Genomic DNA, 57,671 nt, shown 5'->3' with positions numbered 1-57,671 from the left:
GATATACAAGAAATTACTAGAATTAAGTCTGTAAATTTTCTTAAATGTTCAGCTAAAACAGGTTTAGGTGTAAAAGAGGTAATAGAAAATATAGTAAAAAAAATTCCTCCTCCTATAGGTAATATTAAAAAAAAATTACAAGCATTAATTATAGATTCTTGGTTTGATAATTATTTAGGAATAATAGCATTAGTTTGTATAAAAAATGGACAAATTTTAAAAGGCATGAAAGTTATTATTTTAAATACAAAAAAAAAATATTGTATAGAAAAAATAGGTATTTTTACACCTAAAAAAATAAATTTAAATGTATTAAAATGTGGTGATGTTGGTTGGATAGTATTAGGAATAAAAAATATAACTGAAGTACCAGTAGGTGCTACAATAACATCATATATAAATCCATCTAGTAAAAAACTGTCTGGATTTAAAAAAAGTGTACCTAAAGTTTTTGCAGGATTATTTCCAATAATTTCAGATGAATATACTATATTTAGTAATGCATTAAAAAAATTAAGTTTAAATGATTCTTCTTTATTTTTTGAACCAGAAAATTCAGAAATATTAGGATATGGATATAGATGTGGTTTTTTAGGTCTATTACATATGGAAATTATACAACAAAGATTATTGAATGAATATAATATTGATATTATTACAACTATACCTACAGTAAAATATCAAATAAAAATGGTAGATAACAATATTTTATATATAGATAATCCATCAAAATTTCCAAATTCTTTTTTAATTAAAGAAATAAGAGAACCTATTTTAAAATGTAAAATTTTTTCTCCTATAAAATATATAGGTAAAATTATTAAATTATGTATTAGTAAATATGGCATACAAAAAAATATTATATATCATAATAATAATGTTATTTTAATATATGAAATCCCCATGATTGGGATTATTATAAATTTTTTTGATAAATTAAAATCTATTACAAAAGGTTATGGATCATTAAATTATAGTTTTTTAAAATTTAAAAAATCAGATTTAGTTTGTATAAATATATTAATTAATAAAAAATATATCGATGCATTAACAACAATTACTTATAAAAGTCAAATCTATTCTTATAGTCGTTTTTTAATAGAAAAACTTAAAATATTAATTCCTAGACAACAATTTAATATTACAATACAAGCTGCTGTTGGTAAAAAAATTATTTCTAGTGCAAGTATTAAACAATTACGTAAAAATGTAATTGCTAAATGTTATGGAGGAGATGTGAGTAGAAAAAAAAAATTAATTCAAAAACAAAAAGAAGGTAAAAAACGTATGAAAAATTTTGGTAACATTAAATTACCATCTTCAATTTTTTTGAATATATTAAAAATAACAAAATAATTATTTTAAAAGAAAAATTTTTTAAAATTTAAATAAAAAAATATTACATTTTTTTATAAAAAAATTATACATTGTTTTATTTACATAAAATGTAATATTTATTATTAGATGATAATTTATGAAAAAAATACAATTTTTAATAAATCAAATATTTTCTATAATTCCTATTATATTATTAATTTTAATGATTCGTTTTTTTGTATACGAACCTTTTTATATACCTTCTGAATCTATGATGCCTACTTTAAATGCAGGTGATTTTATTATAGTAAATAAATTTATTTATGGAATTAGGAATCCTTTTAATAATAAAATTTTCATTAAAAATAAATTACCTCAAAGAGGAGATATAGTTGTTTTTAAATATCCTAAAAATACCAAAACAAATTATATTAAAAGAATTATAGGACTACCAGGAGATACAATTATTTATAATGTTAAAAACAAACAAATTATATTATATAATGATAAATATATTAAAACAAATATTTTTAAATATAAAAAATTAAAAAAAAGTAAATATTTTAAAATATTTCAAAATATTACTCAAAAAAAATATGTTTTTTTAAAAAAAAATTCTATAAAATTTTATAAATTTGGAAGTATAAGATATTTTCAATATACAGAATATATAAATAAATTATCACATAAAATTTTATTTACACCTGAAATAGAAAATAAAATAAACGAAAAAATATATATACAAAAAAATCTTCCTTTATATACTTGGGTAGTTCCTAAAAAATGTTATTTTGTTATGGGTGATAATCGTGATGATAGTCTTGATAGTAGATATTGGGGTTTTGTTCATGAAAAATATTTATTAGGAAAAGCTATATTTATTTGGTTAAGTATTCAAAAAACAACACATTTATGGTTTTATAAAATAAAATTTAATCGAATATGTAAAATAAATTAATTTTAAAAAAAATATTTTTATCTAATTTTAGATTTAAAATACAATTAAATAAATTTTATTATGATTAATCAATTACAAAAAAAATTAGGTTATATTTTTAATCATCAAGATTTATTATATCAGGCTTTAACACATAGAAGTGCAAGTAGTAAACATAATGAAAGATTAGAATTTTTAGGTGATTCTATATTAAGCTATATAATAGCTAAAGCATTATATAATAAATTTCCTGATGTAAATGAAGGAAACATGAGTCGTATGCGTGCTTCTTTAGTTAGAGGTAATACTCTAGCAAGTATTGCAAGAGAATTCAAACTAGGTGAATATTTATTTTTAGGACCTGGCGAATATAAAAATGGGGGATATAATAGAGAATCTATTTTAGCAGATACAATGGAAGCACTAATAGGAAGTATATGTTTAGATAGTAATATTAAAATTGTAGAAAAAATTATTTTAGTTTGGTATCAATTTAGATTAAAAAAAATTTTACCTGGTAATAATCAGAAAGATCCTAAAACAAGGTTACAAGAATATTTACAACGATCACATCTTCCTTTACCATATTATTTTATTTTACAAATAAATGGAGAAGTACATAATCAAAAATTTACAATACAATGTAAAATTAGTGGAATATCAAAAATAATTACAGGTATAGGATCTAGTCGTCGCAAAGCAGAACAATCAGCTGCTGAAAAAGCATTAAAAAAACTTGGACTAAAATAATTATTTTAATATAAAAGGTTATTTATGTGAAAATGATATCATCATATTATGGAAGTATCTTACTATTAGGTAGAACTAATGTAGGTAAATCTACTTTATTAAATTTTTTAGTAAAAAAAAAAATATCTATTACTTCTCATAAAAAAAATACTACAAATAATAATATTATAGGAGTTTATAATAATGATATTTATCAAATAGAATTTATTGATACTCCTGGAAATATATTTTCTAAAAATAAAATTTTTAATTTATTAAAAAATAATAAATATGATTTTATATTATTTATTTTAGATAAAAATAAATGGAATTATATAGAAGAAAATTTTACAAAAATTTTTTCTAAAATTAATATACCAATAATATTAATTATTAATAAAGTTGATCAAATTAAAAATAAAAATATATTATTACCATATATTAATTTTCTTAAAAAAAAAATAAATATTTTTTATTTATTTATAATTTCGGCTAAATACAAATTATATACAAATAATATTTATGATATTATTTGTAGTAATTTACCTAAAAAAAAACATTTGTATCCTAAAAATTATATTACAGATCAAACAGATCAGGTAATTATTAAAGAAATTATAAGAGAAAATATTATGAAATTTCTTCATAAAGAAATACCATATTTAATTAAAATTAAAGTAATTTTTTCTAAAATTCTATTAAATGAAATAAATATTATATTTTTAGTAAAAAAGATAAATCATAAAAAAATAATAATAGGTAAAAATTCTAATAATATAAAATTAATTAAAAATAGATCTGAACAAAATATAGAAAAATTTTTTAAAAAAAAATTAAAATTAAATATATGGATAAAAATTCAATAATTTATTAAATAATATTATTTTAATTAAAACTATGAATATTTTTGGTATTGGTATCGATATAATAGAAATTAATAGAATTAAAAAAATTTTTATGCGTTTTGGCAATCGTTTTGCTTATAAAATATTAACAAGGTATGAATTATCTATATATAAAAAAAATAATAATAAAATTAAAATTTTAGCAAAATTTTTTACAGCTAAAGAAGCAACAGTAAAAGCTTTGAGTACTGGTTTTACAAATAATATTTTTTTTAACCAAATAGAAATCTTAAGTTTTAAAAATAAAAAACCAAAAATAATTTTATATAAACAAGCATTAAAATTTTTAAAAAATATGAATTTTAAATATAAAATACATGTTTCATTTTCAGATGAAAAAAAATATGCATGTACAATAGTTATTATTGAAAAACAATAAAATTATTATAAAATGTTATTTTATATATTTTTTAATCATATTATATGCTTTATGTATATTTTGTGTTTTAACTTTTGCTTTTTCTAATTGTTTTGATGAATAACCTTTTGATATTAACTTATCTGGATGATACTTACTAAGTAATTTATAATATGCTCTTTTTATAGTTAAAAAATTATCACTATATTTTACTCCTAATAATTTATAAGCTTTTTTTAAAGCTAATTTATTATTTATATCTTTTTTATTTTTAAAATAATTATGATCATAATGAGTATATACTTTTTTTTGATAAAAGAAAAAATTATGAAAAAATAAATCTTTTTCATTAATATATTTATTATGATATTTTAATTTATTTACAATTAAAAGAATATCAAATATTGATATATTTAAATGTTGAAAAATAATATTTAATATTTTTTTAGTTTTGAAATGTAATTTTTTATTAATAAATGATAGTTCAATTTGTGTTTTTAAAAAATTATTTATTAAATTAGGATTATAATAAGAAATTAAAAAATTTAAATAGTTTAATTTACTAATTAATGGATAATTTTTATTTTTACCATATAAAAAAGCTTTTTGCATAAAAATTATATTTTTTTTATTTAAATTTACTTTATTTAAAAATTTCATTGTATAATCTATATCATGTTTACTAACATAACCTTTAGATTTGCTTATATATCCCATGATTTCAAAATTAATTTTTAAATATTCTTTTTTTATATTTTTTGTATAAAAAAATTGATATTTTTGATTATAAAAATAAAATATATTGTTTATTAATACAGTAAAAAATACTCCTAATATTATTTTGATTAATAAACTAAAATATTTATATTCATGATTATCAATTATTTTTTTGTAAATAAAAAATAATAATTGATATCCAGGATATATATCCATTTATTTTACAAATGTATTAAAATAAATTTATTATAACAGATAATTAATAATTTATTGATATTAATTTAATTGAATTAAATTTTAATTAAAAATTATATATTTTTTATATTTAATAAATTAAATATTTATATATAAATTTATAATATTAAAATTAATTAATAAATTAAAAAAATAAAATTTTTTAATAAAAAAAATTATAAAAATCAATCATCAATTATTTTTATGAAATAAAAATAAAGATAAAATATATATAAAGATAATTAAATTAATTATTTTTTATAAAAATTACTTTTTTTAAAATAAAATTGAGTAAAAAATATGAATCGTATATATTAAATATAAATTAATAATTATAATTTATAATATTAGTTTACAATTTAAAACATAAATATAATATGCAAATATTTCTTAAAAAAAAATATGGACAACATATTTTAGTAAATAAAAAAATTATAAAAAAAATAATATCTTTCATACGTCCTAAATTTCACCATATTATGGTAGAAATAGGTCCTGGTTTAGGTGCATTAACTATACCAATGGTTAAATATAATCAAAATATATCTATTATTGAAATAGATAAAAATTTTGTTGATTTTTTAAAAAAAAAACAAATTTTAATTAATTCAAATATTGATATTATATTAAATAATATATTAAATTTTAATTTTTTAACTTTAATTCAAAAATATAAAAAAAGAATACGAATATTTGGTAATTTACCATATAATATTTCTACAAAAATAATTTTTTATTTATTTAATTACTTAAATAATATTAAAGATATGCATTTTATAATGCAAAAAGAAGTAGTAAATCGTTTAATCGCTTATCCAGGAGGTAAAAATTATGGATGTTTAAGTATAATGATTCAATTATTTTGTAAAATAAAAATTTTATTAGAAATAAACCCAAATAATTTTTATCCTAAACCTAAGATATTTTCTAATATGATATATATGAGACCTTATGTTAATAATTCTTATAATTTAGATAATATTTTTTTTTTAAAAAAAATTATTAAACAAGCTTTTAGTATGAGAAGAAAAATTTTACGAAATAGTTTAATAAATTTATTTTCTATAGAAGAATTAGATTATTTAGGTATTGATTATAAAATTCGTGCTGAAGATGTTTCAATATTAGAATATTGTTATTTAGCTAACTGGTTAAAAATAAATCATAAAAGGTTATAAACTTATGAAATCATTATTATCTCAAGTTTATATAAAAGTACATAGTATGTATATTGAATCTCAGTCTATACCTACAATTAATCGTTATGTTTTTGCTTATACAATTACTATACATAATTTAGGAAAAAAAATTTTACAATTAATTAGTCGTTATTGGACTATAACTAATGGAAATGGTAAAAAAACTCAAATATATGGTGAAGGAGTTATTGGTAAAAAGCCATATATTAAACCAGGTAATAATTTTCACTATACTAGTGGCGCGATTTTAGAAACACCTATTGGTATAATGCAAGGTCATTATATAATGATTGATGAAAATAATCATGTTTATCATGTAGATATTCCAATTTTTCGATTAGCAATAAAAACTTATATACATTAAATTAATAATCTATAAAAATTATGACTACTTATTTTATTGGAGATATTCATGGTTATTATAATGAATTTATTTCCTTATTAAAAAAAATTTATTTTAATAATAAAAATGATCAATTGTGGATTACAGGTGATCTTATCTCTAGAGGACCTGATTCTAAAAAAGTTTTGTATTACTTATATTCTATTAGAAAATCTGTAAAGTTAGTTTTAGGAAATCATGATTTATATTTAATATCATTATCTTTGGGTTCAATGAGTAGTAATATTAATGACCCAATAATTTTAAATTTATTAAAAGATACAAAAATAAAGTTTATTATAGATTCTTGGTTAAAATATCAACCTTTAGTACAATATGATAAAAATAAAAAAATTTTAATGTCACATGCGGGTATTACACCTCAATGGAAAAATATCAATACTATATTATCTGCTTCTAATGAAGCAAAAAATATAATTTCTAGTAAAGACAATAAAATTTTTTTTGATTATATAAATAATGAAAAATATCAAATAAATGATTGGAAAAAAAATAAATTAATTGGATTTCAACGTTTTAGTTTTATTATTAATGCATTTACAAAAATGAGATATTGTTATCCAGATGGTACATTAGAAATGTTAACTAAAAAAGCTCCTAATGATATTAATTCAATTATATTAAAACCATGGTTTGATATTCCTAATGTTTTATATAAAAAATATACAATTTTTTTTGGTCATTGGTCTGATTTACAAGGTGGAGGATATACTCCTAAAAATATTATAGGTTTAGATACTGGATGTTGTTGGGGAAATAAATTAACTATTTTTACATGGGAAACTAAAAAATTTCATAGTATAACTTGTATCATATAAAATATGAATTTTATTTATAAATACTTTTTTATTTATTTAAGAATGAATTTATAAATTTAAAATTTATTTTTATAAAAAATATAATATTAATTTATTTTATAAATTAATATTATTTATTGATATAAATATTAATTATTTTAATAACATTTAAATTTAAATATTAAATAATAATAATTTATATTATATAATTTATAAAAAAAAGAAAATAAAAAATATTTTTAAGTTAAAATAATTAATTATAAAAATTATTATAATAATAATTATATAATATATAAATATATATATTTTTTTAAAATTTTTAATAATAACATATAAAATATATATAAAAAATTATTAATTATAATTATTATTTTATAATAAAAAATTTTCACAAGATATTAATATTTTTTTACAAAAATATTTTTTTTTATTTATAATAAAATAATTTAATTAGTAATAAATTATTTTTTTTATATATTAATTTTATAAATAAAATAAAAATTATATATTTTATATATATAAAAACTAATTCTTTATAAAAAAAATAATAATTTGAGGTAAATATGATTTTAGTTACTAAAAAAGCGCCGGATTTTAATGCATCTGCAGTTTTAGAAGATGGATCTATTATTGATAATTTTAATTTATATGATTATTCAAATAATACAATTACTGTATTATTTTTTTGGCCTTTAGATTTTACATTTGTTTGTCCTACAGAAATTATATCATTAAATAAACATTTAAATTCTTTTAATAAAAGAAATGTCAAAATTTTAGGAATATCATGTGATTCACAATTCGTTCATTATGCTTGGCGTAATACCCCTATTAATAAAGGAGGTATAGGACATATTAAATTTATAATGATTTCTGATATTAAAAAAAATATTCAAAAATCTTATGGCATTGAACATCCTGAATTAGGAATAGCATTAAGGGCAGTATTTCTAATAGATAAAAAAAAAATAATTAGACATCAATTAGTAAATGATCTACCATTTGGTAGAAATATAAATGAAATAATTCGTATGATTGATGCTTTAAATCATAATGAAAAATATGGTAATGTATGTCCGGCACAATGGGAAGAAGGTAAAAAAAGTATAAATCCTAATCCTATTGATATAGTTAATTATTTATCTCATCATATAGATGAATTATAATTATTAATACTCATGATGGATAACTAATAATATCAGCACATTGTGCACGATAACGTAATAAATGATCCATTAAAATTATTGCTACCATTGCTTCTCCTATTGGAACAACTCTAATTCCTACACAAGGATCATGTCTTCCTTGTGTAATACAATATGTTTCTTTCCCTAATGAATTAATAGTTTTACATGGTGTTAAAATACTAGAAGTAGGTTTTACTGCAAAATTAACAATAATATTTTGTCCTGTACTAATACCTCCTAAAATTCCTCCTGAGTTATTACTTTTAAATCCATAATTTCTAATTTCATCTCTATAATTACTTCCTAATTTATTTATACAATTAAATCCATCCCCTATTTCAACACCTTTTACTGCATTAATACTCATTAATGCATAAGCTAAATCAGCATCTAACTTGTCAAATACAGGCTCTCCTAATCCTACTGGTACATTATTTATAACAATAGTAATTTTAGCACCTACAGAATCACCACGTTTTTTTAAATAATTAATTTTATTTTTTAATAATTTAACTTGATATTTATTTGGACAAAAAAAAGAATTTTTATTAACTTCTTTCCAATTATCAAAATTACAAATAATATCTCCCATTTGGGATAAATATCCTTTAATTTTTATATTATATTTTATGGATAAATATTTTTTAGCTATAGCACCTGCTGCAACACGCATAGTTGTTTCTCTAGCTGAAGAACGTCCACCACCTCTATAATCACGAATACCATATTTTTTTTCATAAGTATAATCTGCATGTCCAGGACGAAAAATATTTTTAATTTTTTGATAATCTTGAGATCTAACATCCATATTATTTATTAGTAAACCAATACTTGTTCCAGTTGTTAAATCATTAAATACACCAGATAAAATTTTTATCTGATCTAATTCTTGACGTGAAGAAGTATATTTAGATGTTCCTGGTTTGCGTCTATCTAAATCTTTTTGTATATCTATTATCGTTAATGGAATTTTAGGTGGTACACCATCAACTATACATCCTAAAGCCTTACCGTGTGATTCACCAAAAGTTGTAACTGTAAATAATTTTCCAATACTATTACCTGACATAAAAGTTTACTCCTGTAATATTCTATTATATTTTATATATATTATTTATTTTCTATTTTAAATATACCTACTCCTCCATTTTTTATATTTAACCATTGAAAATATATGTCTGGATATTTTTCTATAATTTTTATCATTTTATCTCCAACTTCACAAATTAAAATACCTTTCTTTCTTAAGAAGAAAGGTGACATAGATATTATTTTTTCAATAATTTCTATACCATTGTTTTTAGAAATAAATCCTATTTTAGGTTCATATAAATATTCTTTTGGTAAAAAATTTATATCTTTTTTATTTACATATGGAGGATTACTGATAATTAAATCATAAGTATATTTAGGTAATTTATCAAATAAATTACTACATATAGGAGTAATACGATTTTCTAATCCATGTAATTGAATATTATATTCAACCACATTAATTGCATCTAAAGAAATATCTACAGCATCTATATGTGCGTTAGGAAATAAATATGCACATGCAATAGCAATACACCCACTACCAGTACACAAATCTAATATAAATTTAGGATTTTTATAAGAAGAAATAACAGATTTAAATTTGTTATTAATTAATTCAGAAATAGGAGATCTAGGTATTAATACTCTATCATCAATATATAACTCATGTCCACAAAACCAAGTTTTATTTGTTAAATAAACTACAGGAATTTTCTTTTTTATACGTTTTATAACCAATTCAAAAATAATTTTACGTTCTTTAATAGATAATTTAGATTTATAAACTATATTCCAAATATATGGAGGCAATCCTAATAAAGGTAAAACTAAATTTATAGCTTCATCCCATGGATTATCAGCACCATGCCCATACCATAAATCAGCCATACTAAAACAACTTGCTATCCAACGAACTACATCTTGTATGGAAAAAAGTTCTTTTATTATAATTTTTTTTTTTAAAATTTGGTTTAATTTCATTATCATATATATACCTTATAAAAAATATAATTTAATTATTTAATAAAATATATTTTATGATGTGAAAACTATATCAATTTACTCCCCTGACTGGATTCGAACCAGTGACATACGGATTAACAGTCCGCCGTTCTACCAACTGAACTACAGAGGATTAATAAATATGTAAATAATATATATTATATTTTATTTATATGTCAAGAAAATTCATAATTTTGTATTTAATAAAATATATTTGTAAATTAAAATTTAACTAAATATATTAATTTATAATTTTATATAAAATATTTTTTTATATTTAGTATTATAAATTTTTTAATTTTTGAAAATATGTTTCATATTGTTTATTTATATTAATATTATTATTATTTTGCCATATACCATTATTAATGATTTTATCATTAGGATATAATGTTTCATTATTAATTATTTCTAATGGTAATAATTTTTTTGCTTCTAAATTTGGAGTAGAGAAACCTATTTTTTTTAATATTTTTACAGCAATATCAGGTCTCAATAAAAAATTAATTAGTTTTAAAGCTCCTTTTGGATTTTTTGCATTACTAGGAATTACAAAACTATCCATCCAAAAAATACCACCTTCTTTGGGCCAAATAAATTTTAAAGGTATACCTAATTTTTGAATAGCATAAGCAGATCCATTCCAAATCATTCCTATATTTACAGATCCTTCAATAAAAGGATATCCAGGATTACCAGAATTAAAAGAGATAACATTTGGCATTAATTTTTTTAATTCTATAAAAGCTTTATTAATATAATTAGTATTAGTAGTATTTACTGGTAATTTTAATCTTATTAATGACATTTGAAATACTTCTTTAGCATCATCTGTTAAAGAAATAGATTTATAATATTTTTTATTCCATAAATCATTCCAACTATTAATATGTTTATAATCTATAACTTTTGTATTAATACCTATAGCAGTAGCTCCCCATATATATGGAATAGAATATTCATTATTATAATCAAAAGATTTATTTAAAAATTTAGGATCTAAATTTTTAAAATTAGGTATTTTATTTTTTTCAATTTTTTGTATCATACCCTCATTTTTCATTTTATCTACAAAATATGTTGAAGGAACAACTAAATCATATGATTGTTTTTTATAAATTTTCAATTTAGTAAACATACTTTCATTAGAATCATATGTAGAATAAATAATTTTAATACCTGTTTCTTTAGTAAATTGATTTAAAATTTCTTGAGGAACATATTCTGTCCAATTATAAAAAAAAATAGTATCTTGATAAGATTTTTTTTTATCTAAATATCTTTTTATTGGAAATAATAATATAATTAATAATATACACATTAATCTAAAAAATAAAAACATTTTCATTAAACCTTATAAAATATAAATCATATTTTCATCATAATAGTTTTAATTTCTATATTTTAGGTAAATTAGATATTTTAAAAAAAATTTTAGTTGAATAATTTTTATAATTTTTTAAAAATATTTTTTATAAATTAAACTTATTTAATTAAAATTATTTAAATTTTTTACAAAAAAGTTATTATTTTAATTATATTTTTAATATAAAAATTTTTCTTAAAAAAATTTAATATTTCCTAAAATTAAAAATTTTATTTATTAATTTTTTTAGGAATTAATCCAGTAAATTAAATTAATAAATATTAATTTAAAAATAAAAAAATATTTCTATATATAATATTTTGTATACAATTTACTATAGAAAATAAAATTTTTTTAGCAGAAATCATTTTTTTATATAATCTTATTATTTTATTTTAAATAAAATATTAAATTTTTTAAAAATCCTAAATTAAAATGTTAATATTTTCTTTTAATAAAGAAGTAATCATTATTGCTTTAATTATATGAATTTTATTTTCTGCTTGTTGGAAAATAATACTTTTATCAGATTCAAAAACATCATTTGTTATTTCTATCCCATTATATAAATTGTATTTAGATATGATGTTCTTATTAAATAATTTTCTATAATGATTATATAAATGTAATGAAGGTAAACAATGCATAATTTTAACATTATCATTTTCACTTTTTTCTATAATTGATTTATTAACTTGATAATTGTATAAAAGTTTTATTTTATTATCCCATAATGTAAGTGAGTTTTTTTCACTCATAGATAACCAAATATCTGTATAAATAAAATCAGTATTTTTTACACCTATATTTATATTATCAGTAATATGAATATTATTACAATATTTAATTTTTTTTATTATATTTTTAATGTAAAAATTATTCTTAAATTCAAGTTTTTGTGGAGAAATTAGATATAATGTAAAACCAATTATCATTGATGCTTCCATAAGACTATAAGATATATTATTATTTATATCACCTATATAAGATAATTTAATTTGATCTATGTTTTTATTTTTTAAATTTTCTTTAATAGTTAATAAATCTGATAATATTTGAATAGGATGTAATTCATTTGTTAATCCATTCCATATCGGAATTGTTGAATATTTAGCTAGTGTTTCAATATTTTTTTGATTTTGTCCTCTATATTCTAATCCATGATACATTTTACTTAGAATCCTAATAGAATCTTTTAATGATTCTTTATAACCTATATGACTATCTTTTATATTTAAAAAAGTAATATTTGCTCCTTGATCAAAACAAGCTATTTCAAAAGCACATCTAGTGCGTGTAGAATTCTTTTCAAATATAAGAATAATATTTTTATCAATTAATAATTTTTTTTCTTTAAAATTTTTTTTATTATATTTTAATTTTCTTGAAATTGTAATTAATTCATAAAGATCTTTTTTAGAAAAATCTGATAATTTTAAAAAATGTTTATTGTAAAATTGATTCATAATATAAATCCTTTCTTTTAAAATTATAAAATATTATAAATTTTTAATTAAAAAAAATTTTTGTAATAATTCTGTTTTTAATATTTTACTTTTTTTTAATTTTTGTAAATTTTTTTTTATAATTATTTTTGGTGCTTTAGACAAAAAAGATTGATTTTTAATATTTTTATTTAAAAAATTAATTATTTTTTGATTATCATTTATTTTTTTATTTATTTTATCTAATAATTTTTTTTGATCAATAATTTTATTATTTAATTGAATAGCAAATTCAATATTATTAATATTATTAATAAAAGTTTTATCAGGAAAATTAATATCTTTTTTTAGAAAAAAAATTTTATTAAGATTTACAAATTTTTTAAAAATATTTATATATTGTTTTAAAAAAGTATGAAATTTATTATTTATGTTTCTTATATATAAATTAATTCTTGTTTTATTTTTAATATTCATCTCTGCTCTATAATTACGGATAATAGTAATTATATTGATAAATGTATTAAAAATATTTATAATTTTTTTTTCTATAAAAACATCATTCAATTTAGGAAAAGATTGAATCATAATACTATTTTTATTTTTTTGATTTGGAATTATTTTTTGCCATATTACTTCAGTAATAAATGGAATTATTGGATGAGATAATCTTAATAAGGATTCAAAAAGATTATATAATGTATAATGTATACTAATACATTTTAATTGATCATTTTCTTGAAAAATTATTTTACTATATTCTAAATACCAATCACAAAATTTATTCCATATAAAACTATATAAAATATTAGTTGCGTTATCAAAACGATATTCATTTAATGCTTTTGTATAATTTTTAATAACTAAATAATATTCAGACCAAATCCATCTATCGATAATAGATAAATTTTTTTTTGTTTTTATAAATTCATATTTTATATTTTTTAAGATAAAAATACTTGCATTCCAAATTTTATTACAAAAATTTCTATAACCTTCTAATCTTGTTAGATCCCAATAAATATCACGACCTGTAGATGATAATGCAGCTAATGTAAATCTTAAAGCATCTGCACCATAAATTTTGTTATCCACAGGTAAATTATTTTTAAATTTTTTTGTTTTTTTTATATAAGAATTACCCTCAATAAAATACATAGGATTAATTACATTACCTTGAGACTTTGACATTTTATTACCCTTATTATCTCTTATTAAGCCTGTTAAAAAAATATTTTTAAAAGGGATTTGAGATATATTATTTTTATTTTTAACAAAATACATTGTCATCATTATCATTCTAGATATCCAAAAAAATATAATATCAAAACCACTTATAATAACATTGGTAGGATGAAAGAAAAAAAAATTTTTATTATCAGGCCAATTTAAAGTAATAAATGTCCATAAACTAGAAGAAAACCAAGTATCTAATACATCAGTATCTTGTGTTAAAGAAATATTTTTATCTAAATTATATTTTTTTCTAATTTCTTCTTCATTATTCCCTACATAAATATTATTTTTTATATCATACCACGCTGGTATTTTATGTCCCCACAATAATTGACGAGATATACACCAATCTTGAATATTGTTCATCCATGCATAAAACATATTTTTATATTTTTCAGGAAAAAATATGATTTGTTTATCTTTTACTGCATTAATTGCTTCTTGAGATAAAACTTTAGTTTTTAAATACCATTGATCAGTTAACATAGGAATAGTAATAGTATTACTTCGAATACTAAAAGGAACTAATGTATATTTTATTTCATATTTATCTAATAAATTTTTGTGAATTATTTCATTTATTACTATCTTTCTTGCTTTAATGAAATTTATTTTTTGTAAATTTTTAGGAATATTGTTATTAAAATTTATAATATTTTTTTTATTATTTAATATTTGGTAAGTTGTTAAAATATTTCCATTTAAATCTAAAATATTAATTAAAGGTAAATTATGTTTAATTGCTATTTCATAATCATTAAAATCATGAGCAGGACTAATTTTTACACATCCTGTACCTTTTGTAATTTTCGCATAATTATCAGCAATAATAGGTATTTGACGATGTATTATAGGAACAATTACAAATTTACCAATTAAACTATTATATCTTTTATCTAGTGGATTAACTGCTATAGCAATATCTGCTAATAAAGTTTCAGGTCTAGTTGTAGCTACTATTAAATAATTTTTTTTATTTAAAGTTAAAGTTTTGTCTGCAAATAAATATTTTATATACCATAAATTTGTTTTAATTTTTTTGTGTTTTATTTCTAGATCTGATATAACAGTTTTAAGTTTTAAATCCCAATGTATTAATCTTTTTTTTTTATAAATTAAATTATTATTATAAAGAATAATAAAAATATTTTTAACAGATTTAATAAATTTTTTATCCATTGTAAATCTTGTTTTTTCCCAATCCGTAGATAAACCTAAACGTTTCATTTGATCATAAATGATTTTACAATATTTATTTTTCCATTTCCAAATATTATTTAATAAAAATTTTTTACTGTAACAATTTTTTGTTTTTCCAGTTTTATTGAAAATTTTTTGTTCTATCAAATTTTGAGTTGCAATACCTGCATGATCTATTCCTACTTGACATAGTATATTTTCCCCTAACATTCTATGATAGCGTACTAAAATATCAATTAATGTGTATTGTAATGCATGCCCTATATGTAAATAACCTGTAATGTTAGGTGGTGGTACCATAATAGAAAAACATTCTTTAGAATTATCAAAATTATTTTTTAATAAATTATTTTTTTCCCAATAATTATAAATTTTTTGTTCAAATATTTTTGGATTATATATTTTTCCCATAATAAAAAATATCCTATATAAATAAAATTTATGTCAAAATTAATATTAATGATTATTATATTTGTGTTTGATTAATTAAAAATTGACTTAACATATTAATTGGTCTTCCTGAAGCAATAGCTTTATTATTTATGTAATACCATGCTGTACCAGCTATATCTATATGAGCCCAATTATATTTTTTAGTAAATTTAGATAAAAAACAAGCTGCAGTAATTGCTCCTGCAATACCACTACTACTATTAATTAAATCGGCAAAATTAGATTTTAATTGATTAAAATAACTAATATCATCAATAGGTAATTCCCAAACACGATCATCTGTTTCTAATGAAGCTTTTATAATTTTATTAGATAATATTTTATTATTAGCCATTAAACCACTTATATTATTACCTAATGCAATAACACATGCTCCTGTTAGGGTCGCTATATCAATTACATATTTAGGATTATATTTTTCAATATAAGTTAATATATCACATAAAATTAAACGTCCCTCTGCATCTGTATTTGTAATTTCTACAGTAATACCAGATAATGTTTTTATAATATCACCAGGCCTATATGCATTACTATCTGGCATATTTTCACATCCAGCTAAAATAGCTATAATATTTATAGGTAATTTTAATTCAGCTATTGTATGTATAGTACCATATACTGCTGCTGCACCACACATATCATATTTCATTTCACCCATATTAGTACTTGGTTTTAAAGATAAACCACCTGAATCAAAAGTAATTCCTTTGCCTAATAATACTATAGGTTGTGATTTATTGTTATTCTGATATTTTATTATTGATATAAAAGGTTTATTTTTTGATCCTTTACTTACTGCTAAATAAGCATTCATACCTATTTTTTTGATATTTTTTATATTAATAATTTTTACGGAAATATTTTTATATTTTGTTGTTAATTTTTTTGCTTTTTTTGATAAATATTTAGGAGTACATATATTTGGAGGCAAGTTAGCTAAATCTTTAGCTTTTTTTATACCTAAATTAATAGCTTTAGAATGTTTAATAGCAGTATGATAAATATTGTCATTAGTATTAGTAATAATAAATTTTATTTTTGTTTTAAAATAAGTTTTGTTTTTTTTAAATCTGTTATATTTATAAATATTATGTTCAATTATATCTATTGTATCTCTTATATTCCAATATAAATCAAGATTATTTATTTTTAAATCTGTAAGATACCAATTAATTTCTTTAAAAGAAGATTTTTTTAAAATATTGATAGTATTACATACAATTAATTTATTTTTATTTCTATTAAGTTTATTTTGAATACCACAACCAATAATTAAAATTTTTTTACATAAAACATTAGGAATATTATATAAAATAATGCTTTGATTAATTTTACCTTGTATATTATTTTCTTTTAGAATATTTAATATATAATTATTAGATATTTGATTTATTTTTTTTGTAATTTTAGAAAATTTATATGTTTCATATATAGGTATTACTATACTGTCTAATAGTATTTTATTTGGGAAAATAATTTTATCTGTTATATATTCCATTTTTTATTTCCTATAATAGAGTATTTTAATAATTTAAATTAAATATTGATTTTAATTTAAATTATGATGTATAATAAATAATATTATATAAAAAATATATATTTATTAGATAATGTTATTATATAACATTATCTAGTGATATTTTATAAATAATTTATAATTAATAATTACAAAAACATTTAAAAATTTTTAAATTATTTTAAATTTTTTTAAAAAAAATAAAATTCCCCCCTTGATGCATTAATATGTGGCCCCATTTTCCTTTTCATTAGGGATTTTTATTTATACAAATTAAATTAAATATTTTTGTATATTAAATTTCATACCATAAATGGTAAATAAATGTATAGGAGATTCTAATATGAGTAAAATAATAGGTATTGACTTAGGCACCACTAATTCTTGTGTGGCAGTTATAGATGGGAATAAACCTAGAGTTTTAGAAAATGCAGAAGGAGATAGAACTACTCCGTCTGTAATTGCTTATACAAAAGATGGAGAAATTTTAGTAGGACAACCAGCAAAACGTCAAGCGATTACTAATCCTAAAAATACTCTTTTTGCTATTAAAAGATTAATTGGAAGAAGATTTAATGATGAAGAGGTACAACGTGATATTAAAATAATGCCATATAAAATTGTAGAATCTAATAATGGTGATGCTTGGATTGACATTGAAGGGAAAAAAATGGCACCACCACAAATTTCTGCTGAAGTTTTAAAAAAAATGAAAAAAACTGCTGAAGATTTTTTAGGCATTAAAGTAAATGCTGCTGTTATTACAGTACCTGCATATTTTAATGATGCTCAACGTCAAGCTACAAAAGATGCAGGTAAAATAGCAGGATTAGAAGTAAAAAGAATTATTAATGAACCTACAGCTGCTGCATTAGCATATGGATTAGATAAAGGCAAAGGAAATCGTATTATAGCAGTTTATGATTTAGGTGGAGGAACTTTTGATATTTCTATTATTGAAATAGATGATGTTGATGGTGAAAAAACTTTTGAAGTATTATCAACAAATGGAGATACTCATTTAGGAGGAGAAGATTTTGATAGTAGAATTATTAATTACCTAGTAACTGAATTTAAAAAAGATCAAGGAATAGATTTAAAAAATGATCCATTAGCTATGCAAAGATTAAAAGAATCTGCTGAAAAAGCTAAAATTGAATTATCTTCAACACAACAAACTGATATAAATTTACCTTATATTACTGCAAATTCTTCAGGACCACAACATTTAAATATAAAATTAACAAGAGCTAAATTAGAATCTTTAGTAGAAGATTTAGTAGATCAATCAATAAAACCAGTTAAAATGGCTTTAAAAGATGCTAATTTAACTGTTTCAGATATTAATGATATAATTTTAGTAGGTGGACAAACTCGTATGCCTATGGTTCAAAGTAAAGTTACATTATTTTTTAATAAAGAACCAAGAAAAGATGTTAACCCTGATGAAGCAGTAGCTATAGGTGCCGCAGTACAAGGAGGAGTATTAGCTGGTGATGTAAAAGATGTTTTATTATTAGATGTAACTCCGTTATCTTTAGGTATAGAGACTATGGGTGGTGTAATGACACCATTAATTAATAAAAATACAACTATTCCTACAAAACATAGTCAAGTGTTTTCAACAGCAGAAGATAATCAGTCTTCTGTAACTATTCATATTTTACAAGGAGAACGTAAAAAAGCTAATGATAATAAATCATTAGGACAATTTAATTTAGATGGAATTAGTCCAGCTCCTAGAGGCATACCTCAAATAGAAGTAACATTTGATATAGATGCAGATGGAATACTTCATGTTTCTGCAAAAGATAAAAAAAGTGGTAAAGAACAAAAAATTACTATACAGGCATCATCAGGTTTAAATAAAGAAGAAGTTGAAAAAATGATAAGAGATGCAGAAGCTAATAGTGAATCTGATCGTATTTTTGAAGAATTAGTTAAAATACGTAATGAAGGTGATCAACTTATACATAGTACTGAAAAAAAACTTAAGGAATTAGATAATCAAATTAAAAAAGAAGATAAGTTAATAATAAAAAATGCTATTAATGAATTAAATAAAGTTCTTAAAACAGAAAATAAAGATGACATACAAAATAAAATACAAAAAATAATTGAGTTATCTAGTAGTATTATGAATATAAATCAAGATAATAATAATATTAAAAAAGAAAATAATAATAATGTAAAATCTGAAAATGAAAATGAAAATAATGAAGTTGTAGATGCTGAATTTGAAGAAGTAAAAGATAAAAAAAAATAATTATTTAATTATTTTGTAAATACATATATTTAAATATATTATTAATACCGTTTATCAATTAATAATCGGTATTAATAAAATTATGGGATTAGGACAGTATATTTATTATGGCAAAAAAAGATTATTATGATATTTTAGGTATTAGCAAAAATGCTGAAGATCGTGAAATTAAAAAAGCATATAAACGTTTAGCTATAAAATTTCACCCAGATCGTAATCCCGGAAATAAAAATGCTGAAGATAAGTTTAAAGAAATAAAACAAGCTTATGAAGTCTTAAGTGATTCAAAAAAAAGAACTGCTTATGATCAATATGGACATGCTGCTTTTGAACAAGAAAATATAAATAATACAACTGATTTTAGTGATATTTTTGGAGATGTTTTTGGAGATATATTTGGTAATTCAAGAACAAATCAAAGACCTAAAAAAGGTGCTGATTTAAAATATTTAATTGAAATTTCATTAGAAGAAGCAATTACAGGTATAACAAAAGAAATTAAAATTCCTATTTTAAAAAATTGTAATTATTGTAATGGGACAGGAGCACAACATGGTTCATTACAAAAATGTTATACATGTAATGGTCATGGACAAATACAAATGAGTCAAGGTTTTTTTACTGTACAACAAACTTGTCCTAAATGTCATGGACAAGGTAATTTTATTAAAAATCCTTGTTTTTATTGTAAAAGTAAAGGTAAATTAGAATCTTATAAAACTTTATCAGTAAAGATACCGAGTGGAATTGATACTGGAGATCGCATTAGATTAAACGGTGAAGGAGAGATAGGTTCAAATGGAATTTCTGGAGATTTATATATAGAAATTAAAATTAAAAAACATCATTTATTTATTAGAGAAGGTAATAATTTATATTGTGAATTACCTATTAGTTTTATAATAGCTACATTAGGGGGAAATATAAAGATACCTACATTAAATGGTTATGTAAAATTAAAAATTCCTGAAGGTACTCAAACAGGAAAAATGTTTAGAATACGTAATAAAGGAATAAAATTAACTAAAAGAAGTAGTATTCCTGGCGATTTACTATGTAAAATAATAATTGAAACTCCAACTAATTTAAACAAAAAACAAAAAGATATTTTATATCAATTAAATGAAAATTTTCATGAATTTTCTAATTATAAAAATTTTCCTAAAATAAAAAAATTTTTAGAAAAAATTAAAAATTTTTTTTATAAGATAAAAATCTAATAACAACAGAGGGTATAAAAAATAAATTTATTTTTTATACCCTCTGTTGTTATTATTTAAATATTAATCCATAACAAAATTTATATTTTTTACCTAAATAACAAAAACATTTTTCATTTCGTCCTATTTTTTTTGAAAAAAATTTATATCATTTAAATATTTATTTTTTATTTACAGAAATATTAGTTTTATCATTTAATAATAATTAAATGATTTTGTTTTAAACTTTTATTTAAAACTATATTTTTTTTTTAAAAACATTGTAGTTTTATTATTTTTTGAATTTTTTTATTATCTATTTTACTTAAAGTAATAAGTACTTTTTTTTTAAAGTTATATAACATATTATTAAACATAAAAAAAGATTCACGTTTATATTCTTGTTTTGGATCTTTTTGAGCATAACCTCTTAAATGGATTCCTTGTTTTAAACATTCTATAGTTGAAAGATGTTCTTTCCATAAATTATCTAAATTTTGTAAAATAATATTTTTTTCAAAAATATTTACATATTTTTTCTCTAAAACAGAAATTTTTTTCAAATATTTTTTTTCTGTAAAATCAATAATTTTTTTGATAATAGAATTTTTATTAAATTTTTTTTGATTTTTTTTTTGATATTCATCAATCCAAATTTTAATTGGTAATTCAATATGAAAAATATTTTTAAAATAAATTTCTAATTTTTTAAAATTTAATTTTTCTTTAATAAAAGAATTAGATTTTAAATAATTATTTATTATATTTGTAAATATATCAATTTTAAAATTTCTAATAATTTGAGTAAAATTTAATGATTTTAATAATGTATTTCTTTGTAAATATATAATTAAACGTTGATCATTAATAATATCGTCATATTCAATTAATTGTTTACGTATTTCAAAATTATAACTTTCTACTTTTTTTTGTGCATTAGATATAGCTTTAGTAATCCAGGGATGTTCAATACAATCATTGGCATTCATCCCTAATTTATTCATCAAAAATAACATATTTTTTGGTGCAAAAATACGCATTAAAGAATCTTCCATCGATAAATAAAATCTAGATATACCAGGATCACCTTGTCTTCCAGCACGACCTCTTAATTGATTATCAATTCTTCTTGATTCATGACGTTCAGTACCTATTACATATAAACCTCCTAATTTTATAATTTCATTATGTTTTATCTGCCATTCTAATTTCAATTTTTCAATTTTATTAAAACTAAATTTTTTATCTATTAAAAGATTACCACCTAAAACAATATCTGTTCCTCTACCAGCCATATTAGTTGCAATTGTTACTGCTTTTTTTATACCTGCTTGTGCTATAATTTCTGCTTCTTTTACATGAAATTTAGCATTTAAAATATTATGTTTTATACCTATTTTTTTTAATTTTTTAGATATCAATTCTGATTTTTTTATCGAAATAGTACCAACCAATACAGGTTGACCTTTTGAATTTTTTTCTTTTATATCATTAATAATTGCATTTATTTTTTCTTTTTTAGTTAAATAAATTAAATCTGGAAGATCTTTTCTAATCATAGGTTTATTAGTTGGAATAATTATTGTATCTAATTTATATATTTCTTTAAATTCAAAAGATTCTGTACTAGCAGTACCTGTCATGCCTGATAATTTTTTATATAGTCTAAAATAATTTTGAAATGTAATAGACGCAAGAGTTTGATTTTCATTATTAATTTTAACATTTTCTTTTGCTTCTATTGCTTGATGTAATCCTTCTGACCATCTTCTACCTTCCATTAATCTTCCAGTATGTTCATCTACTATTATAACTTTATTATTTTTTAATATATAATCTACATTTTTTTTAAAAAGTTTATGTGCTCTTAATGCAGAAATAATATGATGCAAAATAATTATATTATTATTAGAGTATAAAGATTCACCTATATTAATTATTTTTTTTTTTGTTAAAAATTTTTCTAAAAAAATTAAACCTTTTTCTGTTAAATATACTTGACGAGATTTTTCATCTATAAAAAAATGTCCTTTACCTGTATATAAATTAGAATCTTCTTGTTTTTGATATATTAATCTAGGAATAATATGGTTTATTTTAATATATAATTCTGAATTATCTTCAGTAGGTCCTGATATAATTAAAGGTGTACGAGCTTCATCAATTAATATCGAATCAACCTCATCTATAATAGCAAAATTTAAACCACGTTGTACTTTATTATTATAATCAAAAACCATGTTATCTCTTAAAAAATCAAATCCAAATTCATTATTGGTCCCATATGTAATATCTGCTTTATATGCATTTTTTTTTTCTTTTAATGATATATTAGATATATTAAGACCTACAGTTAAACCTAAAAATTCGAATAGCATTCTATTATTTTGCGCATCACGTTGAGCTAAATAATCATTTACAGTAACAATATGAACTCCTTTATTAGTTAAAGCATTTAAATAAGCTGGTAATGTAGATGTTAATGTTTTTCCTTCACCAGTTTTCATTTCTGCTATACAATTATTATTTAAAACAATACCTCCAATTAATTGAACATCAAAATGACGCATATTAAACATTCTTTTACTAGCTTCTCTAACTGTCGCAAAAGCTTCTGGAAGAATATTTTTTAAAGTAAAGTTATTTTGTAATTTTTTTTTAAAAAATATAGTTTTATTTTGTAATTCAAAATTAGTTAAATTTTCAAATTCTTTTTCCATATTATTAATAGTGTTTACTATTTTTTGAACACATTTTAAAATATTATCATTATTGCTACCAAAAATTTTAGTAAAAATTTTTTTTAACATATAAATACTCTTAATAAGAGATATGATTGTATAATTATAAATATTATTTATTATGTATTTTAATTAAATATAAAAAATATTTATAATTCTTTTTATTAAAAATTAAATGGATAAAAAAAATATGCGTAATAATAAATTATTATTAATTAATAAATTTTTTCAACAAAAATATTATTCATCTTATACAAAAATACTATATAAAATATATATACATACAAATATTCTAATAAAAATTAATAAAATTATCAAAAAATATTTACCAATAAAATTACATAATTGGTATAATATTAAAAATGTAAAAAATAATATTTTAATCATAGAAACAAATAATGCTAGTTCTATGTTCAGATTATTATCTGAAAAATCAAATATTTTATTTTACGTAAAAAAATATGTTATTCCTTCTTTAAAGAAAATAGATATTAAAATTAATCCTATTTTTTCAAAAAAAAATTTAAAAAAAAAAAAAACAGAATTAAAAAAAAATATATTAAGTAAATTTAGTGCTAACTTATTACTTCATGTTTCAAAAAAAAGTTCAACAAAATTACGTTTAACAATAGAAAAATTTATTAAAATAGCAAATAATTAAATATAAAATTTTTTATATAAAATTATTAAAATTTTATTTAGTTAAAGATAAAATTTTAATAATTAAATTATAAAAGGATAATCCTGCCTTTTGTGCTGCTATAGGATATAAACTTTTTGGTGTCATTCCTGGAATACTATTTATTTCTAATAATCGAAAATTTTTTTTTTCATCTAAAATCACATCAATTCTCCCCCATGCTCTACAGTTTAAAACTTTCCAAGCTTTCAAAATTATATCTTCTAACTCTTTTTCTTTATTTTTATTTAAACCACTAGGACAAAAATATTTAGTAGTATTTAAATAATATTTAGATTGATAATCATAAAAAATATTTGAATATCCTATTTTAATAGGAGGTAATATTTTATTATTTAATATTCCTACTGTATATTCTGTTCCTTTTACATATTTTTCAATTAAAAGATTATTATCATATACGAATGATTTTTCTAGTATATTAAATAAATTATCCATATGATTAACTTTAAAAATACCTAAACTAGATCCATTACAATTGGGTTTGATAATAACAGGTAATGTTATTTGTAAAATTTTTTTTTCTATCGTTAAATAATTTTTTTTAATAAAATCTTTTTTATTTAATAGAAAATATGGATAAATAATAGGTAATCCATGCTCTTTCCAAATAATTTTTGTTAAAAATTTATTTATAGTTATTGCTGAAGATAATATCCCACTTCCAGTATAAGGAATATTTAAATACTCTAATATTCCTTGCACAGTTCCATCTTCACCTCCTTTGCCATGTAAAGCTATAAAAGCTTTTTTAAATCCATATTTTTTTAAATATAATAATGGGAAAGTAATAGGATCTATTCCAATAACATTAATTCCTGATTTTTTTAAAGTATTTAAAATTGATTTACCAGATTTTAAAGATATTTCTCTTTCTAGAGAACTACCTCCAAATAAAACAACTATTTTATTAGACATATTTAAAATAAAACTTATTAATTAATTTAATATTTTTTGTTTTAGAATTTATTTTTTATAAAAAATGATGATAAATTATTAATATCACCAGCTCCTTGAAAAATTAATATTTCATTCCCTTCTAATTTAGAAAAAATATAATGTGTAATACTATAATAATCTGTTAATTTTATATATTGAGAAATAATAATACCTAATTCATTTATCTTTTTAGATAAAAATTTACTATCAGAATTTTTGATAAAATTTTCTCCTGCTGAATAAACTTTTAATAAAAATAATTTATCAACTTTAGATAATACTTTAATAAATTCATCTAATAAATTTTTGGTTCTTGAATAACGATGAGGTTGAAAAACCATTATTAATTTTTTATTTGGCCATATTTTACGTGCTGTATTTATAGTTACGTTTATTTCAGTTGGATGATGTCCATAATCATTAATAATTAATACATTACATTGGCATGATATTTTTTTTTTAAGATAAATTGTACCTAAAATATCAAATCTTCGTATAATTCCATGAAAATTTTTTAATGATTTTAAAATAATTTTATTATTTAAATTATTAAATTTTGCAGTAGCAAATGCTGCTGTTGCATTTAATGCATTATGATATCCAGGAATACTTAAGTTAATTTTAAAAGATAAATATGTTTTTTTTTCTAATATATAAAATTGACTTTTATAACCAATTTGTTTGTAATTATATAATTGTATATCAGCATTTTTATTAAAACCATATGTAATAATATTTTGTTTAATATTAAATTTATTTTTTTTTATTAAATCATAATTATTAATATTATCTATACAAATAATTATGCAACCATAAAATGGTATTTTTTTTAAAAATTTTAAAAATGTTTTTTTTAAAACCTCTATGTTATTTTTATAACAATCTAAATGTTCATTTTCAATATTTGTTATTATATTAATAGTTGGTTTTAAATATAAAAATGATTTATCACTCTCATCTGCTTCTGTAATAAAATATTTGCCAGAACCTAAATAAGCATATTCTTTAGAAAATTTTAAGATCCCCCCATTTATAAATGTAGGATCTAATCCAGATAATCTGTATATTTCATAAATCATAGCTGTAGTTGTAGTTTTACCATGTGTACCTGTAATGGTAATTCCATAGTAAAATTTCATCAATTCTACTAACATTTGTACTCTACTAATTATAGTAATATTTAATTTTTTTGCAATAACTAATTCTGGATTATTATTTTTAATAGCACTAGATTTAACAATAAGATCTATATTATTTGTAATATTTTTAATTTTATGTTCGAAATAAATATTAATACCTAATGAAATTAAATTTTTTGTAATAAAATTAGAAATTAAATCTGAACCACTAACTCTAAATCCCTGTTTTACTAAAATTTTTGCGATTCCTCCCATGCCAGAACCACCAATACCAATTAAATATATATGATTAATATTTCTCATTTTTGGTATTTTTTGAAAATTTATTATACTAGACATATTTTTTATATATTTGAATTTAAATATTAATTAATTTTTATTTTATTTAATTCTTCATAAATTAATTCTGTAGAATTAATTATAGATAAACTACAAGTTTTATTTATCATGTTTATAATTTGATTTTTATTAAGATTTAATATTAAATTAGCAATTTTATTATAATTTATATTATTTTGTTCAAAAATTTTAGCTATTCCTATATTTTTTAAATATATTGCATTAAAATATTGTTGTTTGTCTTTATGTTGAAAAGGTATAAAAATAGCAGGTAGCCCTATTGCAGTAATCTCACTAACAGTCATAGCTCCTGACCTACATATGATTATATCAGCCCATTCATATGCTTTATGAATATCTTGTATATATTCTTTAATAATGATATTACTAATAATATTATATTTTTTATATTTACAAAATATTTTTTTAAAATTACCTTTCCCTACTTGATGTAAAATAAATATTTTATTTTTTAAAATTTTAGCTAGATTTACACCTATTTTATTTATTATATGTGCTCCTTGACTTCCTCCTGTAATTAATAAATGAATTGGTTTGTGAATTTCAAAAAATTTTTTTTTATATAAAGATAATTTAATAATATTACAATCTAAGGGATTACCTACCAATATAGCATTAGTAAATGTATTAGGATATGCTTGCATAGTTTTAGTTGCTATTTTATATAAAATTTTATTTGTCATACCGGAAACATTATTTTGTTCATGTATTACTAACGGTATCCGACATAACCATGCTGCTAATCCACTAGGTCCTGAAATATAACTACCCATTGTTAGTATTATATGTGGTTTATATTTTTTATAAATTAAAATAGATTTATAAGTTGATATTATTAATTTAATAATAGTAAAAATGATTGAAAAAATATATTTTTGTTTTTAAATCTATAAAATTTTATTAAATAAATATGTATATTTTTTTTAGGAATAATTTGTGCTTCCATCCTAGAATCTGTTCCTAACCAACGTACTTCCCAACCTTTATTTTTTAAAATATATGCTATATTTAAAGCTGGATTGATATGTCCCCTAGTACCTCCAGCTACTATAAGAATTTTTTTTTTCATTTTATTAAAATTTAATATTTAAAATATTTAAATTATAAATTTTTTTACAGAAGTATATGTATATTTATGTATTTTTTTTACTATTTTAATAAATTCATTTCCACGATGTTTAAAATTTTTAAATTGATCAATACTAGAACATGCTGGAGATAATAATACAATATCTCCAAATTTTACTAATTTAATAATTTTTTTTACTCCTTCATGTATTGTTTTTACTATTATTGCTCGAGGGAAAATAGGTAATATTTTTTCGCTTAATTTACCAAAACAAAGAATTTTTATATTATTTTTTTTTTGTAAATATTTTTTTAATAAAGATAAGTTACAATTTTTGTCATAACCTCCTAAAAATAACCAAATTCTTTTTTTTCTATGTAAATACTCTAAAGCAGCTTTTGTACTACTAATATTAGTTGATTTTGAATCATTAATCCAAGTTACTCCATTTTCTTTATGAATAATTTGTAATATATGATCCATATTTTTATAATTATTAATTTCTTTAAAAAAATTTTTTTTAGAAATTTTTAATATATCTGTGACAGCTAATACAGCTAAAAAATTTAAATAATTATGGATGCCAATTAATTTAGTTTTATTAAAATTAAATATTTTTTTATTATTTATTTTTAAATAAATATTTTTTTTACTAAAAAATAAATTATATGTGCCTAAAAATTTACCAAATGTAATATATTTTTTCTCATTATAAAATTTTTTAGGATAACATAATATATCATCAGCATTATATATGCAAATATCGGCATTTTTATAAATACGTAATTTAAAATTACGGTACTGTTCAATACCTAAAGGATATCTATCCATGTGATCTTGTGAAATATTTAAAATTATAGCAATATATATATTTAATTTTTTAACTGTTTCTAATTGGAAACTAGATATTTCTAAAATATAAAAATCTTTTTTAAAAGATAAAAGATCCATTACTGGATATCCAGTATTACCTCCAATACTAACCTGAAAATTATTTTTTTTCATAATATTAGTAATCATATTAGTTACAGTGCTTTTACCATTAGTACCTGTTATAGCTATTAGAGGAGTAGTATTATAACGAGCAAATAATTCCATATCTCCTATAATTTCAATATTTTTTTTTTGAGCTTTTAATATTAAATTATTAAATATTGATATACCGGGACTTAAAATAATTAATTGAGAATTAAGTATCCAATTCTTATTTAAAGAACCAAGATGATATGGTACATATAAAGGTATTTTTTTTAGTAAGTAAGAATCATTACGTTCATCCATAACAGTTGGGATAATTTTTTTTTTTAATAAAAATCTTAAACAAGATATACCTGTTATACCTAAACCTATAATAAGTATTTTTTTATTCATTTTCGTATGTTGTCAAATATTATATTATTATAAAAGTAAACAATATTAATATTAATGAAATAATCCAAAATCTAATAATAATACAAGGTTCTAAAATCCCTTGTAATTCATAATGATGATGCAAAGGAGCCATTAAAAAAAATCTTTTTTTCGTATATTTAAATTTTATTAACTGAATAATAACAGAAATTGATTCAATAATAAATATACCACACATTATAAGAAATAAGAATTCTTGTTTTATAAAAATTGCAATTATTGAGATCATGCAACCTAAAGATAATGAACCTACATCTCCCATAAAAATTTTTGCAGGATATGCATTATACCATAAAAATGCTAATCCAGAACCAACTATAGATAAACAAATAATTATTAATTCTGTAGAATTTTTTATATAAACAAAATTAAAATATTTAGAAAAATATACATTTCCTGTAAAATAGGATAAGCAAGTTAAACCTAATGAAATAAAAATAATAGGCATAATTGCTAAACCATCTAACCCATCAGTTAAATTTACAGAATTACTAATTATTATTATAATAAAATAATATATTATTATATATAAAATAATATTTAAATTATATTTAATAATTTTATGTGTAAAAGGTATAATAAATTGTATATATAACTCTTTTTTATTATTTATTAATATAAATAATATAAAAAAAATATTAACAATTGATTGTAAAAAAATTTTTTTATATGCAGTCAATCCTATTGAATTTTTTAAAATAATTTTATAAAAATCATCTATAAAACCAATTATAGAATATAAAAATGTTATAAATAATATATATAAAATATATTTATTAGATAAATCTGACCAAAGAATTACAGAAATAAAGATAGATAGTAATATAATAATCCCTCCCATAGTAGGGGTTTTTTTTTTAGCAAAATGTGTAATTGGACCATTTTTTCTAATTATTTGAGAAATTTTTTTTTTATAAAAATAATTAATAAAAATTGGAATTAAAAAAAATGTAATACTAAATGATGTTATAAATGTCATTATAGAACGTATTTTAAAATTTATAAAAAAAAAATTTACATATTTTAAATAATTTTTAAAATAAGTAAACAGTATTATTAACATTTTAATTTCTCCAATAACATTTCAATTAATATTTCTATTTTATTTTTACGTGACCCTTTAAACAAAATAGTATAATTATTAAAATTTTTAATCATTAAAAATAATTTCTCTACTAGTATATTTTTATAAAAACAATGTTGTGCTTTTATATTATTTTTAGTACAATAATAACTATACTTACCAATACTAAAAACATAATCTATATTAGATTTTAAAATTAATTCTTTTATTTTTTTATGATAAAAAATAGTATAAACACCTAATTCTAACATATCACCAATAACCAAAATTTTTTTACCAGAAAAATTTTCTAAAATATTGATAGCTATATTTACTGAATTTGGATTTGCATTATAAGTATCATTTATAATAAGTTTATTATTATCAATAATAATTGGATACATTCTTCCTTTAATAGATTTAAAATTTTTTAATCCAATTGCTATATCTTTTAAAGTAGATCCTACAGAAAATGATAATGTTGCTGATGCTAATGCATTATTAATATTATGTATTCCTCCACCAATAAGAAATAATGTAATTAATATTTTACCTATAGGAGAAATTAATAAAAATGTAATTTTATTAGGTAAAATAATTATATTTTTAGCAAAAAAATCTGCTTTACTATTTTGTAAAGAAAAAGTTAAGATATTACTATCTTTATTTAATTTTTCAAAAATTTTTTTTTGATTTTTATCATCATAATTAATAACTGCAGTTCCTTTATTTTTTAAATATTTAAAAATATCACTTTTATTTTTAATAATATTTTTTAAAGATTTAAAACCTTCTAAATGTGATTCTGATATATTATTAATTAATGCAATATTAGGTTTTACTAAATTAGCAATATAAGAAATATCATTAATTTGATTTCCTCCTATTTCAATTACTGCATACTTATATTTATTTTTTAACTTTATTAAAGTTAAAGGTACACCAATATGATTATTCATATTTTTTTTAGTAAAAATAGTTTTATTTTTATTCTTTAAAATAGATACAGTCATTTCTTTAACTGATGTTTTGCCAGATGATCCAGTAATACCAATTACACTATGTTTAAATTGCATTCTTTTCCATAAACCTAATTTAGCTAATCCTATAGTTGTATTTAATACAATAATTTGAGGAATATTAGTATTTATATATTTATGTACTAATATAGCTGATGCTCCATTTTTAATGGCATCATTAATAAAATGATGTCCGTCAAATTTATTTCCACATATAGCAATAAAAATACAATTTTGTTTAATTTTTTTACTATTTATAGAATAATTTAATATTTTAATATTATTACCAATTAATTTACCATTTATTACTTGTGATATTTTTTTTAAACTAATTAATTTATTCATTTTTTCTTTCTTAAAATTTTTTGAATAGCATTAAAATCTGAATAATTAAAAATTTTATTACCTATAATTTGATAATTTTCATGACCTTTACCAGCGACTAAAATAGTATCTATTCTAGATGAATGAGATATTGCATAAGAAATAGCTTTAATTCTATTTAAAATAATATAAACATTTTTTAATGTAATACATCCTTTTTTTATATCATTAATAATATTATTAATGTTTTCTTTTCTAGGATTATCAGTAGTTAAAATTATAATATCAGCATATTTTGTAGCTATATATCCCATTATTTGTCTTTTTCCTATATCTCTTTCTCCTCCACATCCGAAGATACACCATATTTTTCCTTTAATGTTTAATTTAATGGTTAATAATACATTTTTAAGTGCATCAGGAGTATGAGCATAATCAATTATTATATTAGTATATTTTTTTTTAAAAAAAATTTTTTGCATTCTTCCTTGAATAGGAAAAATTTTTGAAACTGTTTTTATTAATTTTTTTAAAGGAAAATTTAAATTTAATAATGTAGCCATACATAATATAATATTTATTACATTAAATTGACCTATTAAATTTGTTTTTATTTTTCCATTTCCCCAAATAGAATTAAATTTAATAATAGTATAATTAGATAAATAAATTATTTTTTTTATATATATAAATAAATTTGATTTATATAATAAATTTTTTGATTTAGTAGTAATAACTGTAACATTTGATAATTTTTTACACCATTTTAATCCTATATTATCATCAATATTTATAATTTTTTTTTTTATTTTATGAGTAGAAAAAAATTTCCATTTAGATAATTCATAATTTTTCATATTAATGTGATAATCTAAATGATCTCTTGTTAAATTTGTAAAAACACCAATAGAAAATATTATATTAGCTACTCTAAATTGATCTAATCCATGTGATGAAACTTCCATAATTACAATATTTGCTTTTTTATCTATAAATTTTTTTAATGTAGATTGTATTTCTATAGCAGAATCAGTTGTATTATTTGTTTTAATTAAATTTTTATAAAAACCATTTCCTATAGTACTTAAAATAGCAGGTTTATAACCTAATAATTTAATCCATTGCATTAAAAAATGTGTTATACTTGTTTTTCCATTAGTTCCAGTGATTCCTATAATGGGAATTTTTTTACTTGGATGATTATATAATATACCTGCAAGATATGAAATTTGTTTGCGTAAATTTGGTAAATAGATAATAGGTATATTATTTTTTACTTTTATGGTATAAGGTAATATTTTTTTATCAGAATATGTTAATATTGCTATTGCTCCTTTTAATATAGCTTGTGTTATAAAATTTTTACCATCATATTTATATCCTTTAATTGCTATAAATAAACAATTTTTACCTTCAATTTTTCTACTATCTAAAACAATTTTATTTATCAAAATATTTTTTATTAAATTATGTTTAATATAATTACTTAATAGTTTTTGTAAACTAAATAAAGGAAGATTCAATGATAAGTCCTTAATATAAATAAATTATTACATTTATACTAAAATTATTATTTTTTATATTTTTTGTGCAACACGTAATATTGCACTTCTAGATCTTAAATTTTTTAAAATTTCATTTTTTTTAGGAAAAATTTTACCAATAATTTTTAATGTTAATTTTATATCTTTAGAATAAAAAAACTTTATCTGTTTTTCTGTTAAAGGTAATTTATTAATTTGATTTTGATAAGAACTATGTTTTTTCATAAATAATTTTATAATTCTATCTTCTGTAGAATGAAAACTAATTATTGATATAATTCCTCCTTTTTTTAATAATTTTAATGAAATATTTAATCCTTTTTTTAATTCTTCTATTTCTTTATTTAAAAAAATTCTTATAGCTTGAAAAGATCTTTTTGCTGGATGTTTAAATCTATTTTTTTTACTAACCATAGAAATTACAGATGATAAATCATGTGTACTATTTAATTTATTATTAGATATATATTTTTTTATATTATATGCTATTTTTTTATGATATTTTTCTTCACCATATATTTTTAATATTTCTGATAATTTTTTTACATTTATATGACTTAATAAATCATAGGCAGTCATTTTTTCATTCTGATTTATACGCATATCTAATGGTCCATTAAACATATAAGAAAAACCTCTTTTAGGATTATCTAATTGAAATGAAGAAATACCTAAATCAAATAATATACCATCTATTATACTTATTTTGTTATTAAATAATTTTTGTAAATTTGAAAAACTATCATTAATATAAATAATTCTTTTATCTAAAATTTTATGTTTTAATAATGTTTTTATATCACGATCTATAGCATAAATTTTCCCTTGATTACTTAATTTAGATAAAATTAATTTTGTATGTCCTCCACAACCATATGTAGCATCTATATACGTTCCATTTTTTTTAATATTTAAACTATTAATAGATTCTTTTAATAAAACTGGAATATGACTCATTATATGACATTTAATTTAATTAAATACTGTATAATTAATATATTATATACTATAATATATTAATTTATAATTAAAATATTTTTAATATAAATTAATATTTATTTAAAAATTTGGTTAAATTTTTAAAAGGTAATATTTATGATAGAATATCCAAATTCTAAAAGTACTACTTTATTAAAAAAAGAAAAAAATTTTTATATACAAAAATACTTTCAAAAAGTATATGGCTGGATGTCTTGTGGTTTATTATTAACTGCATTTATTGCTTGGTATATATCTAATACAGTACAAATTACAAAATATTTATTAAGTAATAAATATTTTTTATTAAGTGTATGTTTTATACAGTTTATATTGGTTTTTATTATTTCTAGTTTTATAAATCGATTATCTGGAAAAACATTAACTACTTTATTTATGTTTTATTCATGTTTAACAGGATTCACAACAGCTGGAATATTTTCTATATATAGTCAAAATACTATTTTTACGGCGTTTATAACTACATCATTAACTTTTTTATTTATGTGTATTTGGGGGTTTTTTACTAAAAAAGATTTAACTAATTTAGGTAGCATAATTATTATGGGTATTATTGGTATATTAATTTCTTCTTTTATAAATTTATGGTTACAAAATAGCTTTATAGCATCTATAGTTAATTATCTTGGTGTAATTTTTTTTACATTAATTATAGCTTATGATACTCAAAAACTTAAAAATATTGCAACAAAAATTAGTTTAAATGAACATGATCAAGATAATTTAAGAAGATATGCTATTTTAGGTGCACTTATGTTATATTTGGATTTTATTAATTTATTTTTTATAATATTACGTATGATTAGTAATAATGATGATGATAAATAATAATTTTGTATATAAAAAATATAAATTTAACTTTTTTTATATAAAAACTTTTTTATGTAAATTAAGACATTAAAATAAATAATTAATATATTTTAAAATTATAAATATAACATATGACACCTATGATAAAACAATATTTAGAAATAAAAAAACAATATCCTAATATTATTCTATTTTATAGATTAGGAGATTTTTACGAAATGTTTTTTCAAGATGCCAAAAAAGCATCTCAATTATTAAATATTGTATTAACTAAAAGAGGAAAAATTAATGGAAAATCTATTCCTATGGCAGGCATACCAGTTAATAAAGTTGCAAACTATTTATCTAAATTAATTAAATTAGGAGAATCAATAGCTATTTGTGAACAAGTAGAAAACAAAAATTTATCATATAAAAAAAAAATTTTGGATAGGAAAATAGTTCGAATTATCACTCCTGGAACAGTTAGTGATGATGTTTTATTAAATGATCATGTTGATAATTTATTAGCTGCTATTTATCAAGATATAAAATTAGGATTTGGTTATGCAACATTAAATATTAGTTCTGGTGATTTTAGAATCACAGAAAATAAGGATATTAATATAATTGGAGGAGAATTACAAAGAACAAATCCTACAGAATTATTATATCCAGAAAATTTTAATAATATGAATTTAATAAAAAAAATAAAATTTATTCAATGTAGACCATTATGGGAATTTGATGTAGATACATCTATACAAAAATTAAACATGCAATTTGGAACTAAAAATTTAAAAAGTTTTGGTATCGAAAATTCATTGATAGCTATTCGTGCAGCAGGTTGTTTGCTTCAGTATGTTCAAGATACTCAAAAAGTATATTTACCTCATATTAATAATATTTATTTAGAAAATCATGATAATGAAATTATTTTAGATGAAAATACTCGTAAAAATTTAGAAATCATCAACAGTATTTCTGGTAATGATAATAATACTTTAATTAAAGTATTAGATCATACTACAACTAGTATGGGTAGTCGTTTATTAAAACGTTGGTTAAATAACCCTATAAGAAATATAAAAATTATTTTAGATAGACAAAATAGTATTTCTGTATTACAAAAATATTATTTAAAATTTAAAAAAAATTTATTAAAAATTAATGATATTGAAAGAATTATTGCTAGATTAGCATTACAAACTGCTAAACCAAATGATTTGGTTTCTTTAAGAAATACATTAATTCATTTACCTAAAATTCATAAAATATTAAATATTATAGATGTTTGTGAAATAAAATCCAAAATTTTAAATTTAGGATTATTTTTAAAATTAAAAGAATTATTAATAAAATCTATAAAAAAAAAACCTTCATTATCTTTAAAAGATGGAAATGTTATAGCTACAGGCTATAATTTTTTATTAGATAAGTTAAGAAAATTTTCAAAAGATTCTAAAAAATATTTATCTTTTTTAGAAAAGAAAGAACAAATTTTATTAAATTTAAAAAAATTAAAAATAGGTTTTAATACAATCCATGGATATTATATTCAAATTAATAAAAATTATAAATTAAATATACCAAATAAATATATTAAAATTCAAACTTTAAAAAATTTTAATAGGTATACAATACCAGAATTACAAAAATATCAGACAGATATTTTATATTCCAAAGAAAAACTTTTAAGTTTAGAAAAAACTTTATATAATAAATTATTTTATTATATAAATCCTTTTTTGAAAAATTTGCAAGAATTATCATTATATTTATCAGAATTAGATGTATTATGTAATTTAGCTGAACGTTCTTTAACTTTAAATTATACTTGTCCTATTATTAATAAAAAAATAGGAATATCTTTAACTAATTCAAGACATCCTATCGTTGAAAATATTAGAAAGTTACCGTTTATACCTAATAATATATTTTTAACAAAAACAAATCATATGTTAATAATAACAGGACCAAATATGGGGGGGAAAAGCACTTACATGAGACAAATTGCATTAATTATTTTAATGACTTATATAGGAAGTTATGTTCCAGCTGATAAAGCTATTATAGGACCAATAGATAGGATCTTTACTAGAATAGGATCAACTGATGATATTTCTTCTGGATTATCTACTTTTATGGTAGAAATGATAGAAACAGCAAATATTTTAAGAAATGCAACAAATAAAAGTTTAGTATTAATGGATGAAATAGGAAGAGGAACATCAACATATGATGGTTTAGCAATTGCATGGGCTTGTGCTGAAAATATGGCAAAAAAAATTAAATCACTTACTTTATTTGCTACTAATTATATCGAATTAACTAATTTAAAAGATACAAACAAATGTGTAAAAAATGTATATTTTGATGCAGTAGAATTAAATAATTCTATTGTTTTTTTACATAAAATTAAAAATGGATCAATAAATAAAAATTATGGTTTATTTGTAGCATCCTTAGCAGGAATTCCTAAAGAAGTTATTAATCAGGCAAAAAAAAAAATTAAACAATTAGAAAATCATAATACTTTAAACTAAATTTTTATAAAAGTTAGGTTTAAATAAATATAAATTCTATTAGTTTTATAATTAAGAAATTAATTTAATTAAAGTTTAAAGGATATTTATTTACATGAATTTTTTTGCTAAAGAAATAAAATTAATTAATATTGAAGAAGAATTAAAAAATTCTTATTTAGATTACGCAATGTCAGTTATAGTAGGTAGAGCCTTACCAGACATAAGGGATGGATTAAAACCAGTGCATAGACGTATATTATACGCGATGTATGTATTAGGTAATACATGGAATAAGTCTTACAAAAAATCTGCTAGAATAGTAGGAGATGTTATTGGTAAATATCACCCGCATGGGGATAATGCAGTATATGACACAATTGTAAGATTAGTTCAGACATTTTCATTAAGATATCCTTTAATTAAAGGACAAGGAAATTTTGGATCCATTGATGGAGATTCAGCTGCAGCTATGCGTTATACAGAAATTAAAATGACTAAAATATCTCAGGAAATCATTAATGATTTAGAAAAAGATACAGTTAATTATGTATTTAATTATGATGGAACAGAAAAAATTCCTGAAATAATGCCTACTAAAATACCTAATTTATTAATAAATGGATCATCAGGAATAGCTGTAGGAATGACAACTAATATACCTCCTCATAATATTACTGAAGTAATTAATGGTTGTTTAGCTTATATAAATAATAATAAAATTTCTGTACAAGAATTAATGAATTATATTCCAGGTCCAGATTTTCCTACATCCGGTATTATTTATGGTATTAATGGTATTAAAAATGCTTATTCTACAGGTAAAGGAAAAATTTTTCTTAGAGGACGTACTAAAATTATTAAAAATAAACAAAAAAAATATAAAACTATTATAATTTATGAATTACCTTATCAAGTAAATAAATCTAAATTAATAAAAAAAATAGCTTTATTAATAAAAGAAAAAAAAATTCAAGGAATTAAAACTTTAAGAGATGAATCAGATAAAGATGGAATAAGAATTTTAATTAAAGTAAAAATTGATATTTCTACTAATATTATTTTAAATTATTTATATACATTAACACCTTTACAAATTACTTTTAATATAAATATGGTTTCCCTATATAAGGGTGAACCTATTTTAATGTCTTTAAAAAATATTATTAAAGCATTTATTTCTCATCGTCGTGAAATAGTAATAAGAAGAACAAATTATCAAATTAATAAAACTCGTAATAAAGCACATATATTAGAAGGATTAATAGTTGCTTTGTTAAATATACAAGAAATAATAAAAATTATACGTTCTTCTAAAATATCAGATACTATAAAAAATGAAATTTGTACAAAATCTTGGAAAATACCAGATATATCACAATTATTTTTATTTCAAGAACAAAAATTGTTAAATAGTTATTTAACTAACTCTAATTTAGTAAAATTTAATCAAAATTATCATTTTAGTTATAGTCAAGTTAGAGCTATTTTAGATTTAAAATTAAATAAATTAACAACATTAGAATATAAAAAATTGTGTATTGAATATCAAAATTTGATATATAAAATTTCTAAATTAGTTAAAATTATTAATAGTTATAAATATTTAATGAAAGTAATATATAATGAATTAATTATAATTAAAAAAGAATTTGGAGATAATAGAAAAACTGAAATTATTTTAGATAAAAACATTCCTATTATAAATACAAAAGATTTAATTAAACATGAAAAAGTCATTATTACTTTATCTTACCAAGGTTACATAAAATATCAAAAAATTGATGAATATCATCTACAACATAGAGGAGGTAGAGGAAAATTAACTACAAAATTAAAAGAAAATGATTTTATTTATAAAATTTTAATAGCTTATACTCATGATAGTATTTTATTATTTTCTAATATAGGTAAATTATATTGGTTAAAAGTATATAATATCCCTAAATTTAGTAGATTTTCTCAAGGGAAACCTATTATTAATTTACTTTCCTTAAAAAATAAGGAAAAAATTACTAGTTTATTAATAGTAAATGAATATAAAAATAATTCTAATTTAATTATGGTAACTAGACAAGGAATAATAAAAAAAACTAATTTGAAAAAATTTAGTCATCCAAGATCTAAAGGTATTATTGCAATTAAACTAAAAGAAAATGATGTTTTAATTGGAGTATCTATTGTAGATATAAAAGATAAAATTATGTTATTTACGTCACAAGGAAAAGTAGTAAAATTTTGTGAAACAAAAGTTAGATCTATGGGTAGAAATACAGTAGGTGTAAAAGGAATTAATATTTTAAAACAGAAAAATGATTTTGTTGTTTCATTAACAGTCATTAAACTCCCTTTTAAAGGTAATATTTTTACTATAACAGAAAATGGATATGGTAAATGTACAAATAATGAGTTATTTCCTACAAGATCTAGATATACTAAAGGAATTTTATCTATGATAATTAATAAAAGAAATGGATTATTAATAGGATCACTAAAAGTTAAACAAAATGATCAAGTTATTATAATAACAAATATGGGTAATTTAATACGTATTAATATATCTGAAATTTGTGTTGTTGGACGTAATACTAAAGGTGTTATTATAATTAAAACTAAATTTAATGAAAAAGTAATAGGATTACAAAAAATTTAAATTATTAAATGTTATATTTCAATATATTTATTGAATAAATTAATTTATTTTATATTAAAAAAATTTTTAAATTCATTTATCTTATTTGTTTTTTCCCATGTAAAAATATTTCTACCAAAATGTCCGTACGATGCAGTTTTTCTATATATAGGTTTTAAAAGATTTAGCATATTAATTAAATTAAAAGGTCGTAAATCAAAATTATTTTTAATAAATAACATAATATTTCTATCAGAAATTTTACTAGTACCAAAAGTATTTACCATAATTGAAATTGGTTTAGCAATGCCGATAATATATGCAATTTGTATTTCACAGCGTGAAGCTAAATTTGACGCAACTATATTTTTTGCTATATAACGTGCTGCATATGCAGCAGATCTATCTACTTTTGATGGATCTTTACCTGAAAAAGCACCTCCTCCATGTCGAGCCATACCGCCATAAGTATCTACAATAATTTTTCTTCCAGTTAAACCACAGTCTCCAAAAGGACCACCTACAATAAAACGGCCAGAAGGATTAATAAAAAATTTAGTTTGTTTATTAATCCATTTTTTTGGTAATACTGGTTTAATAATTTCTTCCATAACAGCTTCTATTAATTTTTTAGAAGATATTTCTTTAGAAATTTGTGTAGATAAAACAACAGAATTTATATTTATAATTTTATTATTTTTATATTTAAATGTAATTTGACTTTTAGCATCTGGTTCTAACCATGATAAAATTTTTTTTTTTCTAACCTGTGCTTGTTGATACATTAGTTTATGTGCATAGATGATAGGTGCCGGCATAAAAACATCAGTTTCATTAGTAGCATATCCAAATACAAATCCTTGATCTCCAGCTCCTTGATTATATTTATCTAAATTAGATGTAATTCCTTGATTAATATCATCAGATTGTTTGCTTATAATATTTAATATCGTACATGTATTAGCATTAAATCCAATTTTAGAATTAGTATATCCGATTTCTTTTATAGTTTTTCTTGTTATTTTTTCTATATTTATATTAGCTTTAGTAGTTATTTCTCCTCCAATTAACACCATATTATTTTTAATATATGTTTCACATGCTACACGTGATTTAATATCTTGTTTTATTATATTATCTAATATTGCATCAGAAATTTGATCTGCAATTTTATCCGGATGACCTTCTGATACAGATTCTGAAGTGAATAAATATTCTGTCATTAAATTTATTTCCTATAAATATATTTAATACTGTTATTATATATTTTTTTAAAAAAAATTCATATAAAATTAAAATTTTTAATTTATTAAAAATTTTAAAATTATAATAAATAGATTTTAAAACATTTTACGTATATATTCCTTTATATAAAGAATTTTTTATAAAATATTTTTAAATTTAGGAAAAATATATATTATGAATTATAAAAAAGATATAGTTAATGCTATTAGATTTTTAAGTATAGATGCTATAGAAAATGCTAATTCAGGACATCCTGGAGCTCCAATGGGTATGGCAGATATAGCAGAAATACTTTGGCGTAAGTTTTTAAATCATAATCCTAATAATCCTATGTGGATAAATCGTGATAGATTTATATTATCTAATGGACATTGTGTAATGTTACTTTATAGTTTATTACATTTAACTGGATATGATTTATCTATTTCTGATTTAAAAAATTTTCGTACATTATCTTCTAAAACACCAGGACATCCAGAGTTTAAATGTACTCCAGGAGTTGAAACTAGTACAGGTCCTTTAGGACAAGGATTAGCTAATGCTGTGGGAATGGCTATAGCAGAAAAAACATTATCTGCACAATTTAATAAATTAAATTTTAATATTATTGATCATTATACTTATGTTTTTGTAGGTGATGGATGTTTAATGGAAGGTATTTCACACGAAGTTTGTTCTTTAGCAGGAACATTAAAATTAAAAAAATTAATAGTATTTTATGATAATAATAAAATATCTATAGATGGAAACATTAAAGGATGGTTTAATGACGATACTAAAAAAAGATTTGAATCTTATGGTTGGAATGTTATATCTAATATAAATGGTCATAATTCTGAAAATATAGAAATAGCTATTAAAAAAGCTAAATCACATACAAATAATAAACCATCATTGTTAATTTGTAACACAATTATTGCTTTTGGTTCGCCTAATAAAGCAAATAAAAATATTTCACATGGTTCACCTTTAGGAAAAGAAGAAGTTTTATTAACAAAAAAATATTTAAAATGGGATTTTAAACCTTTCAAAATTCCTTTACATATATATAAAGCATGGGATGCAAGAAAAATAGGTGATATAAAAGAACAAAAATGGAAAAACATGTTTAAAAATTATTGTTATAAATTTCCAATTTTAGCAAAAGAATTTACAAGAAGAATTAATAAAATTCTTCCTTGTAATTGGAATATTGAAATAAATAAATTTATTTTAGAATTAAATTCTAATGATTTAAATTTGTCAACAAGACAAGCATCACAATTTATTTTACAAAAATATTCAAAATTATTACCTGAATTATTAGGTGGTTCTGCAGATTTATCTCATAGTAATTTAACAATTGTAGATAATTCTAAACCAATTAATAAATTTAAAGATGGTAATTATATTTATTATGGTGTAAGAGAATTTGGTATGACTGCTATTTCTAATGGTATTTCTTTATATAATGGATTTATTACTTATACAGCTACTTTTTTAGTTTTTTCAGATTATTGTCGTAATGCCATAAGAATGGCTTCATTAATGAAAATTAGAAATATAATGATTTATACTCATGATTCTATAGGGTTAGGAGAAGATGGGCCAACACATCAACCAATAGAACAATTATCTAGTTTAAGATTAATACCAAATATAAATATTTGGCGTCCATGTGATAAAATTGAAACAGCTATAGCCTGGAAAATAGGTATTGAAAATATAGAACAACCAACTGTTTTAGTTTTATCAAGACAAACATTACCTACACAACAAAGAAATAAAAAAATTATATCATATATATCATATGGAGGATATATTTTAAAAGATTGTATAGATCAAAATCCCCAAATTATATTAATAGCTACTGGTTCAGAAGTATCTTTAGCTGTTAAAATATATGAAAAATTATCTATTTTAAAATATAAAGTTAGAGTTATATCTATGCCCTCTACTGATATTTTTGATAAACAAAGCAAAGAATATAAAAATTATGTATTACCTAGTAATATAAAATATAAAGTAGCTATTGAAGCGGGATCTAAAGATTTTTGGTATAAATATGTAGGTTTAACTGGAATTATTATTGGTATGAATACTTTTGGATATTCTGCTTCTGGAAAAAAATTATTTAAAATATTTGGTTTTACTGTTGAAAATATTGTATTAAAAATAAAAAAATTTTTTAAATTATATAATTAATTATTTTTTTTATTAAAATATAGGAGTTAAATAACTTATGTTAAGTATTTTAGATTTAGATATTAAAAATAAAATAATATTGATTAGAGCTGATTTAAATGTACCAATAGATTCAAATGGTAATATTACATCAGATATTAGAATTAAATTATCATTACCTACTATTAAATATGCTTTAAGTAAAAATTGTAAAATTATTATAGCTTCTCATTTAGGAAATCCTATTGAAGGAAAATATAATGATTTTTTATCTCTTAAAAAAATAAGCATATATTTAACAAAAATTTTAAATCATAAAGTTATTTTAAAAAAACATTATTTAAATGGTTTATATTTTCAATATAATGAAATTATTCTTTTAGAAAATGTTCGTTTTAATATTGGTGAAAAAAGTAACAATGAAATATTAGCAGAAAAATATGCATCTTTATGTGATATATTTGTAATGGATGCATTTGCGACTGCTCATCGTATTCATTCTTCTACTTATGGTATTATTAAATTTGCAAAAAAATCTTGTGCTGGTCTTTTATTAATAAATGAAATACAAAATTTAACAAAATTTTTAAAAAATCCTTTAAAACCAATAATTTCTATTATTGGTGGATCTAAAATATCCACTAAATTTAATATTTTAAAAAAATTATCTACATTATCAGATAAAGTTATTGTAGGAGGTGGTATAGCTAATACACTAATTGCATTAAATAATAATATTGGTAATTCATTATATGAACCTAATGCAATTTTATTAGCTCAAGAAATAATACAAAAATACAAAAATATAATTATTCCTGTTGATTGTGTTGTTAGTACAACTATTTCAAATAATTCTTTAACACAAATAAAAAAAATTACTAATATTTTAAAAAATGAAAAAATTCTTGATATAGGAAATAAAACTATAAACATAATTCAAGATGAACTTAAAAAAGCTAAAACCATTTTATGGAACGGACCAGTTGGAGTATTTGAATTTAAAAATTTTAGAAAAGGTACTGAAAGTATTATTAATACTATTATTAATAGTAATGTTTTTTCTATTGTAGGTGGAGGAGATACATTAGCTGCATTAGAATTATTTAATGTTTTTAATAAAATTTCCTATATCTCTACAGGAGGTGGTGCTTTTTTAAAATATATAGAAAAAAATAAGTTACCTGTTACATCTCTATTAGAAAATATTTCATAAGATTAAATCTTATAATTAAGATTATAAAATATCTAATAAAAATTATAAAATGTAAAGTATATATTATGTCTAAAATTTTAAATTATATAAAACCTGGTGTAGTTGTTGGCCATGATGTACAAACTATATTTAAGATAGCTAAAAAACATAATTTTGCTATACCAGCTATTAATTGTATAAGTACTGATTCTATCAATATAGTGTTGGAAACTGCAGTAAAAATGAAATCTCCAGTAATTATTCAATTTTCAAATGAAGGAGCTGCTTTTATTGCTGGTAAAGGATTGCAAATAATTAATCCTAGATTAGCGTCCATAGTAGGTGCTATATCTGGAGCTAAACATGTTCATAACATTGCACAATATTATGGAATACCAGTTATTTTACATACTGATCACTGTTCAAAAAGTAAATTATTTTGGATTAATGATCTATTATATGAAAATGAAAAATATTATTCAAAACATAAAAAATCTTTATTTTCCTCACATATGATAGATTTATCAAAAGAATCTATTAAAGATAATATTAAAATATGTAGTGCTTATTTAAAAAGAATGTCAAAAATGCAAATGACATTAGAAATAGAATTAGGATGTACAGGAGGAGAAGAAGATGGTATTGATAATAGTAATTTAAATAAAAAATTATTATATACTGATCCTAATGATGTAAATTATGCATATGAAAAATTAAAATTAATCAGTTCTCAATTTATTATAGCTGCTTCTTTTGGTAATGTACATGGAGTATATCGAACAGGGAATGTACAATTATTACCTAAAATTTTAAAAAATTCACAAAAATTTATTAGTAAAAAACATCATCTTCATAAAAATCCTATAAATTTTGTATTTCATGGAGGTTCTGGATCTTCAATAACAGAAATTAAAAAAGCTATAAAATATGGTGTTGTTAAAATGAATATTGATACAGACACTCAATGGGCTACATGGAAAGGAATATTAAATTTTTATAAAAAATATAAATTTTATTTACAAAAACAATTAGGTAATCCAGAAGGAATAAATAAACCCAATAAAAAATATTATGATCCTAGATCATGGATTAGAGCATCACAAATTTCTATGAAAAAACGATTAGAAAGAACATTTAAAGAATTAAATGCAATTAATATATTATAAAAAATAAATTATTTAAATTATAAAAAAAAATACAAATTATTTTATACAATGGATTATTAAAATATGAATAAGTTTATCAGTGTATTAGATTTTATAAAAATGTGGATATTTAAAAATAAAATTTTTATTTTATATCAATGCGAACATTTTGCTCTAGCAGGTATGATTTTATTTTTTGGATTATGGAGTGTTAAATTTAGTACTAAAACTATAAGAAATGTTTTTACTAAAAGAAATATAGATCCCATTACTATTGGATTTTTCACAAATATTTTTAAATATAGTTTTATTATTTTTGTTATAGTTAGTGCTTTAAGTAGTATTGGATTACGAACATCATCAATTTTTGCTGCATTTGGAACTATAGGATTAGTAATAGGTTTAGCATGGCAGAGTGCATTAGCAAATTTAGCTTCAGGATTATTGATTATTACTTTTCGTATTTTTAAAGTAGGAGATTATGTTAATATAGGTAATGTAACTGGTAAAATAACTAATGTTGAAATTTTTTGTACTCTTTTTAAAACATTTGATGGTAATATTATATCAGTACCTAATGGTAAAATTTTAACAGAAAATATAGTAAATTTTTCAAAATCAAATGAATATCGTAATAAAATTACTTTAAGTCTTTCAAGAGAATTAATACAACATGATATTAATATAATTAAAAAAATTTTATTAGATACTATATCATTAAATGATAAAATAATAAAAAATTCTATTGTTAATGTTGTTGTTGATGGAATTACTAATAATTCTATTGATTTTAGTGTTTTTTTTTGGATAAATGATTTTATAAATAAAAAAGAAATCTGTTCAGATTTAATAAATATTATTAAAAATAATTTAGAATTATATAACAAATTTTGTGTTTTATGGATTAATAATGATTAATATAATATTCATTATGTTTTTATTTTAAATTTTAAATATACGGTGCGAACGGGAGTTGAACCCGTGACCCCCGGCGTGACAGGCCGGTATTCTAACCAACTGAACTATCGCACCATATTTTATATTATAAAATAATATATTATTATTATCAATAGTTTTTTTTATTTCCATAAAATAAAACCACATTTTTTTTTAATTAAATTTAATTTTAAATTATGTAATTTTAACTCTTCATTAGAAGCTTTTATAATAATTAATGTTTTTTTTTTTAAAACATTTTTTAAGTTATTAATATTAATTAAATTGTTTTTTTCTTTTAATAATTCTAATTTAAAATTATTTTGTTTAGTAGTCATAAATAAAAAAACATATGCTAAAAGTTTTGCATCTAATAAAGCACCATGTAAATTACGTTTACTTTTATCTATACCAAATCTTGAACATAAAGAATTTAATGAATTTCTTTTTCCAGGAAACATATTTCTAGCTATTTTTAATGTATCTTTAATTATACAAATATCTTCAATTTTAGGTAAATTATTTTTTAATAATGATAATTCATAATTTAAAAAATCAACATCAAATTGAGCATTATGAATAATAAGTTCTGATCCTTTAATATAATTTAAAAAATTATGTACAATTTTAGCAAAAATTGGTTTTTTAGATAAAAATTTATTAGAAATTTCATGAATCTTAAATGCTTCTTTACTTATTATTTGTTGAGGATTTATATATTCATGAAAATAATTTTTAGTAATTTTACGATTAATTATTTCTATAATTCCTATTTCTATAATACGATGTCCTATATAATATGGAGGAAATGAATTCATCCCAGTTGTTTCTGTATCTAAAACTACTTGACGTATATTTAATTTTTTCATATTTGTTATATAACTAATATTAATTTTAATAAAAAAATATGTATAAAAATATAAAAATTTTTACAGATGGTTCTTGTATAAATAATCCAGGTCCAGGAGGATGTGCTGCTATTTTACAATATCATAAATATGAAAAAATTTTAACTAAAAGTTTTTTTTTTACAACTAATAATAGAATGGAATTAATGGCTTCTATTATTGCATTAGAATCTTTAAAAAAAAATTGTAATGTAATACTTACTACTGATAGTAAGTATTTAAAAAAAGGAATTACAAAATGGATATATAGTTGGAAAGAATCTAATTGGAAACGTAATAATAAACAAAAAGTAAAAAATATTGATTTATGGCAAAGATTAGAATTATCTTTAATTAATCATAAAATTTCATGGAAATGGATTAAAAGTCATTCATTCCATATTGCAAATGAAAGATGTGATAAATTAGCTCGTATTTCAGCTAAAAATCCTATAGAAAAAGATTTCGGATATATAAAAAAAATAAAAAATTAAGTATTTTATATATTTATATGAATTTATATATAAACTATAAAAAATAGTTGTTATTTTAACATAACTTCTTTAAGTTTAAATTAACTAATTTATTTTAAAATTACATTTATGTTTTAAATTTAAATATTTTTAATAAAGGTACTTTGGTATGTTAGATAACAATCGTTTGCGTATAGCTATGCAAAAATCTGGTCGTTTAAGTAATGAAACTAGTAAACTCTTAAAGAGTTGTGGTCTTAAAATTAATCTACAACAACAACGGTTAATAGCTTTTGCAAAAAATATGCCGATTGATATCTTAAGAGTACGTGATGATGATATCCCTGGTTTAATTATGGAAGGTGTTGTCGATTTAGGAATTATAGGTAAAAATGTTTTAGAAGAAGAAGTATTAAATAGGTTATCTAAAGGTTATAATGCAAAATATAAAATATTACGTAAATTAAATTTTGGTATATGTAGATTATCAATAGCAATACCTATAAATAAAAATTATTTAGGATTAAAATCTTTACAAAATAATTGTATTGCAACATCTTATCCTAATTTATTAAAAAAATATCTTGATCAACATCATATTAAGTTTAAATCTTGTATGTTAAATGGGTCAGTAGAATTAGCACCAAGAGTAGGTTTATCTGATGCTATTTGTGATTTAGTTTCTACAGGAACAACATTAGAAGCAAATGGAATTAAAGAAGTAGAAGTTATATATAATTCTCAAGCCTGTTTAGTACAACGTTACGATAAAATCACATATTTTAAGCAAAAATTAATAAATAAATTATTAACTAGAATTAAAGGAGTAATTCAAGCAAAAGAATCTAAATATATTACTTTGCATATTTCAATAAAAAAATTAGAACAAGTATTTTTGTTGTTACCATATATAAAAAATCCAACTATTTTACCATTAGTAGGAGAAAAAGAAAAGATTTCATTACATATGATATGTAATGAAATCTTATTTTGGGAAAAAATAGAAAAATTAAAATTATTAGGAGCTAATTCTATTTTAGTTTTACCTATTGAAAAAATTATGGAGTAATAATGAATATTATAAATGATATTATTTATTGGAATAATTGTAATAAAAATTACAAAAAAAAAATATTATCTCGACCAATATTTTCCATAAATAACAAAATTAAGAATGATGTAAAAAATATTTTAAAACAAGTTATGGAAAATGGTGATAGTGCTTTAAAAAAATATAGTTTATTATTTGATAAAATAAAAATTAATAATTTACAAATTAGTAAAGAACAAATATTTAATTCAAAATTTCATATAAATTATGATATAAAAAATGCAATACAAAATGCATATAATAATATTTATAAATTTCATAAATATCAAATTACAAAAAAAAAAATAATTGAAATTATACCTGGAGTATTTTGTAGTCAAATTTTTCGTCCTATACCTAAAATAGGATTATATATCCCGGGAGGAATGTCTTCATTATTTTCTACAGTATTAATGTTAGGAATTCCAGCACAAATAGCATTATGTCCTAATATTATTTTATGTTCTCCTGCTCCAATTTCTAAAGAAATTTTATTTGCTGCTAATTTATGTAATATAAAAAATATATTTCAGATAGGAGGTGCACATGCTATAGCAGCTATGGCTTATGGGACAGCATCTATTAATAAAGTAGATAAAATTTTTGGTCCCGGGAATATTTATGTTACAGAAGCAAAAAAACAAGTTAGTAATAATACTACTTTTTTTAATAAAATTTCTATAGATATGCCAGCTGGTCCATCAGAATTAATGATTATAGCAGATGAATCAGCAAATTATAATTTTATTATAGCAGATTTATTATCACAAGCAGAACATGGTATTGATTCACAAGTATTATTAATAACTACTGAAGAAAAAATTGGAAAATTAGTTAAACAAAATCTTTTTAAACAATTAGAAAAATTACCTAAAAAAAATATAATAATAAAATCTCTTAACAATAGTTATATTATAATAGTAAATAATATGAATGAATGTATTAATATAGTAAATGCGTATGCACCTGAACATCTTATTATCCAATGTAAAGATCATAAAAAAATTTTATCTAATATTATTAATGCAGGTTCTATTTTTTTAGGTAATTGGGCTCCTGAATCAGTAGGAGATTATGCTTCTGGTACTAATCATGTTTTACCAACTTATGGTTATGCTTCAACTTATTCTTGTTTAAGTGTTTCTGATTTTCAAAAAAAAATATCTGTACAAAAATTAACAAAAAATGGTTTATTAAATATTGCTTCTACAGTAGAAATTATGGCAAAAACAGAAAATTTATTAGGTCATAGTAATTCTGTAATAATAAGAAAAAATTTTATAAATCAACAAAAACAAAAAATTAAAAATATTAATCAAATAGTTAAAAAAAATATTTTAAATTTAATTCCATATCAATCAGCAAGATTATTATATAAAAATAATATTAATAATAAAATTTTATTAAATGCAAATGAATCCCCTATTATTTCATTGTTTTCTATTAATAATAGAATATTAAATAGATATCCAGAACAACAACCTAAAAAATTACTTAATGCTTATAGCAAATATATTAATTTAAATAATGAAAATATTTTAATTACTAGAGGAGCAGATGAAGGTATAGATATAATTATGAGGACGTTTTGTGAAGAACACGATAAAATTTTATTTTGCCCTCCTACATACGATATGTATCGTGTTACTGCTAATATATTAAATATTAAATATTTAATAATTTTTAGTATAAAAGATAATTGGAAAATAAATTTTAATAAAATTAAAAAAAATCTTAAAAATATTAAAATTATTTATTTTTGTAATCCTAATAATCCTACAGGAAATATTTTGAATCAAAATGATATAATAAAATTATTAGAATTAACAAAAAATAAAACAATAATTGTTATTGATGAAGCATATATTGAATTTTGTATAGATCAAACTATGATTTATTTTATAAATAAATATGAAAATTTAATTATATTAAGAACTTTATCTAAAGCATTTGGATTAGCAGGTTTACGTTGTGGTTTTATATTAACAAATAAATATATCATAAACATATTACTCAAGGTAATTGCACCATATCCAATATCTATACCCGTTTTAGATGTTGCAATCCAAGCTTTAAATAAACAAAATTTAATTATTATGAATAATAATGTTAAGACAATAATAAATAATAAAAAATGGTTAATAGATAAATTAAATAATTGTAATTGTGTAAAAAAAATTTTTACCAGTACAACTAATTTTATCTTAGTAAAATTTAATAATTCAAACAATATTTTAAATTCTTTAAATAAAAACAATATAATTGTACGAAATCAAAATCATGAAAAAACATTAAATAATTGTTTAAGAATTACAATAGGGACATTTGATGAATGTAAAAAATTATATTTTATATTACAAAAAATATCTTAATTAATTTTATAAGAAATAATTTATGCTTAAAAAAATACTTTTTATAGATAGAGATGGTACTTTAATATCTGAACCTAAAAATAATTTTCAAATTGATCATATTAATAAATTATTTTTTGAAAAAAATGTTATCATTACATTATCAAAACTAAAAAAACTTTCTTATTTATTTATTATGGTTACAAACCAAGATGGTTTAGGTACTGAATTTTTTCCATATGAATCCTTTAATATTCCTCATAATTTTATAATTAATATATTTAAATCACAAAATATAAAATTTGAAAATATTTTTATTTGTCCTCATTTTTCTTATGAAAAATGTATATGTAGAAAACCACATACAACAATGTTAAAACAATATTTAAATAATACTCTAGATAAAAAAAATAGTTATGTTATAGGAGATCGTATAACTGATATAGAATTAGCTAATAATATTGGTATAAAAGGTATTTTATATAATAAAAAAACATGTAATTGGATAGATATTTTAGCTAAATTAACACCAATAAAAAGATATGCTACAATAAAAAAAATAACAAAAGAAACTACAATATATGTAGAGTTATTTTTAGATACAATTGGTAAAAGTAATATTAATACTGGAATTAATTTTTTAAATCACATGTTAGAACAAATAGCAATACATGGTGGTTTTATTTTAAATATTTATAGTAATGGAGATTTATTTATTGATGATCATCATACAATAGAAGATATTGCAATAGCTTTAGGAAAAGCTTTTTTAAAAGCTATTGGCAATAAAAAAGGTATTAATAGATTTGGTTTTCTATTACCCATGGATGAATCATTAGCACAATGTTCATTAGATTTATCTGGAAGACCATATTTACAATATGATGTAGAGTTTAAGTATCAAAAAATTGGAGATTTAAGTACTGAGATGATTAAACATTTTTTTTATTCATTATCTTATTCTATGTTATGTAACATATATTTAAAAGTAACTGGAGAAAATGATCATCATAAAATTGAAAGTTTATTTAAAGCATTTGCTTGTTCTTTAAAACAAGCCATAAAAATTGAACATAATATAATTCCTAGTTCAAAAGGAGTTTTAAATTGAAAATTGTTATTATAGATACATCTTGTGGTAATTTTTGTTCTTTAAAATATACTATAAAAAAATTAGGATTTAATTGTAAAATTACAAATAATCAAAATTTAATTTTAAATGCTGATAAAATTTTTTTACCGGGAATAGGTTCTGCTAAATCTATAATAAAAAAATTAAAAAAAGATAATTTAATTCGATTAATTCAAAATTGTAAAATAGATGTTTTAGGGATATGTTTAGGAATGCAAATATTAGGTAAATATAGTGAAGAAAATGAAGGTATTTTAACATTAGGAATTATAGATTATTCGGTTCATTTAATGAATAATAAATATTTTCCTATCCCTCATATGGGGTGGAATAAAGTGAATAATATTATTAAATCACCATTATTTGATAAAATTAAAAAAAATTCTTATTTTTATTTTTCACATAGTTATAATATATGTATAAATAATTATACAATAGCTACAACTACTTACGAAAAAACTTTTAGTTCTGTTATCCACAAAGAAAATTTTTTTGGAGTGCAATTTCATCCAGAAAGATCAGGAACTAATGGTATTCGATTAATTAAAAATTTTTTAAAAATGTGAAATTATAAATATGATTATCCCAGCAATTGATTTAATAAAAGGTAAAGTAGTAAGATTACATCAGGGTAAATTTAATTTAAAACGTGAATATTTATATAAACCTATATTTTATATAAAAAAATATATTAAAGAGAATGTTCATAAAATTCATCTTATAGATTTAGATGGTGCAAAAGATCCTAATACAAAACAATTAATTTTATTAAAAAAAATTTTTAAATATCAGTTACCTGCTATACAAATTGGTGGAGGTATAAGATCTCAAAAAGATATAGATTTTATTTTTAATTTAATACCTAATTCTCAAATTATATTAGGATCTATTATACAAAATTTTGAAAATGTACAAAAAATATTTAAATTATATAATCCATTATCTATTATTTTAGCTTTAGATATAAAATATAATCAAAATAATAAAAAAATAATTTTTATTAACGGATGGCAAAATAAAAGTAATATAATTTTTGAAGATATTATAGAAAAATTTTTACATATAGGTTTAAAATATGTTCTATGTACAGATATTTCACGAGATGGAACTTTTTTAGGACCAAATATAAATTTATATACTGAAATAGTTAAAAAATATCCTGAAATATCTTTTCAAGCTTCAGGGGGTGTATCTTCTTTACAAGATATTATTAATTTAAAAAATACTGGAGTAAAAGATGTAATTATAGGAAGAGCATTTTTAGAAAATAAATTTACTATTCAAGAGGCTAATTTATGTTGGCAAAAAGAATAATTCCTTGTTTAGATGTAGATAAAAATGTAGTAGTTAAAGGAAAACAATTTAAAAATCATCAAATTATAGGAGATATTTTATCTTTAGCTAAAAAATATGATAAAGATGGTGCTGATGAATTAGTGTTTTATGATATTACTGCTTCAATTAATAAACAATTAGTTAATAAAAAATGGATATCGGAAATCTCTAAAATTATTAGTATTCCAATTTGTGTTGCAGGAGGAATTACATCTATAGATGATGCTGCTAAAATATTACATTTAGGAGCTGAAAAAATATCAATTAATACTCCTGCATTAAATAATCCTAATTTAATAAATCAATTATCTCAATATTTTGGTAAACAATGTATTGTTATAGGAATAGATTCTTGGTATGACAAAAAAACACAAAAATATTATGTTTATAAATATACTGGTGATCAAAAAAATATAAAAAAAACAAATTGGGAAACAATTGAATGGGTAAAACATGTTCAAAAACTAGGAGCAGGTGAAATAGTTTTAAATATGATGAATCAAGATGGATTATGTAATGGTTATGATATAAAACAATTAAAAAAAATTAGAAAAATTTGTAAAATACCTCTAATTGCATCTGGAGGTGCAGGTACTATAAATGATTTTTATAATGTTTTTCATAAAAAAATAAATGTTGATGGTGCTTTAGCTGCATCAGTATTTCATAAAAATATTATTAATATTAAAACATTAAAAAAATTTTTATATAAAAAAAATATTGAGGTAAGAATATGTTAAATTTATTAAATAGTTTAGATTGGATTAAAACAAATGGATTAATTCCAACTATTATACAACATAAAATTTCTGGTCAAGTACTTATGCATGCTTATATGAATAAGGAATCTCTTTCTATTACTTTAAAAACTAAAAAAGTTACATTTTTTTCTAGAACTAAAAATAAAATATGGACTAAAGGTGAAACAACAGGTAATTTTTTATATGTAAAAAAAATTGCAACTGATTGTGATAAAGATACACTTCTTATATTAGTTATTTCAATAAATAATACATGTCATTTAAATAAATATAGTTGTTTTAGAAAAATAGTATCTGATTTTACTTTTTTATATATATTAGAAAAAATTTTAGATAAAAAAAAGAATTTTTCCATAGAACCTTCATATACTTATAAATTATATCAAAGTGGTATAAAAAGAATTACGCAAAAAGTAGGAGAAGAAGCTATAGAAATTATCATTGCTGCAAATGATAACAATAAAAAAGAAACTGTAAACGAAACAGCAGATTTGATTTATCATTTAATAGTTTTATTAAAAGTAAAAAACATTAATTTGAAAGATGTTATTAAAATTTTAAAAACAAGAAATTCTTAACTAAAATAATTTATTAGTTAAATTTTATTTTAAATTTCTAAAATTAAAAATAAATATTTATTAATTTATTAATATTAATTTTATAAAATATATCTACTAATATCTTCATCAATAATTAGTGAATCAAGATGTTGACTTACATAATTTTCATTAATAATGATTGATTTATTATTATATTCATTAGCATTATAAGAAATATCTGACATTAAATATTCAAGTACAGTATGTAATCTTCTAGCTCCTATATTTTCTGTAGTTTCGTTAACTTTCCAAGCAGATTCTGCTATTTTTTTTATACCATCTTTAGTGAAAATAATATTTACTTTTTCTGTAGCTAATAAAGCTTTATATTGAACAGTTATAGATGCATTAGGTTCTATGAGAATTCTTTCAAAATCATTACTAGTTAGTGCTTTTAATTCTACTCTAATAGGTAATCTTCCTTGTAATTCAGGTATTAAATCAGAAGGTTTTGAAATTTGAAATGATCCTGAAGCAATAAATAAAATATAATCTGTTTTAACCATACCATGTTTTGTTGATACTGTACATCCTTCAACTAAAGGTAATAAATCTCTTTGTACTCCTTCTCTAGAAATATCAGATGATACATTATTACTTCTTCTACAAATTTTATCTATTTCATCTAAAAAAACTATACCATTTTGTTCTACAGCTTCTATAGCTTTTTGTTTAATATCTTCATTATTAACTAATTTATTAGCTTCTTCTTCTATTAATAATTTAATTGCATCTTTAATTTTTAACTTACGTTTTTTTTGTTTATTTCCTCCTAAATTTTGGAATAAAGATTGTAATTGACTAGTCATTTCTTCCATTCCTGGAGGCGCCATAATTTCAATACCCATAGGGGTACTAGATAAATTAATTTCAATTTCTTGATTATCTAATAATTTATTTTTCAATTTATCTTTTAATTTTTTACGAATAGATTCAATATTATCATCTTTATTCCAATTATTTTTATTAGGTATCAAAACATTAAGGATTCTTTCTTCTGCCATTTCTTTCGCTCTATAACAATTTTTATTAAATGCTTGTATTCGTATCATTTTTATTGCAACATCAGTTAAATCACGAATAATAGAATCTACTTCTTTCCCAACATAACCAATTTCAGTAAATTTAGTTGCTTCTACCTTTATAAAAGGTGCATTAGCTAATTTTGCTAATCTACGTGCAATTTCTGTTTTTCCTACACCTGTAGGACCTATCATTAATATATTTTTAGGTGTTACTTCTGATCTTAAATTTTCATCTAATTGCATACGACGCCAACGATTTCTTAAAGCTATTGCAACTGCTTTTTTTGCACTTTCTTGTCCAATAATAAATTTATCTAATTCATTTACGATTTCTTTTGGGGTCATTTCAGACATAGTGAAAACTTTCCTCATACTTATTTATTTAGATGGTAATTCTTCAATAGTAAAATTATGATTAGTATATATACATATATCTCCAGCTATTTTTAGAGATTTTTTTACTATTTCATATGCATTTAAATTAGTATTTTCAAATAAAGCACGAGCTGATGCTTGTGCATATGGACCACCAGAACCAATCGTTACTATATTATTTTCAGGTTGTATAACATCTCCACTG

At 20.1% G+C, this 57,671-nt stretch carries 45 protein-coding genes, 2 tRNA genes and 4 pseudogenes (1 of these 51 cut by a window edge); 28 read left to right on the top strand and 23 right to left on the bottom strand.

Annotated elements, in window-relative coordinates; genetic code table 11:
- From lepA to acpS, 5 genes are all read left to right on the top strand, one after another.
- Nucleotides 1-1,356: the 3' portion of a translation elongation factor 4 gene (gene lepA, locus GJT95_RS00815; RefSeq protein ID WP_169785901.1), read on the top strand. The gene continues 435 nt to the left of window position 1, outside the view; 1,356 of the gene's 1,791 nt are visible here — the last part of the coding sequence; the start codon falls outside the window, past its left edge; it ends in the stop codon at nt 1,354-1,356.
- Between the two features lie 118 nt (nt 1,357-1,474).
- On the top strand, nt 1,475-2,275 hold the full coding sequence (lepB, locus tag GJT95_RS00810) for a signal peptidase I (protein WP_169785900.1): 801 nt from the start codon (nt 1,475-1,477) through the stop codon (nt 2,273-2,275).
- A gap of 48 nt (nt 2,276-2,323) precedes the next feature.
- Complete coding sequence (gene rnc, locus GJT95_RS00805; RefSeq protein WP_169786141.1) at nt 2,324-3,004, top strand: ribonuclease III; 681 nt, start codon at nt 2,324-2,326, stop codon at nt 3,002-3,004.
- Between the two features lie 32 nt (nt 3,005-3,036).
- The gene (gene era / locus GJT95_RS00800) at nt 3,037-3,849 is read left to right on the top strand and encodes a GTPase Era (protein ID WP_169785899.1); all 813 of its coding nucleotides are present in this window, start codon (nt 3,037-3,039) and stop codon (nt 3,847-3,849) included.
- Nucleotides 3,850-3,880: 31 nt separating this feature from the next.
- Nucleotides 3,881-4,267 (top strand): holo-ACP synthase, encoded by a 387-nt coding sequence (gene acpS, locus GJT95_RS00795; RefSeq protein ID WP_169785898.1) that lies wholly within the window; start codon nt 3,881-3,883, stop codon nt 4,265-4,267.
- A gap of 15 nt (nt 4,268-4,282) precedes the next feature.
- Here acpS and djlA read toward each other — a convergent pair whose 3' ends face one another.
- On the bottom strand, nt 4,283-5,179 hold the full coding sequence (gene djlA, locus GJT95_RS00790; RefSeq protein ID WP_169785897.1) for a co-chaperone DjlA: 897 nt from the start codon (nt 5,177-5,179) through the stop codon (nt 4,283-4,285).
- Nucleotides 5,180-5,574: 395 nt separating this feature from the next.
- On the opposite strand from djlA, the gene rsmA reads away from it, so the two are divergent.
- The 4 genes from rsmA (at nt 5,575) to GJT95_RS00770 (ending at nt 8,762) form a co-directional block, all read left to right on the top strand.
- Nucleotides 5,575-6,375, top strand: a complete 801-nt coding sequence (rsmA, locus tag GJT95_RS00785) for a 16S rRNA (adenine(1518)-N(6)/adenine(1519)-N(6))-dimethyltransferase RsmA (RefSeq protein ID WP_169785896.1) — start codon at nt 5,575-5,577, stop codon at nt 6,373-6,375.
- A 4-nt stretch (nt 6,376-6,379) separates the two neighbouring features.
- Nucleotides 6,380-6,760, top strand: a complete 381-nt coding sequence (apaG, locus tag GJT95_RS00780; protein WP_169785895.1) for a Co2+/Mg2+ efflux protein ApaG — start codon at nt 6,380-6,382, stop codon at nt 6,758-6,760.
- A gap of 20 nt (nt 6,761-6,780) precedes the next feature.
- Nucleotides 6,781-7,617: a symmetrical bis(5'-nucleosyl)-tetraphosphatase gene (locus GJT95_RS00775; protein WP_169785894.1), complete on the top strand. Its 837-nt coding sequence runs from the start codon at nt 6,781-6,783 to the stop codon at nt 7,615-7,617.
- A 542-nt stretch (nt 7,618-8,159) separates the two neighbouring features.
- Nucleotides 8,160-8,762 carry a peroxiredoxin gene (locus GJT95_RS00770; protein ID WP_169785893.1) on the top strand — a complete coding sequence of 201 codons (603 nt, stop codon included), beginning with the start codon at nt 8,160-8,162 and terminating at the stop codon, nt 8,760-8,762.
- Nucleotides 8,763-8,772: 10 nt separating this feature from the next.
- On the opposite strand, the gene aroC is transcribed toward GJT95_RS00770, so the two are convergent.
- The 7 genes from aroC to GJT95_RS00735 all read right to left on the bottom strand — a co-directional run bounded on the left by aroC (nt 8,773) and on the right by GJT95_RS00735 (nt 18,021).
- The gene (aroC, locus tag GJT95_RS00765) at nt 8,773-9,852 is read right to left on the bottom strand and encodes a chorismate synthase (protein WP_169785892.1); all 1,080 of its coding nucleotides are present in this window, start codon (nt 9,850-9,852) and stop codon (nt 8,773-8,775) included.
- Nucleotides 9,853-9,893: 41 nt separating this feature from the next.
- On the bottom strand, nt 9,894-10,799 hold the full coding sequence (gene prmB / locus GJT95_RS00760) for a 50S ribosomal protein L3 N(5)-glutamine methyltransferase (protein WP_169785891.1): 906 nt from the start codon (nt 10,797-10,799) through the stop codon (nt 9,894-9,896).
- 81 nt (nt 10,800-10,880) lie between these two features.
- Nucleotides 10,881-10,953, bottom strand: a tRNA-Asn gene (locus GJT95_RS00755).
- 150 nt (nt 10,954-11,103) lie between these two features.
- Entirely contained in the window at nt 11,104-12,168 is a 1,065-nt protein-coding gene (locus tag GJT95_RS00750; protein ID WP_169785890.1) for an extracellular solute-binding protein, read from the bottom strand.
- A 443-nt stretch (nt 12,169-12,611) separates the two neighbouring features.
- A complete protein-coding gene (gene argF / locus GJT95_RS00745; protein ID WP_169785889.1) occupies nt 12,612-13,652 on the bottom strand; it encodes an ornithine carbamoyltransferase in 1,041 nt (346 codons plus the stop codon).
- A 33-nt stretch (nt 13,653-13,685) separates the two neighbouring features.
- Entirely contained in the window at nt 13,686-16,478 is a 2,793-nt protein-coding gene (locus tag GJT95_RS00740; RefSeq protein WP_169785888.1) for a valine--tRNA ligase, read from the bottom strand.
- A 55-nt stretch (nt 16,479-16,533) separates the two neighbouring features.
- Complete coding sequence (locus GJT95_RS00735) at nt 16,534-18,021, bottom strand: leucyl aminopeptidase (RefSeq protein ID WP_169785887.1); 1,488 nt, start codon at nt 18,019-18,021, stop codon at nt 16,534-16,536.
- Between the two features lie 361 nt (nt 18,022-18,382).
- On the opposite strand from GJT95_RS00735, the gene dnaK reads away from it, so the two are divergent.
- Together dnaK and dnaJ are read left to right on the top strand one after the other, a co-directional pair.
- On the top strand, nt 18,383-20,305 hold the full coding sequence (gene dnaK / locus GJT95_RS00730; RefSeq protein ID WP_169785886.1) for a molecular chaperone DnaK: 1,923 nt from the start codon (nt 18,383-18,385) through the stop codon (nt 20,303-20,305).
- A gap of 107 nt (nt 20,306-20,412) precedes the next feature.
- Nucleotides 20,413-21,525: a molecular chaperone DnaJ gene (dnaJ, locus tag GJT95_RS00725; protein ID WP_169785885.1), complete on the top strand. Its 1,113-nt coding sequence runs from the start codon at nt 20,413-20,415 to the stop codon at nt 21,523-21,525.
- Nucleotides 21,526-21,785: 260 nt separating this feature from the next.
- Here the strand turns inward: dnaJ and secA are convergent.
- A pseudogene (secA, locus tag GJT95_RS00720) lies at nt 21,786-24,314 on the bottom strand (preprotein translocase subunit SecA); the annotation flags it as partial.
- A gap of 121 nt (nt 24,315-24,435) precedes the next feature.
- On the opposite strand from secA, the gene GJT95_RS00715 reads away from it, so the two are divergent.
- A complete protein-coding gene (locus GJT95_RS00715) occupies nt 24,436-24,906 on the top strand; it encodes a hypothetical protein (protein WP_169785883.1) in 471 nt (156 codons plus the stop codon).
- A 33-nt stretch (nt 24,907-24,939) separates the two neighbouring features.
- On the opposite strand, the gene GJT95_RS00710 is transcribed toward GJT95_RS00715, so the two are convergent.
- From GJT95_RS00710 to rsmH, 9 genes and pseudogenes are all read right to left on the bottom strand, one after another.
- Nucleotides 24,940-25,863, bottom strand: coding sequence for a D-alanine--D-alanine ligase (locus tag GJT95_RS00710; protein WP_169785882.1), 924 nt, complete (start codon nt 25,861-25,863; stop codon nt 24,940-24,942).
- A 41-nt stretch (nt 25,864-25,904) separates the two neighbouring features.
- Nucleotides 25,905-27,362, bottom strand: a complete 1,458-nt coding sequence (gene murC / locus GJT95_RS00705; protein ID WP_169785881.1) for a UDP-N-acetylmuramate--L-alanine ligase — start codon at nt 27,360-27,362, stop codon at nt 25,905-25,907.
- Nucleotides 27,363-27,388: 26 nt separating this feature from the next.
- Complete coding sequence (locus GJT95_RS00700) at nt 27,389-28,027, bottom strand: glycosyltransferase (RefSeq protein ID WP_246225739.1); 639 nt, start codon at nt 28,025-28,027, stop codon at nt 27,389-27,391.
- Nucleotides 28,028-28,084: 57 nt separating this feature from the next.
- Nucleotides 28,085-28,452: pseudogene (locus tag GJT95_RS02290) on the bottom strand (UDP-N-acetylglucosamine--N-acetylmuramyl-(pentapeptide) pyrophosphoryl-undecaprenol N-acetylglucosamine transferase); the annotation flags it as partial.
- Nucleotides 28,453-28,479: 27 nt separating this feature from the next.
- Nucleotides 28,480-29,823, bottom strand: coding sequence for a UDP-N-acetylmuramoyl-L-alanine--D-glutamate ligase (gene murD / locus GJT95_RS00690; RefSeq protein ID WP_169785878.1), 1,344 nt, complete (start codon nt 29,821-29,823; stop codon nt 28,480-28,482).
- A gap of 19 nt (nt 29,824-29,842) precedes the next feature.
- Entirely contained in the window at nt 29,843-30,913 is a 1,071-nt protein-coding gene (mraY, locus tag GJT95_RS00685; protein ID WP_169786140.1) for a phospho-N-acetylmuramoyl-pentapeptide-transferase, read from the bottom strand.
- Nucleotides 30,914-30,918: 5 nt separating this feature from the next.
- Complete coding sequence (locus GJT95_RS00680; protein WP_169785877.1) at nt 30,919-32,289, bottom strand: UDP-N-acetylmuramoyl-tripeptide--D-alanyl-D-alanine ligase; 1,371 nt, start codon at nt 32,287-32,289, stop codon at nt 30,919-30,921.
- A complete protein-coding gene (murE, locus tag GJT95_RS00675) occupies nt 32,286-33,791 on the bottom strand; it encodes a UDP-N-acetylmuramoyl-L-alanyl-D-glutamate--2,6-diaminopimelate ligase (protein WP_169785876.1) in 1,506 nt (501 codons plus the stop codon). Before murE ends, GJT95_RS00680 begins: the two co-directional genes overlap by 4 nt.
- 54 nt (nt 33,792-33,845) lie before the next feature.
- Nucleotides 33,846-34,769 carry a 16S rRNA (cytosine(1402)-N(4))-methyltransferase RsmH gene (gene rsmH, locus GJT95_RS00670; protein ID WP_169785875.1) on the bottom strand — a complete coding sequence of 308 codons (924 nt, stop codon included), beginning with the start codon at nt 34,767-34,769 and terminating at the stop codon, nt 33,846-33,848.
- A 138-nt stretch (nt 34,770-34,907) separates the two neighbouring features.
- Between rsmH and GJT95_RS00665 the strand changes: the two genes are divergently transcribed.
- From GJT95_RS00665 to gyrA, 3 genes and pseudogenes are all read left to right on the top strand, one after another.
- Nucleotides 34,908-35,639, top strand: a complete 732-nt coding sequence (locus GJT95_RS00665) for a Bax inhibitor-1/YccA family protein (protein WP_169785874.1) — start codon at nt 34,908-34,910, stop codon at nt 35,637-35,639.
- A 113-nt stretch (nt 35,640-35,752) separates the two neighbouring features.
- Nucleotides 35,753-38,137, top strand: a pseudogene (gene mutS / locus GJT95_RS00660) (DNA mismatch repair protein MutS); the annotation flags it as partial.
- A gap of 103 nt (nt 38,138-38,240) precedes the next feature.
- Nucleotides 38,241-40,778: a DNA topoisomerase (ATP-hydrolyzing) subunit A gene (gene gyrA / locus GJT95_RS00655; RefSeq protein ID WP_169785872.1), complete on the top strand. Its 2,538-nt coding sequence runs from the start codon at nt 38,241-38,243 to the stop codon at nt 40,776-40,778.
- A gap of 44 nt (nt 40,779-40,822) precedes the next feature.
- Here the strand turns inward: gyrA and metK are convergent, their stop codons facing one another.
- Nucleotides 40,823-41,980 carry a methionine adenosyltransferase gene (gene metK / locus GJT95_RS00650; RefSeq protein ID WP_169785871.1) on the bottom strand — a complete coding sequence of 386 codons (1,158 nt, stop codon included), beginning with the start codon at nt 41,978-41,980 and terminating at the stop codon, nt 40,823-40,825.
- A 196-nt stretch (nt 41,981-42,176) separates the two neighbouring features.
- Between metK and tkt the strand changes: the two genes are divergently transcribed.
- The 4 genes from tkt to GJT95_RS00630 all read left to right on the top strand — a co-directional run bounded on the left by tkt (nt 42,177) and on the right by GJT95_RS00630 (nt 47,420).
- Nucleotides 42,177-44,186, top strand: a complete 2,010-nt coding sequence (tkt, locus tag GJT95_RS00645; RefSeq protein ID WP_169785870.1) for a transketolase — start codon at nt 42,177-42,179, stop codon at nt 44,184-44,186.
- A 37-nt stretch (nt 44,187-44,223) separates the two neighbouring features.
- Nucleotides 44,224-45,378: a phosphoglycerate kinase gene (locus GJT95_RS00640; RefSeq protein ID WP_169785869.1), complete on the top strand. Its 1,155-nt coding sequence runs from the start codon at nt 44,224-44,226 to the stop codon at nt 45,376-45,378.
- Between the two features lie 65 nt (nt 45,379-45,443).
- Nucleotides 45,444-46,523 (top strand): class II fructose-bisphosphate aldolase, encoded by a 1,080-nt coding sequence (gene fbaA, locus GJT95_RS00635; RefSeq protein WP_169785868.1) that lies wholly within the window; start codon nt 45,444-45,446, stop codon nt 46,521-46,523.
- 63 nt (nt 46,524-46,586) lie between these two features.
- Nucleotides 46,587-47,420, top strand: coding sequence for a mechanosensitive ion channel family protein (locus GJT95_RS00630; RefSeq protein ID WP_169785867.1), 834 nt, complete (start codon nt 46,587-46,589; stop codon nt 47,418-47,420).
- A 40-nt stretch (nt 47,421-47,460) separates the two neighbouring features.
- Here the strand turns inward: GJT95_RS00630 and GJT95_RS00625 are convergent.
- A tRNA-Asp gene (locus GJT95_RS00625) sits at nt 47,461-47,534 on the bottom strand.
- 47 nt (nt 47,535-47,581) lie between these two features.
- Nucleotides 47,582-48,307, bottom strand: coding sequence for a DNA polymerase III subunit epsilon (dnaQ, locus tag GJT95_RS00620; RefSeq protein WP_169785866.1), 726 nt, complete (start codon nt 48,305-48,307; stop codon nt 47,582-47,584).
- 38 nt (nt 48,308-48,345) lie between these two features.
- Here dnaQ and rnhA point away from each other — a divergent pair, with 38 nt between their 5' ends.
- The 9 genes and pseudogenes from rnhA to hisIE all read left to right on the top strand — a co-directional run bounded on the left by rnhA (nt 48,346) and on the right by hisIE (nt 56,045).
- Nucleotides 48,346-48,819, top strand: a complete 474-nt coding sequence (rnhA, locus tag GJT95_RS00615) for a ribonuclease HI (protein ID WP_169785865.1) — start codon at nt 48,346-48,348, stop codon at nt 48,817-48,819.
- 148 nt (nt 48,820-48,967) lie between these two features.
- Entirely contained in the window at nt 48,968-49,867 is a 900-nt protein-coding gene (gene hisG / locus GJT95_RS00610) for an ATP phosphoribosyltransferase (protein WP_169785864.1), read from the top strand.
- Nucleotides 49,868-49,869: 2 nt separating this feature from the next.
- A pseudogene (gene hisD / locus GJT95_RS02285) lies at nt 49,870-51,186 on the top strand (histidinol dehydrogenase); the annotation flags it as partial.
- The gene (gene hisC, locus GJT95_RS02280; RefSeq protein WP_246225737.1) at nt 51,169-52,260 is read left to right on the top strand and encodes a histidinol-phosphate transaminase; all 1,092 of its coding nucleotides are present in this window, start codon (nt 51,169-51,171) and stop codon (nt 52,258-52,260) included. The pseudogene hisD and the gene hisC, both read left to right, overlap by 18 nt.
- Nucleotides 52,261-52,282: 22 nt before the next feature.
- On the top strand, nt 52,283-53,350 hold the full coding sequence (gene hisB / locus GJT95_RS00600; protein WP_169785863.1) for a bifunctional histidinol-phosphatase/imidazoleglycerol-phosphate dehydratase HisB: 1,068 nt from the start codon (nt 52,283-52,285) through the stop codon (nt 53,348-53,350).
- Nucleotides 53,347-53,937: an imidazole glycerol phosphate synthase subunit HisH gene (gene hisH, locus GJT95_RS00595; RefSeq protein WP_169785862.1), complete on the top strand. Its 591-nt coding sequence runs from the start codon at nt 53,347-53,349 to the stop codon at nt 53,935-53,937. The genes hisB and hisH overlap by 4 nt, the downstream gene beginning before the upstream one ends.
- Nucleotides 53,938-53,947: 10 nt before the next feature.
- On the top strand, nt 53,948-54,685 hold the full coding sequence (locus GJT95_RS00590) for a 1-(5-phosphoribosyl)-5-[(5-phosphoribosylamino)methylideneamino]imidazole-4-carboxamide isomerase (protein ID WP_169785861.1): 738 nt from the start codon (nt 53,948-53,950) through the stop codon (nt 54,683-54,685).
- On the top strand, nt 54,667-55,446 hold the full coding sequence (hisF, locus tag GJT95_RS00585; protein WP_169785860.1) for an imidazole glycerol phosphate synthase subunit HisF: 780 nt from the start codon (nt 54,667-54,669) through the stop codon (nt 55,444-55,446). Before GJT95_RS00590 ends, hisF begins: the two co-directional genes overlap by 19 nt.
- Entirely contained in the window at nt 55,440-56,045 is a 606-nt protein-coding gene (hisIE, locus tag GJT95_RS00580) for a bifunctional phosphoribosyl-AMP cyclohydrolase/phosphoribosyl-ATP diphosphatase HisIE (protein WP_169785859.1), read from the top strand. Before hisF ends, hisIE begins: the two co-directional genes overlap by 7 nt.
- A gap of 80 nt (nt 56,046-56,125) precedes the next feature.
- Here the strand turns inward: hisIE and hslU are convergent, their stop codons facing one another.
- Together hslU and GJT95_RS02275 are read right to left on the bottom strand one after the other, a co-directional pair.
- The gene (gene hslU, locus GJT95_RS00575) at nt 56,126-57,445 is read right to left on the bottom strand and encodes an ATP-dependent protease ATPase subunit HslU (protein WP_169785858.1); all 1,320 of its coding nucleotides are present in this window, start codon (nt 57,443-57,445) and stop codon (nt 56,126-56,128) included.
- Nucleotides 57,446-57,469: 24 nt separating this feature from the next.
- A partial coding sequence (locus tag GJT95_RS02275; protein ID WP_484488972.1) for an Ntn hydrolase family protein occupies nt 57,470-57,671 on the bottom strand: 202 nt, incomplete at its 5' end.

Source organism: Enterobacteriaceae endosymbiont of Donacia crassipes, assembly GCF_012569785.1.
In the GTDB taxonomy this organism is placed as follows: Bacteria; Pseudomonadota; Gammaproteobacteria; order Enterobacterales; family Enterobacteriaceae.
This window is presented reverse-complemented; position numbering and strand designations above follow the sequence as displayed.

Excerpts from the sequence above, each read along its gene's own strand:
- murD (WP_169785878.1), bottom strand. The coding sequence starts at position 29,823 with ATGAATAAAAAAATACTTATTATAGGTTTAGGTATAACAGGTATATCT.
- argF (WP_169785889.1), bottom strand. The coding sequence starts at position 13,652 with ATGAATCAATTTTACAATAAACATTTTTTAAAATTATCAGATTTTTCT.
- murC (WP_169785881.1), bottom strand. The coding sequence starts at position 27,362 with ATGTCTAGTATAATAAATTTTCAAAAAATACCAAAAATGAGAAATATT.
- lepB (WP_169785900.1), top strand. The coding sequence starts at position 1,475 with ATGAAAAAAATACAATTTTTAATAAATCAAATATTTTCTATAATTCCT.
- era (WP_169785899.1), top strand. The coding sequence starts at position 3,037 with ATGATATCATCATATTATGGAAGTATCTTACTATTAGGTAGAACTAAT.
- GJT95_RS00770 (WP_169785893.1), top strand. The coding sequence starts at position 8,160 with ATGATTTTAGTTACTAAAAAAGCGCCGGATTTTAATGCATCTGCAGTT.
- tkt (WP_169785870.1), top strand. The coding sequence starts at position 42,177 with ATGAATTATAAAAAAGATATAGTTAATGCTATTAGATTTTTAAGTATA.
- rsmA (WP_169785896.1), top strand. The coding sequence starts at position 5,575 with ATGCAAATATTTCTTAAAAAAAAATATGGACAACATATTTTAGTAAAT.
- metK (WP_169785871.1), bottom strand. The coding sequence starts at position 41,980 with ATGACAGAATATTTATTCACTTCAGAATCTGTATCAGAAGGTCATCCG.
- hisB (WP_169785863.1), top strand. The coding sequence starts at position 52,283 with ATGCTTAAAAAAATACTTTTTATAGATAGAGATGGTACTTTAATATCT.
- GJT95_RS00680 (WP_169785877.1), bottom strand. The coding sequence starts at position 32,289 with ATGAATAAATTAATTAGTTTAAAAAAAATATCACAAGTAATAAATGGT.
- rsmH (WP_169785875.1), bottom strand. The coding sequence starts at position 34,769 with ATGAGTCATATTCCAGTTTTATTAAAAGAATCTATTAATAGTTTAAAT.
- rnhA (WP_169785865.1), top strand. The coding sequence starts at position 48,346 with ATGTATAAAAATATAAAAATTTTTACAGATGGTTCTTGTATAAATAAT.
- dnaK (WP_169785886.1), top strand. The coding sequence starts at position 18,383 with ATGAGTAAAATAATAGGTATTGACTTAGGCACCACTAATTCTTGTGTG.
- acpS (WP_169785898.1), top strand. The coding sequence starts at position 3,881 with ATGAATATTTTTGGTATTGGTATCGATATAATAGAAATTAATAGAATT.
- dnaJ (WP_169785885.1), top strand. The coding sequence starts at position 20,413 with ATGGCAAAAAAAGATTATTATGATATTTTAGGTATTAGCAAAAATGCT.
- apaG (WP_169785895.1), top strand. The coding sequence starts at position 6,380 with ATGAAATCATTATTATCTCAAGTTTATATAAAAGTACATAGTATGTAT.
- hisF (WP_169785860.1), top strand. The coding sequence starts at position 54,667 with ATGTTGGCAAAAAGAATAATTCCTTGTTTAGATGTAGATAAAAATGTA.
- GJT95_RS00710 (WP_169785882.1), bottom strand. The coding sequence starts at position 25,863 with ATGTCTAATAAAATAGTTGTTTTATTTGGAGGTAGTTCTCTAGAAAGA.
- hisIE (WP_169785859.1), top strand. The coding sequence starts at position 55,440 with ATGTTAAATTTATTAAATAGTTTAGATTGGATTAAAACAAATGGATTA.
- GJT95_RS00715 (WP_169785883.1), top strand. The coding sequence starts at position 24,436 with ATGCGTAATAATAAATTATTATTAATTAATAAATTTTTTCAACAAAAA.
- gyrA (WP_169785872.1), top strand. The coding sequence starts at position 38,241 with ATGAATTTTTTTGCTAAAGAAATAAAATTAATTAATATTGAAGAAGAA.
- hslU (WP_169785858.1), bottom strand. The coding sequence starts at position 57,445 with ATGTCTGAAATGACCCCAAAAGAAATCGTAAATGAATTAGATAAATTT.
- djlA (WP_169785897.1), bottom strand. The coding sequence starts at position 5,179 with ATGGATATATATCCTGGATATCAATTATTATTTTTTATTTACAAAAAA.
- GJT95_RS00750 (WP_169785890.1), bottom strand. The coding sequence starts at position 12,168 with ATGAAAATGTTTTTATTTTTTAGATTAATGTGTATATTATTAATTATA.
- hisG (WP_169785864.1), top strand. The coding sequence starts at position 48,968 with ATGTTAGATAACAATCGTTTGCGTATAGCTATGCAAAAATCTGGTCGT.
- GJT95_RS00740 (WP_169785888.1), bottom strand. The coding sequence starts at position 16,478 with ATGGGAAAAATATATAATCCAAAAATATTTGAACAAAAAATTTATAAT.
- GJT95_RS00700 (WP_246225739.1), bottom strand. The coding sequence starts at position 28,027 with ATGCAAGCATATCCTAATACATTTACTAATGCTATATTGGTAGGTAAT.
- prmB (WP_169785891.1), bottom strand. The coding sequence starts at position 10,799 with ATGAAATTAAACCAAATTTTAAAAAAAAAAATTATAATAAAAGAACTT.
- GJT95_RS00630 (WP_169785867.1), top strand. The coding sequence starts at position 46,587 with ATGAATAAGTTTATCAGTGTATTAGATTTTATAAAAATGTGGATATTT.
- GJT95_RS00640 (WP_169785869.1), top strand. The coding sequence starts at position 44,224 with ATGTTAAGTATTTTAGATTTAGATATTAAAAATAAAATAATATTGATT.
- dnaQ (WP_169785866.1), bottom strand. The coding sequence starts at position 48,307 with ATGAAAAAATTAAATATACGTCAAGTAGTTTTAGATACAGAAACAACT.
- GJT95_RS00590 (WP_169785861.1), top strand. The coding sequence starts at position 53,948 with ATGATTATCCCAGCAATTGATTTAATAAAAGGTAAAGTAGTAAGATTA.
- GJT95_RS00775 (WP_169785894.1), top strand. The coding sequence starts at position 6,781 with ATGACTACTTATTTTATTGGAGATATTCATGGTTATTATAATGAATTT.
- GJT95_RS00735 (WP_169785887.1), bottom strand. The coding sequence starts at position 18,021 with ATGGAATATATAACAGATAAAATTATTTTCCCAAATAAAATACTATTA.
- aroC (WP_169785892.1), bottom strand. The coding sequence starts at position 9,852 with ATGTCAGGTAATAGTATTGGAAAATTATTTACAGTTACAACTTTTGGT.
- fbaA (WP_169785868.1), top strand. The coding sequence starts at position 45,444 with ATGTCTAAAATTTTAAATTATATAAAACCTGGTGTAGTTGTTGGCCAT.
- GJT95_RS00665 (WP_169785874.1), top strand. The coding sequence starts at position 34,908 with ATGATAGAATATCCAAATTCTAAAAGTACTACTTTATTAAAAAAAGAA.